The 57,671-nt window shown below is 32.9% G+C and carries 51 protein-coding genes and 2 tRNA genes (2 of these 53 only partly in view); 15 read left to right on the top strand and 38 right to left on the bottom strand.

What is annotated here, in order from left to right; all coding sequences use genetic code 11:
• The 12 genes from NQQ59_RS09120 to NQQ59_RS09065 form a co-directional block, all read right to left on the bottom strand.
• Positions 1-769, bottom strand: partial view of a DUF4153 domain-containing protein gene (locus NQQ59_RS09120; protein WP_144217836.1) — the 5' portion only. It extends 620 nt beyond the left edge of the window; the window shows 769 of its 1,389 coding nt (coding positions 1-769); its start codon is at positions 767-769; its stop codon lies beyond the left edge, outside the window.
• A gap of 58 nt (positions 770-827) precedes the next feature.
• Positions 828-1,118: a winged helix-turn-helix domain-containing protein gene (locus tag NQQ59_RS09115; RefSeq protein WP_144217834.1), complete on the bottom strand. Its 291-nt coding sequence runs from the start codon at positions 1,116-1,118 to the stop codon at positions 828-830.
• Between the two features lie 4 nt (positions 1,119-1,122).
• Positions 1,123-1,737: a hypothetical protein gene (locus NQQ59_RS09110; RefSeq protein ID WP_144219812.1), complete on the bottom strand. Its 615-nt coding sequence runs from the start codon at positions 1,735-1,737 to the stop codon at positions 1,123-1,125.
• A 403-nt stretch (positions 1,738-2,140) separates the two neighbouring features.
• A complete protein-coding gene (locus NQQ59_RS09105) occupies positions 2,141-3,067 on the bottom strand; it encodes a magnesium transporter CorA family protein (RefSeq protein ID WP_144217832.1) in 927 nt (308 codons plus the stop codon).
• Between the two features lie 353 nt (positions 3,068-3,420).
• A complete protein-coding gene (locus tag NQQ59_RS09100; protein WP_144217830.1) occupies positions 3,421-4,308 on the bottom strand; it encodes a bifunctional 5,10-methylenetetrahydrofolate dehydrogenase/5,10-methenyltetrahydrofolate cyclohydrolase in 888 nt (295 codons plus the stop codon).
• 138 nt (positions 4,309-4,446) lie between these two features.
• On the bottom strand, positions 4,447-5,811 hold the full coding sequence (ffh, locus tag NQQ59_RS09095) for a signal recognition particle protein (RefSeq protein WP_144217828.1): 1,365 nt from the start codon (positions 5,809-5,811) through the stop codon (positions 4,447-4,449).
• A 491-nt stretch (positions 5,812-6,302) separates the two neighbouring features.
• Positions 6,303-7,985, bottom strand: coding sequence for an MBOAT family O-acyltransferase (locus NQQ59_RS09090; protein WP_144217826.1), 1,683 nt, complete (start codon positions 7,983-7,985; stop codon positions 6,303-6,305).
• Between the two features lies 1 nt (position 7,986).
• Complete coding sequence (locus NQQ59_RS09085) at positions 7,987-9,408, bottom strand: GDSL-type esterase/lipase family protein (protein ID WP_144217824.1); 1,422 nt, start codon at positions 9,406-9,408, stop codon at positions 7,987-7,989.
• Positions 9,405-10,883 (bottom strand): SGNH/GDSL hydrolase family protein, encoded by a 1,479-nt coding sequence (locus NQQ59_RS09080; RefSeq protein ID WP_144217822.1) that lies wholly within the window; start codon positions 10,881-10,883, stop codon positions 9,405-9,407. Before NQQ59_RS09080 ends, NQQ59_RS09085 begins: the two co-directional genes overlap by 4 nt.
• A 225-nt stretch (positions 10,884-11,108) precedes the next feature.
• Positions 11,109-12,728 carry a T9SS type A sorting domain-containing protein gene (locus NQQ59_RS09075; RefSeq protein WP_144217820.1) on the bottom strand — a complete coding sequence of 540 codons (1,620 nt, stop codon included), beginning with the start codon at positions 12,726-12,728 and terminating at the stop codon, positions 11,109-11,111.
• Positions 12,729-12,796: 68 nt separating this feature from the next.
• Positions 12,797-13,387, bottom strand: coding sequence for an HmuY family protein (locus NQQ59_RS09070; protein ID WP_144217818.1), 591 nt, complete (start codon positions 13,385-13,387; stop codon positions 12,797-12,799).
• Positions 13,388-13,414: 27 nt separating this feature from the next.
• On the bottom strand, positions 13,415-15,481 hold the full coding sequence (locus tag NQQ59_RS09065) for a TonB-dependent receptor plug domain-containing protein (protein ID WP_144217816.1): 2,067 nt from the start codon (positions 15,479-15,481) through the stop codon (positions 13,415-13,417).
• 104 nt (positions 15,482-15,585) lie between these two features.
• On the opposite strand from NQQ59_RS09065, the gene NQQ59_RS09060 reads away from it, so the two are divergent.
• Complete coding sequence (locus tag NQQ59_RS09060) at positions 15,586-16,488, top strand: DUF6607 family protein (protein WP_109190534.1); 903 nt, start codon at positions 15,586-15,588, stop codon at positions 16,486-16,488.
• 61 nt (positions 16,489-16,549) lie between these two features.
• On the opposite strand, the gene NQQ59_RS09055 is transcribed toward NQQ59_RS09060, so the two are convergent.
• The 5 genes from NQQ59_RS09055 to argS form a co-directional block, all read right to left on the bottom strand.
• Entirely contained in the window at positions 16,550-17,059 is a 510-nt protein-coding gene (locus tag NQQ59_RS09055) for a lipid-binding protein (protein ID WP_144217814.1), read from the bottom strand.
• Between the two features lie 47 nt (positions 17,060-17,106).
• On the bottom strand, positions 17,107-18,600 hold the full coding sequence (locus tag NQQ59_RS09050) for a SusD/RagB family nutrient-binding outer membrane lipoprotein (RefSeq protein ID WP_144217812.1): 1,494 nt from the start codon (positions 18,598-18,600) through the stop codon (positions 17,107-17,109).
• Between the two features lie 13 nt (positions 18,601-18,613).
• Positions 18,614-21,835 carry a SusC/RagA family TonB-linked outer membrane protein gene (locus NQQ59_RS09045; RefSeq protein ID WP_144217810.1) on the bottom strand — a complete coding sequence of 1,074 codons (3,222 nt, stop codon included), beginning with the start codon at positions 21,833-21,835 and terminating at the stop codon, positions 18,614-18,616.
• A 655-nt stretch (positions 21,836-22,490) separates the two neighbouring features.
• Entirely contained in the window at positions 22,491-23,201 is a 711-nt protein-coding gene (locus NQQ59_RS09040; RefSeq protein ID WP_144217808.1) for a hypothetical protein, read from the bottom strand.
• A gap of 335 nt (positions 23,202-23,536) precedes the next feature.
• Positions 23,537-25,315, bottom strand: coding sequence for an arginine--tRNA ligase (gene argS / locus NQQ59_RS09035; protein WP_144217806.1), 1,779 nt, complete (start codon positions 25,313-25,315; stop codon positions 23,537-23,539).
• A 334-nt stretch (positions 25,316-25,649) separates the two neighbouring features.
• On the opposite strand from argS, the gene NQQ59_RS09030 reads away from it, so the two are divergent.
• Positions 25,650-28,061, top strand: coding sequence for a TonB-dependent receptor domain-containing protein (locus NQQ59_RS09030; protein WP_144217804.1), 2,412 nt, complete (start codon positions 25,650-25,652; stop codon positions 28,059-28,061).
• An 85-nt stretch (positions 28,062-28,146) separates the two neighbouring features.
• Here the strand turns inward: NQQ59_RS09030 and NQQ59_RS09025 are convergent, their stop codons facing one another.
• The 5 genes from NQQ59_RS09025 to NQQ59_RS09005 form a co-directional block, all read right to left on the bottom strand.
• Positions 28,147-28,818 carry a copper homeostasis protein CutC gene (locus NQQ59_RS09025; protein WP_144217802.1) on the bottom strand — a complete coding sequence of 224 codons (672 nt, stop codon included), beginning with the start codon at positions 28,816-28,818 and terminating at the stop codon, positions 28,147-28,149.
• 96 nt (positions 28,819-28,914) lie between these two features.
• Positions 28,915-29,922, bottom strand: a complete 1,008-nt coding sequence (locus tag NQQ59_RS09020) for a 3-oxoacyl-ACP synthase III family protein (protein ID WP_144217800.1) — start codon at positions 29,920-29,922, stop codon at positions 28,915-28,917.
• Between the two features lie 267 nt (positions 29,923-30,189).
• Positions 30,190-31,140: an ABC transporter ATP-binding protein gene (locus NQQ59_RS09015; RefSeq protein ID WP_144217798.1), complete on the bottom strand. Its 951-nt coding sequence runs from the start codon at positions 31,138-31,140 to the stop codon at positions 30,190-30,192.
• Between the two features lie 105 nt (positions 31,141-31,245).
• On the bottom strand, positions 31,246-31,941 hold the full coding sequence (locus NQQ59_RS09010) for an OmpA family protein (protein WP_144217796.1): 696 nt from the start codon (positions 31,939-31,941) through the stop codon (positions 31,246-31,248).
• Between the two features lie 18 nt (positions 31,942-31,959).
• Positions 31,960-32,457: a lipocalin family protein gene (locus tag NQQ59_RS09005; protein ID WP_144217794.1), complete on the bottom strand. Its 498-nt coding sequence runs from the start codon at positions 32,455-32,457 to the stop codon at positions 31,960-31,962.
• Positions 32,458-32,662: 205 nt separating this feature from the next.
• On the opposite strand from NQQ59_RS09005, the gene htpG reads away from it, so the two are divergent.
• The 3 genes from htpG to NQQ59_RS08990 all read left to right on the top strand — a co-directional run bounded on the left by htpG (position 32,663) and on the right by NQQ59_RS08990 (position 36,464).
• Positions 32,663-34,546, top strand: a complete 1,884-nt coding sequence (htpG, locus tag NQQ59_RS09000; RefSeq protein ID WP_144217793.1) for a molecular chaperone HtpG — start codon at positions 32,663-32,665, stop codon at positions 34,544-34,546.
• 229 nt (positions 34,547-34,775) lie between these two features.
• Positions 34,776-35,600, top strand: coding sequence for a hypothetical protein (locus NQQ59_RS08995; protein WP_144217791.1), 825 nt, complete (start codon positions 34,776-34,778; stop codon positions 35,598-35,600).
• 135 nt (positions 35,601-35,735) lie between these two features.
• Positions 35,736-36,464 (top strand): DUF4369 domain-containing protein, encoded by a 729-nt coding sequence (locus tag NQQ59_RS08990; protein WP_144217789.1) that lies wholly within the window; start codon positions 35,736-35,738, stop codon positions 36,462-36,464.
• A 67-nt stretch (positions 36,465-36,531) separates the two neighbouring features.
• Here NQQ59_RS08990 and NQQ59_RS08985 read toward each other — a convergent pair whose 3' ends face one another.
• The 8 genes from NQQ59_RS08985 to idi all read right to left on the bottom strand — a co-directional run bounded on the left by NQQ59_RS08985 (position 36,532) and on the right by idi (position 40,250).
• Complete coding sequence (locus NQQ59_RS08985; RefSeq protein WP_144217787.1) at positions 36,532-36,990, bottom strand: DUF5362 family protein; 459 nt, start codon at positions 36,988-36,990, stop codon at positions 36,532-36,534.
• 156 nt (positions 36,991-37,146) lie between these two features.
• A tRNA-Thr gene (locus NQQ59_RS08980) sits at positions 37,147-37,223 on the bottom strand.
• A gap of 113 nt (positions 37,224-37,336) precedes the next feature.
• Positions 37,337-37,410 (bottom strand) — tRNA-Thr (locus tag NQQ59_RS08975).
• 76 nt (positions 37,411-37,486) lie between these two features.
• Positions 37,487-37,753, bottom strand: coding sequence for a hypothetical protein (locus NQQ59_RS08970; RefSeq protein WP_144217785.1), 267 nt, complete (start codon positions 37,751-37,753; stop codon positions 37,487-37,489).
• Between the two features lie 57 nt (positions 37,754-37,810).
• The gene (locus NQQ59_RS08965; protein WP_144217783.1) at positions 37,811-38,779 is read right to left on the bottom strand and encodes a type I phosphomannose isomerase catalytic subunit; all 969 of its coding nucleotides are present in this window, start codon (positions 38,777-38,779) and stop codon (positions 37,811-37,813) included.
• Positions 38,780-38,827: 48 nt separating this feature from the next.
• Positions 38,828-39,286 (bottom strand): peroxiredoxin, encoded by a 459-nt coding sequence (locus tag NQQ59_RS08960; protein ID WP_144217781.1) that lies wholly within the window; start codon positions 39,284-39,286, stop codon positions 38,828-38,830.
• Between the two features lie 3 nt (positions 39,287-39,289).
• Complete coding sequence (locus tag NQQ59_RS08955) at positions 39,290-39,700, bottom strand: 6-carboxytetrahydropterin synthase (protein WP_066033610.1); 411 nt, start codon at positions 39,698-39,700, stop codon at positions 39,290-39,292.
• A 22-nt stretch (positions 39,701-39,722) separates the two neighbouring features.
• Entirely contained in the window at positions 39,723-40,250 is a 528-nt protein-coding gene (gene idi, locus NQQ59_RS08950; RefSeq protein WP_144217779.1) for an isopentenyl-diphosphate Delta-isomerase, read from the bottom strand.
• A 321-nt stretch (positions 40,251-40,571) separates the two neighbouring features.
• Here idi and msrB point away from each other — a divergent pair, with 321 nt between their 5' ends.
• Positions 40,572-41,120: a peptide-methionine (R)-S-oxide reductase MsrB gene (gene msrB / locus NQQ59_RS08945; RefSeq protein ID WP_144217777.1), complete on the top strand. Its 549-nt coding sequence runs from the start codon at positions 40,572-40,574 to the stop codon at positions 41,118-41,120.
• Between the two features lie 6 nt (positions 41,121-41,126).
• A complete protein-coding gene (gene msrA / locus NQQ59_RS08940) occupies positions 41,127-41,735 on the top strand; it encodes a peptide-methionine (S)-S-oxide reductase MsrA (protein WP_144217775.1) in 609 nt (202 codons plus the stop codon).
• 98 nt (positions 41,736-41,833) lie between these two features.
• On the opposite strand, the gene NQQ59_RS08935 is transcribed toward msrA, so the two are convergent.
• A complete protein-coding gene (locus tag NQQ59_RS08935) occupies positions 41,834-42,268 on the bottom strand; it encodes an META domain-containing protein (RefSeq protein ID WP_144217773.1) in 435 nt (144 codons plus the stop codon).
• A gap of 307 nt (positions 42,269-42,575) precedes the next feature.
• On the opposite strand from NQQ59_RS08935, the gene NQQ59_RS08930 reads away from it, so the two are divergent.
• Positions 42,576-43,343, top strand: a complete 768-nt coding sequence (locus tag NQQ59_RS08930) for a hypothetical protein (protein WP_144217771.1) — start codon at positions 42,576-42,578, stop codon at positions 43,341-43,343.
• Between the two features lie 69 nt (positions 43,344-43,412).
• Here NQQ59_RS08930 and NQQ59_RS08925 read toward each other — a convergent pair whose 3' ends face one another.
• The 3 genes from NQQ59_RS08925 to NQQ59_RS08915 all read right to left on the bottom strand — a co-directional run bounded on the left by NQQ59_RS08925 (position 43,413) and on the right by NQQ59_RS08915 (position 46,851).
• Positions 43,413-44,498, bottom strand: a complete 1,086-nt coding sequence (locus NQQ59_RS08925; RefSeq protein ID WP_144217769.1) for a DUF6630 family protein — start codon at positions 44,496-44,498, stop codon at positions 43,413-43,415.
• A gap of 15 nt (positions 44,499-44,513) precedes the next feature.
• A complete protein-coding gene (locus NQQ59_RS08920; protein WP_144217767.1) occupies positions 44,514-45,215 on the bottom strand; it encodes an SMI1/KNR4 family protein in 702 nt (233 codons plus the stop codon).
• 76 nt (positions 45,216-45,291) lie between these two features.
• Entirely contained in the window at positions 45,292-46,851 is a 1,560-nt protein-coding gene (locus NQQ59_RS08915; RefSeq protein WP_257698176.1) for an NAD(P)/FAD-dependent oxidoreductase, read from the bottom strand.
• A gap of 426 nt (positions 46,852-47,277) precedes the next feature.
• Here NQQ59_RS08915 and NQQ59_RS08910 point away from each other — a divergent pair, with 426 nt between their 5' ends.
• Positions 47,278-47,517, top strand: a complete 240-nt coding sequence (locus tag NQQ59_RS08910) for a hypothetical protein (protein ID WP_144217763.1) — start codon at positions 47,278-47,280, stop codon at positions 47,515-47,517.
• A 120-nt stretch (positions 47,518-47,637) separates the two neighbouring features.
• Here NQQ59_RS08910 and recQ read toward each other — a convergent pair whose 3' ends face one another.
• Complete coding sequence (gene recQ, locus NQQ59_RS08905; protein ID WP_144217761.1) at positions 47,638-49,833, bottom strand: DNA helicase RecQ; 2,196 nt, start codon at positions 49,831-49,833, stop codon at positions 47,638-47,640.
• An 86-nt stretch (positions 49,834-49,919) separates the two neighbouring features.
• Here recQ and NQQ59_RS08900 point away from each other — a divergent pair, with 86 nt between their 5' ends.
• From NQQ59_RS08900 to lptB, 4 genes are all read left to right on the top strand, one after another.
• Positions 49,920-50,885, top strand: coding sequence for a KpsF/GutQ family sugar-phosphate isomerase (locus NQQ59_RS08900; protein WP_186296621.1), 966 nt, complete (start codon positions 49,920-49,922; stop codon positions 50,883-50,885).
• Positions 50,885-51,700 carry a twin-arginine translocase subunit TatC gene (gene tatC / locus NQQ59_RS08895; RefSeq protein ID WP_144217759.1) on the top strand — a complete coding sequence of 272 codons (816 nt, stop codon included), beginning with the start codon at positions 50,885-50,887 and terminating at the stop codon, positions 51,698-51,700. The genes NQQ59_RS08900 and tatC overlap by 1 nt, the downstream gene beginning before the upstream one ends.
• Positions 51,693-52,043 carry a carboxymuconolactone decarboxylase family protein gene (locus tag NQQ59_RS08890; RefSeq protein WP_144217757.1) on the top strand — a complete coding sequence of 117 codons (351 nt, stop codon included), beginning with the start codon at positions 51,693-51,695 and terminating at the stop codon, positions 52,041-52,043. The genes tatC and NQQ59_RS08890 overlap by 8 nt, the downstream gene beginning before the upstream one ends.
• 235 nt (positions 52,044-52,278) lie before the next feature.
• On the top strand, positions 52,279-53,019 hold the full coding sequence (gene lptB / locus NQQ59_RS08885) for an LPS export ABC transporter ATP-binding protein (protein WP_029272155.1): 741 nt from the start codon (positions 52,279-52,281) through the stop codon (positions 53,017-53,019).
• A gap of 69 nt (positions 53,020-53,088) precedes the next feature.
• Here lptB and NQQ59_RS08880 read toward each other — a convergent pair whose 3' ends face one another.
• Together NQQ59_RS08880 and NQQ59_RS08875 are read right to left on the bottom strand one after the other, a co-directional pair.
• Positions 53,089-53,943 carry a glycoside hydrolase family 25 protein gene (locus NQQ59_RS08880; protein ID WP_144217755.1) on the bottom strand — a complete coding sequence of 285 codons (855 nt, stop codon included), beginning with the start codon at positions 53,941-53,943 and terminating at the stop codon, positions 53,089-53,091.
• A gap of 9 nt (positions 53,944-53,952) precedes the next feature.
• The gene (locus NQQ59_RS08875) at positions 53,953-54,663 is read right to left on the bottom strand and encodes a CDP-alcohol phosphatidyltransferase family protein (protein WP_144217753.1); all 711 of its coding nucleotides are present in this window, start codon (positions 54,661-54,663) and stop codon (positions 53,953-53,955) included.
• A gap of 191 nt (positions 54,664-54,854) precedes the next feature.
• Between NQQ59_RS08875 and NQQ59_RS08870 the strand changes: the two genes are divergently transcribed.
• Positions 54,855-55,922, top strand: coding sequence for a putative type IX sorting system protein PorV2 (locus tag NQQ59_RS08870; protein ID WP_457851929.1), 1,068 nt, complete (start codon positions 54,855-54,857; stop codon positions 55,920-55,922).
• A 30-nt stretch (positions 55,923-55,952) separates the two neighbouring features.
• Positions 55,953-57,089, top strand: a complete 1,137-nt coding sequence (locus NQQ59_RS08865; RefSeq protein WP_144217751.1) for a lipoprotein N-acyltransferase Lnb domain-containing protein — start codon at positions 55,953-55,955, stop codon at positions 57,087-57,089.
• On the opposite strand, the gene NQQ59_RS08860 is transcribed toward NQQ59_RS08865, so the two are convergent.
• Positions 57,090-57,671, bottom strand: the end of a protein-coding gene (locus tag NQQ59_RS08860) for a sugar transferase (protein WP_144217749.1). The gene runs 813 nt beyond the window's last position; the window shows 582 of its 1,395 coding nt (coding positions 814-1,395); the start codon falls outside the window, past its right edge; the stop codon is at positions 57,090-57,092.

Raw genomic sequence — 57,671 nt, 5'->3', positions numbered from 1 at the left:
CAAAAAACTGTTCGTAATTATAAGTTCCGATGAAGACTAAGAGCATAATATTGAGCAGAAACAATGTGATTTCGCCGCTTTTTCTTTCGAAATCCAAATCTAAAAATGAAAAAGTGCTTTGATTCTTTATGTTAGAAACATTTACGAAATTATTATTCAATCTTGAATTGTACTCGTAACAAGTATCTGGAACCCAATAATTCCAAAAACTAAACGAAATGTAAAACCCTAAAATACTGATTCCTATTAATTGCGGCATATTAAGATCCAACTCATAATCGGTAAATAATGAAGAGAAATGATTACTTCCGAAAGAATAAACGATAAAAAACAATCCCAAGAATACTAGTGGAATAACTACGAAAGCAACGAGTTTTTTAGCAAAATCATTGTGGATTTTTCGTTCTGGAAGCCACTGATTAAACATAAATATTCGACCTATAGAAGCAAATCCGTTTAAGATTATCAAAGGAAAAACCTGAATGATTTTGAGTTCACCATCTTGCGTTTTGAATTGTAAAAACAAAATTGACAAAGCCAAAGCAAAGAATGATGCAGCATCTCCGTACCAAGCAAAGGCAAAACAAGACAAAATAGAGGTCATTACAAGAACCAAATGTGATCTGTCGACAAACTTCTCCTGAAAGAAATAACTAATCAGGAGCGTAAGAACTACACCGAAAATAGAAATATTGATTCCAACAGATTCGTTGTAAAAAAGCAGTAAAAAAACTGCTGTACAAGCTAAAATAATTTGATGTTTTTTCATTGTTTTAGATTTAAAAGTACTTTGTAATTCAAAGTTTTTAGATAAAAAAATAGCGTTATTAGGATTTCATTAATTTTTCAAGGTACGATAAGTGTTCTTTAAAAGCTGCACGCCCCAGATCGGTTACTTGATAAGAAGTTTTTGGCTTTTTACCAACAAATTCTTTCTTCACTTCAATGTAAGCGGCCTTTTCAAGCGCAGAGGAATGACTTGCTAAATTACCATCGGTGATATTTAAAAGCGTTTTCATCTCGGTAAAATCTACCCATTCGTTAACCATCAGAATAGACATAATTCCTAATCTGACACGGCTTTCAAAATCTTTATTTAGTTTATCAATAATTCCCATAGGGTTATTTGTATTTTTTGAACATCACTAATCCGTATACGATATGTAGGGCTCCGAATCCTAAAATCCAGAAAATCAAACCATATCCTATATTAAAAAGTGCAATACATCCTAAAATCAGTTCCGAGAAACCTAGATATTTTATATCAGAAAATGTATATTTTTCAGCATTTACAACTGCTAGTCCGTAAAAAATTAATGTCGCAGGTGCCACAAAACCAAAGTTTCCATAATACATTAAAGCCAGACAAAATATTCCGCCAGTAACAAGTGGCACTGCCAAATGAAAAAGCATCTTTTTTGTTGCTGAAGTCCAAATTGGCAAATTGTATTTTCGGCTTTTTCTAACGGTAAAAAAAGCAGCAAATACTAATGCAACCACCATAATTATGATTCCGATCCAGAATAATTCTGAAACCAGATTGGTAGAATATAATCTATGTCCATCGTTTAGATAATCCATCCCATTTGCTTTGAAAAGCTGGTAAACATAGATTCCGCCAATTAAAGCCGAAAGACCTGCGAAAACTCCTGAAAGTCCGCTTAATGATATAAATCGTGAAGAGCGCTCCATCATGGAACGAATATGTGCTAAATCTTCTTGGTGCTTTTGATCCATAATTAAAGTACTTTGCATTACAAAGTTATTATTTATTTTGAATTGGCAAATAAAAAAATGAAAAAATATTTTTAATGTCGCCCCTCTGGGACTTTAATCGGTTTAGATAATCGTTACTATAAATATTTAACTCTTCTGGAGCTTTGAATCGTGGTGAATAATCGTGGCTATATATTTCACCTCTTTGAGATTTTATAAACGTTCTGTAAAAACAAAATGTTCTTATGAAAAAGACTGCGTGAGGGATAGGAGCTAGCTACCGAAGTAGCGCGGATAGCCCGACCATGTTTTGCGAATGGCGCATATATACGTAAAGATTGGTTGCGCCATTTGCAAAACATGGTCACGCCCAAATTATAAAAAACGAAAAAGCCCATTCTTAACGAACAGGCTTTTTAATATTTTAGAACCATCTTCTTCGTTTGAATAAAAATACGCCGAAAGTTGATAATATTATGGAAATTAGAAGTAGAATCCAGATTCCGTATTTACTTTCTTCCAAACCATTAGGGACGTTCATTCCGTACAAACTGGCGATTAATGTTGGAATCATTAAAATGATGGAAATAGAAGTCATCTGTTTCATAATATTGTTCATATTATTGGAGATTACAGAAGCATAGGCGTCCATCATTCCCGTCAAGATGTTGTTGTAAATATTGGCCGTGTCCTGCGCCTGATTTAACTCGATTTCGACATCTTCTAATAATTCCGGATCGTAATTGGCTTTGTGCGCTTTTAAGTTTTTGATTCTTTGGAATAAAACATCATTGGCTTTTAAAGACGTGATGAAGAAGACAAAACATTTTTCGATTTGAAGCAAGGCTTGCAATTCTTCATTTTTGATTGATTTCTCTAAATTGTCTTCGGCCAATTTTATCTTATGATTGATTTGCTTTAGATACTTTAAATACCAAACGCTTGATGACAGAAGCAATCGTAATACTAAATTGAAATTATCTTCGATTTCGATGTTTTTGCGTCGTGAATAGGATACAAAATCGGCAATAATTTCTGTTTTATAAAAACTGATGGTTACGCAGATATCCTCTTTAAAAATGATTCCGAGCGGTACGGTATGAAAAGGGATTTTGACATCGCCACTTTTTATGGGAATGCGCATGATAATTAATGTCCAGCCGTCTTCGATTTCGATACGAGGTCTTTCGTCGATATCCTCGATATCATTGTAAAATGCTTCAGGAATTTGAAGATCTTCTAGTAAATATTGTTTGTCTGATTCTGTTGGAGATTCAATGTGAATCCAGCAATTAGAAGTCCATTTTGGGATTTCAATTAATCCGTTGTTGTTTGTGTAAAAGGCTTTCATTTCAAAATACAGGGTTTTATCGCAGCATTTTGAAATTCAAAAGCTGCTTTAATTAAATACTAACGAATGATAATAATCGTCCATTTGGAGAAGGGTTATTTTTTTAAGTGGTGCAAAAGTATCCTTTATTTTTAAGAACCAAAACTTTAAACTATTAATTATATATTAAAATGGTTTTTAAACACATAGAAACATAGCTTTTGAAACTTTAGAAAAGACGTTTCACTTTCTTTAAACAAACATAGCTAGAGATATTTTGCTATCTGAAATAAATTTGTGTTAGAAATTTTAAGATAATTGCATAAAAAAAGCCTGTCCAATCGAACAGGCTTTGAAAATATATTTTGAAGCAATTATTTGTTTCTTGCACTTCTCATTTTTCTTGCTAAAAGTGTATTTTTAAGCAACATTGCAATTGTCATTGGTCCTACTCCACCTGGAACTGGCGTAATAAAAGCTGCTTTTTTGCTTACTCCGTCAAAATCAACATCACCTTTAATTACATAACCTTTTGGGTTTGATGCATCGTCAACACGTGTAATTCCAACGTCGATAATCGTTACTCCTTCTTTCACCATATCAGCTTTTAAGAATTCTGGAACTCCTAAAGCAGTGATGATAATATCGGCATTTTTAGTGAATTCTTCTAAGTTCTTAGTACGGCTGTGAGTTAAAGTTACAGTTGAATCTCCCGGATTTCCTTTGCGGCTCATTAAAATACTCATCGGACGACCAACGATGTGGCTTCTTCCGATAACTACTGTATGTTTTCCTGCAGTTTCTACTTTGTAACGCTCTAACAACTGCATGATTCCGAATGGAGTTGCTGGAATAAATGTTTCCATTTCTAAAGCCATTCTACCAAAGTTTGTTGGGTGAAATCCGTCAACGTCTTTGTCTGGATCAATTGCCAAAAGAATTTTCTCTTCGTCAATATGTTTTGGCAAAGGCAACTGAACGATATATCCGTCTAGGTTATCATCTTCGTTTAACTCTTTAATTTTAGCTAAAAGTTCCTCTTCTGTAATCGTTTCTGGTAAAGCAACTAAAGTCGAATCGAAACCAATTTCTTGACATGATTTTACTTTACTTCCTACGTAAGTTAAACTTGCTCCATTATTTCCAACTAAAACTGCTGCTAAATGAGGTACTTTTCCTCCAGCATCTTTTATAGCTTGAACTTCTGCTGCGATTTCGTTTTTAATGTCGTTAGATGTTTTTTTACCGTCTAGTATTTGCATTTTGTTGTGTTGTTTCAGGTTTTGATATTGTTTCAAGTTTCAGGTTTAAAGTTGAAAACGAAACTCTTGATATATTAAGTGAAAAAGTTTCAAGTTTTGGTCTCTTAACTTGAAACCTTAAACTTGAAACTCTTTTTATTATTTTGGCATTCCGCCTGGCATACCGCCCGGCATTCCTTTCATACCTCCCATCATCTTCATCAGGTTTTTTCCGCCTGGACCTTGCATCATCTTCATCATTTTGCTCATTTGGTCAAATTGCTTCATTAACTGATTTACTTGCTCAACTTTGGTTCCCGAACCTTTTGCGATTCTGGCTTTTCTTTTTACGTCGATAATGGCTGGTTTACTTCTTTCTCCTGGAGTCATCGAGTGAATGATGGCTTCGATATGTTTGAAAGCATCGTCTTCGATTTCTACATCCTTCATGGCTTTTGAAGCACCTGGTATCATTCCAACCAAGTCTTTCATATTACCCATTTTCTTTACTTGCTGAATCTGCGTTAAGAAGTCATCAAAACCGAATTCGTTTTTAGCGATTTTCTTTTGAAGTTTTCTAGCTTCTTCTTCATCAAATTGTTCTTGAGCTCTTTCAACAAGCGACACAACGTCTCCCATTCCTAAGATACGCTCAGCCATACGATCTGGGTAGAAAATGTCAATTGCTTCCATTTTCTCTCCTGTACCTACAAATTTGATTGGTTTATTAACCACAGATTTGATTGAAAGCGCAGCTCCACCACGAGTATCTCCATCTAATTTCGTTAAAATAACTCCATCAAAATTCAAGATATCGTTGAAAGCTTTTGCTGTATTAACAGCATCTTGTCCTGTCATAGAGTCTACAACGAACAATGTTTCTTGTGGCTGAATTGCTTTGTGTACACGAGCAATTTCGTCCATCATTTCCTGATCTACTGCCAAACGTCCTGCTGTATCGACGATCACAACATTGAATCCGTTTGCTTTGGCGTGTTTGATTGCGTTTTGAGCAATCTCTACAGGGTTTTTATTTTCTGGTTCTGAGTAAACCTCAACACCTATTTGGTCTCCTACAACATGCAACTGATTAATCGCCGCTGGACGGTAGATATCACAAGCTACAAGAAGTGGTTTCTTGTTTTTCTTTGTTTTTAAGAAGTTTGCTAATTTTCCAGAGAAAGTTGTTTTACCAGAACCTTGAAGTCCTGACATCAAAATAACAGTTGGATTTCCTGATAAGTTTACACCAGCAACATCTCCACCCATTAATTCGGTAAGTTCGTCTTTAACCAACTTCACCAATAATTGTCCTGGCTGTAAGGTTGTTAATACATCCTGACCAATTGCTTTGTCTTTTACTCTTGCTGTAAAATCTTTAGCAATTTTAAAGTTAACATCGGCATCAAGTAACGCACGACGAACTTCTTTTAAAGTATCGGCAACGTTTACTTCTGTAATTTTACCGTGTCCTTTTAATATATGGAACGCTTTATCTAACTTATCACTTAAATTATCAAACATATCATTTTCTTTATTTGAAGTGCAAAGATAATCTAATTAGATATTTCAGGCAATTTTTATTTAAATGCATTTTTTGCCACTAAGGCGCAAAGGCACGAAGTTTTTTCTGCCACGAATTGCACTAATTTCTCGAATTACTTAACTTTTGTTTTTTTTTGCCACGAAGGCACAAGGACAAAAAGTTTTTTGCCTCGAATTGCACTCATTTCTTGAATTACTTAACCTTTGTTTTTTTTTGCCACGAAGGCACAAGGACACAAAGTTTTTTGCCACGAATTATACTAATTTCTCGAATTGTTTATGTCGCATTTTTCTCTCGCAGATTTAAGGGATTTCTTTATTACCATAAAAAAATAATCTGTTCAATCTGCCAAATCTGCGAGAGAAAAAAAATTCGCGCCTTAGTGCCTTCGTGGCAATAAAAAAAGGCGCAAAGAAAAAATCTCTGCGCCTTTGTGCCTTTGTGGCTACAAAACTTTGAACCTTTAAAATTAAAACTGGAAATAAATGAAAGGTTGTGAACCTGCAACTGCTGTTGCGTAAACAATCCAATAAACGAATCCTAAGATGATGGCTTTAATTAATAAAGGTGTTTTGTCGAAAACAGATTTCATTCCGTTTGTGAATGTTTCTGGTAAGAAATGCCAAACGTAACCGAATAACATTAATCCGAAAACATTTTTGTAACCTAGTACAATTGTTTTCCAAAGTTCTGGTTCGAATGTTAATTGTCCGATATTATTAATTACTTGTAAAGCTGTTTCAAAATCTCTTGCGCGGAAGAAAATCCAGCAGAAAACTACAAAGTGGAATGTAATTACGATAGAGAAAAATCTCCACAAGAAATTCGGGCTTTTATCTTTTTTCGAAGGAAAGAACTCCATGAATATTTTATGAACCGCTAAAGCTAATCCGTGAAGCGCTCCCCAAACAATAAACTGTGCTCCTGCTCCATGCCACAAACCTCCTAAAAGCATTGTAGTAAACAAGTTGAAATTGGTTACTAAGGTTTGCTTTATTTTGCTTGAAAGTAAAAATGATAGAGCAAAAATCAAAATACTTACTCCGGCAATGATAAGCGGAATTACACTTTCATTGTAACAAGACATTCCCCAAAGCAACAATCCGAAGAAGAACAAACTTGGGAATAAATATCCTGCAAAGGAACCTTGTCTGTTTCCTCCGATAGAAATATATAAAAAGTCTTTCAACCAAGTTGAAAGCGAGATGTGCCATCTTCTCCAGAAATCAGTAATCGAAGTTGATTTATACGGGGTTCTAAAGTTGACTGGTAATTTAAATCCTAACAACAATGCGATACCAATTGCCATATCTGAATAACCTGAGAAATCACAATAAATCTGAATCGCATAACCATATGAAGCCATTAAGTTTTCGAACGAAGTATAACTCATTGGCGTATCAAAAACACGATCGACAAAGTTTACTGAAATGTAATTTGAAATTACTGTTTTCTTAATTAAACCTCCAATAATCAAAAACAAGGCATTGTTTACGTCTTCTTTAGTCAGATTTAATTTTTGATAAATCTGAGGCAAGAAATCTTTCGCACGAACAATTGGTCCAGCAACCAATTGCGGGAAAAACGAAACGAAGAATAAATATTCGATGTAGTTTTTTGTAGGCTTAATTTCTTCTCTGTAAATCTCAATAATATAACTCATGGACTGGAAAGTGTAGAACGAAATTCCCACAGGAAGGAAAACATTATGAAGTGCAAAATTACCATGAAACATATCATTGTAAGTCACAATCAAAAAGTTCATGTATTTGAAATAACCTAAAAGTACTAAATTCAAAATCACACTTATGACCAAATATAATTTCTTAACGCTGTCACGGCTTTCTTTGTAAATAATCTGACTCAAGCCATAATCTACAACAGACGAAAGCAATAGCAGCAGAAAATAAATTCCACTTGATTTATAGTAAAAGAATAGTGAGAAGAGAATAACATAGGTCAATCTCAAATAAAATGTTTTGCGTAAAAAACCATACACAAAATAGAAAATCAGGAATAATCCTAAGAATAAACCTGTATTAAATAAAAGCTTTTCGTCTGGGTTATAAACAAACCAGCTTTCAACTTGTTCTATTGTAATTGCACCAAAATTTTGAATGAACCAATTATTAATGCTATCTATTGTTGTCAACTTAATTCTTTAATTTAAAATTATCGTATGTTTTAAAAAACGCCTGTGTAAACAAGTTTCCTTGCCTTTCGTATCCCTTTTTAGAATAATGAACCCAGTCTGGACCAATTAATCCCTGAACTTTTAATTGTTTGATTCCGCTCATTCCTCCAAATTCATTGTATAAATTCCAAACAGCAAAATCGTCTTTTTGTGCTGTATCAATGATTTGTTTTGCATAATCATCAATATAATGATTTGGTTTCCTTCTTAGCAAAGATGGCGGAGGCGTCATCACTATTATTGGAGCATCTATTTTCTGAGCTCTAATATTATGAATAAACTCATATAATTCTTTGATATAACTGGCAGCATCTAAATGATCGTAACTTTCATTTGTTCCCAAAGAAAAAACAAGTAAATCTGGATGTAATGATTTTAATTGTTCAAAGAATAACGGATATTTATTATAATCTGAATATTTGGCTCCATTTACTCCAATCCCGCTATAGATAATTCCAGAAGCATCTTTTTCCAAAACAATTCCATTTAATTCATAATCCTTAGCCTCTTTATTCGGAATCAGAAAAATTCGGCTTAACGCAGTTTCTGAATTATAATAATGTGAATATGAATCTGATTCTATGTTTAACGGAATAAATTCAGACATCGAAATAGTCTTTGGCCTTGTTTCGTTTGTAGAAATTCGTAATGTTCTACCTGCTCGAATATTGTTTCCTTTTAAACGATTATCTCTTTTAATCTCTGCAATCGAAACATTGTATTTATCCGCAATCGTTCCAAGCACCTCCCCTTTTTTAATTTTATGAGTAATTACTCTTCGTTCTGTCGTCTGGATTGAATTAATCTTAGAAGAAATAGCCAAATCAAACATATCTTGATTTTGAGGCGTTATGATTTTTATGGTATTGAATTTATATGAAGGATCTTTCACATTCATTTCCATTACAAATCCACCAGTGTCTCTCCAAAGTCCGATACCGCTTAAACCAACTGGGTTACTCTTGAATGGGAGAATATTTCTGTAACTTTCCCAAGCACGATTTGATTTGAAACGTTCATTATAAGAACCGTTCGTTTTTGCAAGCTGGTACGGAAAAACCAGACCACGTCCTGCATTTCCAAACTTTTGCTGCAAATTTTTTCTAATCTCGTTGGTCATCAAATCACTTTGAATATGCGAATCTCCAATATGTACAATATTGATTTTTTGATTGCTCTGACCTTCGTTTTGTTCTAATTTCTTAAAAAAATCTTTTAATACTCTCGCATTATAAATTTGACCATCTATTGGAATTTCTGCTGCTGCAGTATCAACTTTCTGAATCATGCTTTTGGGTATTGGATCTACATCTGCTTTTGGAGTCTTTTCATTGCTAGTAAGGAAAAGACAACAAAAGAAAACAATAAGTTTATTTATCATACGCTGTCTTTTGTTATTGAAACGGAATCGGGTCTGGCTCTTCTTACTGGTTTTGGCTTAGTTCCGTTAGCATCTCTTTTTTCTCTTAGCACTTTGTATTCTTCGTATCCTTTGTTTAACTGTCCGTACAACAAATTACCGATTGCTTTTGCTCCACGCTGGTTAAAATGCGTGTAATCTTTATTAGCTTTTGCTGGAGCTTCATCTACCCATTTAATCATCGATCCGTCTCCACCCATTAAAGTATATAAATTTACAAATCCGGATTCAGTTTCCAATGCATAGTGTTTTTGAGCTTTCATCAATGGAACAACTGCAGAATCGGTTTTCATTTCCAATTCGTATTTAGTCGATTTATCCGCTGTTGACACAATTAAAATTGAAACTCCTGGGAAAGATTCTTTGATTTTATTTACGGTTTTAGTCATTCCTTTTTCATACCAAGAATAATTTTTGGTTCCGTAATTCAAAACGTTGGTTCCATAATGCAGAATAATCAAATCGTATTTCAGACTGTTATTAAAAGCGCGCATTACATCTGCATTAAACATTGAAATTGGAAGTCCTGAATTTCCTCTCTGCGAAAAATTATCTACGTGAACTCCTGCTCCGTTATCAAAATTAAATCCGTAAATCGGAATGGAATCTGCTTGTACGAAGTTGGCTTTGAATGCTTTTAAACTTCCAGAAGAAACTTTTAAGGTATTCACTAAATTGTTTGGAGAAAGACTTTTTTTGATAGTATCTTTTCCGATAATGAAATTCACTTTTCCTGTTTTAGATGAACGACCATAAAATAATGTTGCATTATCTAAAGAAGTAGAATATTTATTTAAACCTGCTTCATATTGAACCCAAGTTGGGCGTGATGCATCGTTTGCAAAAAACACATGCCCATTAACTCCAAAAGGACTTGTTGGTTTTTTGACATTTAAATACGATTGTGTTTTCCAGTTTTTAGAATACGTAGATTTTACAGAACCTCTCGAAGCAGCAGACTCTGATGTAATGGAAACAAAACCTACTCCGTTTCCTCCAAAACGTTCTTGATAATTGGTACGAACATCTTGAACAATTAAATCTCCATCGGTCATAGAATCTCCATAATAAGCAATTCTAACTTTGCTCTGCGGATTTTTCTCCAACTGATACAATTTTTCATAGAAAGAAATCAGGTATTGATATCCCTTATAATTTTCGAAGGTTTCTGACGGAAATTCGATTCCTTCCGTCTGATCAAAAACAATTTTCTGACCTTTTAATTTTCTTTCACTTTCAGTAATACTATCATCATCTGTAGCCAATGAATCTTTAGCCACAGACTCTAAAAGCAAACTGTCTATTAATATATTTTTAGAATCTAATTTACTTTCCGAAAATATTTTGTCCGGAAGGATTTGTTTGAATCCAATAAAAGCAACCAGTGCCAAAGCAACGATTGAAAAAGACTGAAAAAAATAAGATTTTGTATTCACTTAATAATTATAAAAGTATAAAGTACTGCATTCAAAAATTAAACCAATTAAATAATTGTTAACTTATTGCAGGGAAATTTTTTGCAAAGATAGAATAACATTTTATTTCTAATTGATTTTAACAAGAAACTAGATCAAAAAAAAGAGGTTAGAAAAATCTAACCCCTTTATCAAAAAAAAAATAAAAAAAACAAAGCTAATGATTAACTAGATTTTTGATGCTGTTTAGTTGAATATAACTTTTCCTGATTTGACTTCGTTATTGTCGGATAAAATTTTATAAAAGTAAAGTCCCTTTTGGTAGTTTGCAGGAATACTCCAGTTTACTGTCTGTTTTGGTCTTACTTTTCCTTTATAAACTGATTTTTCATGTCCTAACTTTTCAGAGTATAGGATAATCTCAATATTTTTATCTGTCGTGAAATTGGTTACGAAGTTTATAGATTCGGATGTTGGGTTTGGGTAAACGGTTAAATCTGAGGAAACAGTTTCTGTTGTTTTTTTACCAAAACCTGAAGCAGTCGGAGGAATTACTATTGTATTACTAATAGACACTTTATCTCCTGAATAAACTTTTCTGTAAATCTTAGTTATTAATGGAGTATCATAAGGGAAATAATAGCTTTGTTCATTACTTAAAATCTGGGGATCTCCAATAACTTCTCCATCAATTTCATTATAAGCTATATATTGATAATAAAATCCTCCTTCTCCTCCTCCACTTGGTAAGCTTCCCACAATATTACGTCCCGAAATTGTAATCGAATTATTACCAATCTCTTGAGCAGAATAAATTCTAACAAAATTGCTTGTACTAGTTCTAGACCCAGATGTCACAATTCTAGCAACAAGAACTGTATTATAAGGAGCAAATCCATAAATATTTGCAGGTATAATAAATGTATCTGTATTTTGCTCTATTATCCAAGGATCTTCTCCATCTACAACATAAGCAATCCACTTATAGTTATAGCTCCCCAAACCACCAGTAGGAAAAGTACCTGTCATATAAGTTCCTATTAGATTTATTGTATTATTTTGTATAGGAGGAGCTGGAATCACTGTCACAGTAACTTGATTACTGCTAATATACCCTGTAAAAACCCCCTTCCAATATGACTTTAATCGTCTCCAATAAGTTTTGGTCTCAGTAACTATCCCAGGGTAATAATCCTTATCAGTGGCTCCAGGAATTACATCAAATACACCATCTTTTTTTACTAACCATATGATTTCATATACCATATTTTCTATTACTGGAGGATCATTACCTATTAAGCCAGCTGCTTCCTCTCCTTCATTTACACTTTGATTACCAGAAATATAATTAAGAGACTGAGTTGGATCAGTTGGATTGGTAGGATTGGTAGGATTTGTTGGGTTTGCTGGGTTTGTTGGATTGGTCGGACTTACAGTTTTAGTAATACTAATATTTGAACTTAAAAATGAAGTATTGGAGCTGCTTCTATATTCCACGTACAAAACACCTCCTGTTGCATCAAACTGACTTGCATTTAATGTGATATTACTAATTGGTTTCGTGATTTTGTTTGATCCTAAAAACAAAACAGTTGTAGAACTTCCTCCACTAGGTATTACTGCTGGAGCACCTGAATTCCTTTTATAATAAACAGTTAAGTCTCCTGCTGGAGAACTATCATTTTGATTTAATGTTGTAGTAATATCTACTGAAAGTGTTACATTTAAAGATGAAACATTTGTTCCAAAATTAATTGATGAAGCTAATCCTCCATTTACTGTCATATTAGGAATAGAAACACTAAACTGTCCATATGTAATAATATTTATAAGAAATAAAAAAAAGCAAGAAGTAATTTTCTTCATGTTAAAATTAATTATTGAGTAAAAAGCAACCTCGAATAAATAAATTATCCGAGGTTTAAAATACTTTATTAGAAAGTCGTAGCGCTGTTTGCTTGGTAAGCAAAATTAAAAGTATAGAATCCAGATACTGAAGTTAATTCTGGATTTGCTGGCGCATCTTTATAGTAACTTAAGATTTCAAATTTTGCATATTTACCATCATGTGTTTTTACAACAAATACTTTTCCTGCAATAGGAGCAATAATATGAGTAGTTGCATTATAGCTATACCATCCGTTTCCGCTTCCTGTAGGAATTGCATAAGCAGCCGTACCATCCTGAGCAAAAGTAGCTGCTGCTGGGAAAGCTGTTACACCTGCAAAAGTACCAGAAACAATACTTACTGCACCAGATCCAGTTCTTGTTGGCTCAGTATCAGCTTTTTTAACTCCACCGTTTACCAGAATAGTTGTTTTATTGAAAGCAATATCCCAGCTGTCATCAGTAACAACTTTGTTTTCAGAAAAACTGAATTTTGTAAATGTTGTACCTGATCCATCAACATTAGAAACTTTTGTTGTTACTACTGGTATCACTTCATTTTTATCGTCATCGCTGCTACAAGATGCCGCAAATACAAATAATGCTAAAAGAGAAAGTTTTAAAAATTTTGTTTTCATTTTGAGAATGTGTTAAATAAATGTTGATTAAAAATTATATTGAATTCGTGCAAATAGCTGCCTTCCTGCAAGGTTGCTAATTTGTGTTGGGTCTGTAAAATCAAGTAAATTATTTGCTCCAGCTTGAAGCATGAATTTATCACCGATATATTTTGAAGCTGATAAATTTGTTATAAAATAATCATTGACAAAAGTGTCGTACTTGTCTAAAATCTGATTGCCATTGGTATCGAACATTCCGTATTTGCTTCTGTAAAAAACACGTAAGTTGATATCCGTTTTAATACTTGGAATAGTGTAAGCGAATTTAACATTAGCCGTATGTTTAGATCTGTTATACAATCCAAAATAATCTGATTTTTTAATTTGAATAGTCTGCAAATCTGAGTTTCGGATATATTGATAATCTTCAAAATTATCCAACACTGATTTGTCTTTTGCTGTTAAATATTGGTATCCAAATGACACTGAAAAGTCTTTCGTAAAATCATATGTTGAATTAAACTCTAAACCATAAGTAAAAATTTGACTGATATTAAAGTAACTAAAAACATTCTGACCATTTGTTTTCTGTGCTACGACACGAGTATCAATTAAATTCTTTATTGAATTATAAAAAGCATTTACATCTACTCGTAGTTTATTCTTTTTATAGAAAGTTCCGAAATTGAAGTTTATCGAACTTTCAGCTTCCAATGGACTATTAAAATTGACTCCTTCCACTCTTGACAAAAGCTGCCCTTGTTGATCCAATTGACTCAAACGTGCTTCTGCAACATTATATCCCAAAACAGTATAACCTACTGACGGATTTGTAAAATCGAAATATAGTTGGCGAAAATCAGGGGCTTTGTAACCATATCCTATTGACGATTTTAAAGAAAAGTTTTCTTTTATCTTATAATTTACAGCCAATTTTGGACTAAACTGTGAAGCGTAGACACTATGATTATCATATCTAAATCCAGCAATAATATTCAATTTCTCTGTCGGATTACTGTCATATTGCAAAAAGAAATATTGAGAATTAAACTCTACATTTTTATCAAAATATGTTCTGTCTAAAGTCTCATAATTCAATCCGAGACCTCCTGTTATTTTATCTCTTTTAAGAGAAAGCGTTGTTCTAATTTCTGGACGCAGCAGCCATTGATTGTAATATGCATCTTCATAGCGAACATTATTTTCGTCATTTAAAAAAGAATCATTCTTATAATTTGTAGCATACAATTCGTATTCTGAATAGAATTTATCATTCCACTTATGCTCCAGTTTAACTTGCGAGTTCCATTCATTTTCTTTTGCATCACCACTATAATTTTGAGAATCTATAATAGCTTTGTTATCCATTTTCATATTATAAAAACGGTTGCTTACTATTAGTTTTAAATTCTCTGAAAAGTCGTAGTATATTTTAGGCTGAACAGTAAAGTTGTAAAACGGTTCCACATTTTTTAGAGGGGTATCTTTATTTAAATCATAACCCTCTGTAGCATAAAAATTTGCAAATACATTAGCCGAAAACTTCTTCTTTTTCCAAAGCAAATTAGTATTAGCATCGCTAGTATTAAATGTAGCATACCTGTATGAAAGACTTCCTGAAAACATATCCTTTTTAGGCTTTTTTGTAATTACATTTATAACACCTCCCATAGCTTCAGAGCCATATAATGCAGAAGAAGCTCCTTTTACAATTTCTATTCTTTCTATGTTTCCAACTGATACCCTGGATAAATCCAAAACTCCAGCACTTCTTCCTACCAACGGAACACCATCAATTAAAATCATAGTATAAGCAGCATCTAGTCCTTGCATTTGAATTCCCTCGAAACCACTCTCATCTGGAATTAAAATAATTCCTGTTTGTTCATTTAAAATTTCATTTAATCTTGTAACACCAGATTTAATAATTGCTTCTGATGTAATAATGGTCATTGGCAATGGCAATGACGAAAGCACTCTTTCTGTTCTAGTCGCAGTAGTAACCTTAACTTCTGATAATTCATTTGTTTCAACGCTATCTTTTTTAACTTCCTGAGAAACTGACATTTGACAAAAAAGCGTAAAAGCAAAAAGAGTAATTTTAATTTTCATTATTTTTATTGAGTCTTAATAATCGATGCAAATATATGATTATTTTTAATTGTTCTAAATTAAATTTATATATTTGCAAAAAATTTAAAACAAAACAATAAGTTATGATTTCGAAAAGTCTTTTAATGTCAGCCGCTGTGGCTTTAACATGTAGTCTTGGTTTTAGTCAGGACAAGAAACAACAAGATATTAAGTCCATAAAATCTATGTGCGGTTGTTATGAAGTGAAGTTCAATTTTACTGAAACATTCTCATACCCAAAAGATTCACTTACTTATAAACCGTCTGAGACAAAACATGAATCGGCTTTAGAATGGGTACAATTATTAGAAGATACTCCAAACAAAATTGTAATGCAGCATTTACTAATTGTAAGCCCTGATATGATTATCAAACACTGGAGACAAGACTGGCTTTACGAAAACACAGACTTATATACTTTTGACAAAGGAAATTCTTGGAAATACAAAAAACTAGATAAAAAAGCCGTTAAAGGGCAATGGACTCAAAAAGTATATCAGGTAGATGATAGTCCAAGATATGAAGGATCTTCTACATGGGTACATGTTGACGGACAAGATTACTGGGCAAATGTTGCTGATGCACCACTTCCTAGAAGAGAACAGACAAAACGTAACGATTATAACGTTTTAAAAAGAAGAAATATTCACGAAATCACTGCAACAGGATGGAATCATGAGCAGGATAATGACAAATTGGTTCGTGACGATGCTGGAAAAGATGTTTTGTTAGCTCAAGAAAAAGGATTTGACGTTTACACTAAAGTAGATGATTCTAAATGTATCGCTGGACAAAAATGGTGGGCAGCAAACAATGCACTTTGGAAAAACGTTCGTGACAAATGGCAAACTCTTTTTGACAGACATAAAGACCTAAACTTAGAAGCTAAAGTAGACAGAAAAGCACTTTATTCTCTATTGTTTGATTTGAAACCAGATACTGCAAAAGCAGAAACAGATAAAATCATTGACAAGTTTGTTAAGTAATTAGAATTAGTTGTTATAAAAAAGCCGGAAGTTTTAAGACTTCCGGCTTTTTTTGATTTAATTAATATTCATCTTCTTTGAATCCAGTTCTTTTTGTTCCAACATAATCATACTTAACTCCTGGCTCGTTACTATATTCAACAGTGAATGAAATCTTGTCAACAGTATGTCCACCTCTTGATGTTCCTCCCATTTTTTCAATTTTACCATTTGTGATAGTAACTGTTTTACTAGTCTGTCTCAAATTTGCTGTATTAACATCAGAAGTAAAACTACCATCCTTCATGTTTATTGAATATTTGGCTTTCAAAATCTGTGAAGTAGGTTTTGTTTGTGACAATCCATTGTCATCAATAAACATAGTGTTATCATTTGCTGATGTATTATAGGTTGAAAATCTGATAAATTTACTAACACCTTCAACTTTAACATTGATAAACCAATCACCTGCAAAATCCTGTGTAGTAGTTCCACCTGGTTCAGGATCTCCACCAGCATCACAGGAAGCGAATGAAAGTGAAATAAGAATACCACAAAGTATTTTTATAATATTATTTTTAAAATTTTTCATTTTTTATTTTTCTTTTTGAAAACGTTATTTATTTTAACTAAATACAATTACTTATTCCACCAAATTTTAACCGTTGAAGCCAACAATTCTGGAGTATTAGCATTATAACTTCTTTCTGACAAAGGATAAGGGATTCTTTTAGGAAAAGTTCCATAAGCAACAACTACATCTGGGCTTGCAGAAAAGGCAAATTCACCTCCTATATAAGTCGAAACATTTTGCGCAACTGGAGAAGTCTTAGGGTAATCTGTTCTGTTTTTTTCAAAAAATGCTTCAAAGCCATTTTCAGGAAAACTAGCCACCCATTTTTGAACAATAATTGCTTCTAATTTTTGTTCAAAAGTACCTGCTGTTGGATAAGTATAAACTCCAGTAATAAAATTATTTGCAATTCCAGCACCTATACCATTTTTTCTAAAGTTTTCAATTACAGCCGCATCATATTTTGCTTTTCCACTAACTCCTGTTCTTTCTAATGCTTCTGCTTGTAAAAACAAACTCTCTTCTAATGATAATAAATAGACTGGTTTTTTAGCTCCTTCGTAAATAACAGCAGGAATAGAAGAAGTTGTTGGTCCTTTTGCATATCCTAAACTTGAATTAGTATCATAGTTTCCTTGATCTTGAAAAACATATGCTTTTGGACTTGCTGAGTTCCAGTAAACAAACGGGTCTTTTCTCGGATCAGCCTTGTCGGTTAAGAATTGACCTAATGTTCTACTCATTCTAATATTTGTTCTGACATTTAATTTATAATTAAACTCAAATAATGGATTTTCATAATTTGGTGATCCTATAAAATTAGATTCGGCCGCATCTGTATCTAAGAAAGAAACATTTGGATCTTTCAATAAAGCTGCAATACCATTATCAGACACAGCTTTATTTTTCTCTGATTGTCTAATATAAATTTTCAATTTTAAGGTATTAGCAAATTTTCTCCAATTTGTCATGTTTCCAAGAAAAATAAAATCGTCTTTACCTGGAACAATTCCTTTCGAAGTTTTCAAATCTTTAGACAAAGCATCATCCAGATCTTTAATCATCAAATCATATACTTCTTGTCCTGTATTAAACTTTGGAGTAAGTATTTTTGGATTACAGGCTTCTACATAAGGAATATCTCCATAAAAATCTGTCATTACCTGAGATGCCTGAACATACAAAGTAGTAGCGATTAAATAATAATTCCAATTTCCTTCAGCCAAAGCCTTTCTTTGTATAGTCTTTATGTCACTAAGCCCATCATACATACTAGTCCAAGCAACATTGTAATCGTTTGTCGTAATGTTATAGGAATCTATGTTTCTAAATTGGTTAGCTGAAGCCGATTGAGTATAATACTGTGCCCAAAAGCCGCCAATTATTGACATTATTCCTCCTTCTGCTCCAACAATTCCAATAATTCCTGCGGGAAGTTGAGTAGATAATGGCGTTTGATCTGGAGTCAATAAATCCGGATCTTGATTAATGTCTAAATCAGTACTGCATCCAATGAATACAGTCGATAAAATAAGTATATTTATAATAATTTTTTTCATTTTGATATTGCTTTTAGAATGTTACTTTAAGACTTGCTCCATAAGATCTTTGAGAAGGGTTTGTTGCAAATTCTCCGGCTTCACTCAATAAACCATCTCCATAAGTTGATAATTCAGGATCTACATAAGGATTGGCAGCAGGTGTCCACATAAAAAGATTCTTTCCATACAGACTAATACTTGCATTTGATATTTTAAATTTTTGAGTTAACCCAGTTGGTATACTGTATGATAGAAATACATCTCTCAAACGAATAAATGTTTTATCAATAACATGTCCAGCTTCAATACCTGGATTTGAAGATGTATTCCAAAAACTAGTTACCTTACTTGTAGTCATTGGTACTGTATTTTCTACATAAGTAATATTTCCAGATGCATCTTTTACTTCAATTACAGAGTTTGGAATAATATATGTATTTCTATCATTGAAAGCTGTCTCTATTCCATTCCCAGCAAATTCATTTATTCTTTTTGTATAAGAATACATTTTCCCTCCTTGCTTCCAGTCAAAACTACCACCTAGAGTGAAGTTTTTGTATCTGAAATTATTCTTTAATCCCATAACAAAATCTCTTTGAGATGTTCCAACATTGCTTTGGTCTGCAGCTGTCGCGTAATATCCTGTAGTAGGCGACACTATAGGCTGACCATCTGGTGTTAATCTAGGAGTAAATGCAGTGAACGCGCCTAAGGGTTGTCCTTTTTCAGCCACAAAATTAACTCCATACATAGATGCTAAAGTCAGTTTATCTAAACCATATGCAATATCAAGGACCTTTGACCAGTTCTTAGAGAATGTAGTAGTAAAATCCCATTGAAAGTTTTTTAGTTTAACAGGAACAACATTCAATACAACTTCAATACCTCTATTTTGAAGATCCAAGATATTATCTGTTTGAGATGTAAACCCTGTTGAAGCAGCCAAAGGTCTTGAAAATAATAAATCAGTTGTTTTTTTATGATAAACAGATAAATCTAAATTTACCTTTTTTCCAAAAAAGTTACTTTCAAAACCTAATTCATATTCTGTTGTTCTTTCTGGCTTAAGATTTGGATTACCTAAATTACCACTTAATTCATAACCATTTACTCCTCCAATTGGAAGTAAAATATTTCCAAATCCTAAAGCAGCATTAGCTGGTATCATTGAACTACTCGTTTGATAATACCCCGTATCATTCCCTATAGAAGCCATACTACCTCTTAATTTTATAAAGTGTCTTGAATTATCTAATACAATTCCACTTACACTTAAAGAAGGATAGAAATAAGAGTTTTTCCCTTGAGGAAGTGTAGACGTCCAGTCATTTCTACCTGTTACTGTTACATAAAGTTTTTCTTTATATGAAACCTCAGCCGATCCAAAAACCCCATAACTTCTTCTTAAGTAGTCATCTTGTACCACAATTGGGGATAATATTGTATTGGAAAGTTCATAAAAATTAGGAACATCTAAATTTGTAACAGATGCTCTTAATGAAGACCCACTTCGCTCATTAGTATTAAATCCTGCCATTGCATTAAAAGCAAAATCATTACCTATAGAAGTTATGTATGTTAAATTAAAGTTTGTATCTTTTTCTATATTTTCAGCAGTTTTTTCTGTAACACCTCCAACTACAGCAGCTTTTCCATTGTCAGCATTTGCAGAACCTGGTAAATAATTCATTATTGCCCCATACGATTTTATTTTCTCATTTCTGTAATCGCCCCCAATTTGGTAAGTTGCAGTTAATTTATCAGTGATTTTGTAACTTAAATTTACATTCCCAAAAAAACGATTCCCCTTAATATTTGTAGAGTTCTCTTCCAAATCAAAATATGGATTATTTACATAAGGAGAATAAAGATCGCTTGGGGTATTGTAAGGATTATTTTTATAATCTTTCAATCCAACAACATTAATGTCTCTAGGAGTCTGAGCTAATGCCTGTGCAACAGTACCACCTTCAGTACCACCTTGACCTGTATTTACTACATTTTGATTCTTATTAATATAATTAATACTAGTTCTAACACTGAATTTATTTGATGAAACACCTGCATTTAATCCAATAGTATTTCTCTTATAAGCATCTGCTGTTGTTGGGAAAATACCATCTGAGTCAACTGTTGAAGCATTTAAAGAGAAATTTGAATTTTCCCCACCACCACTTACACGTACACTATTTGTAAATGTTGTACCTGTAGTATAAAAATCCTTAATATTATTTGGCAATGCCACATATGGTTTTGTTTGTTGCACTCCATCTATCATAGCGCCCCATGGTCTTATTTCTCCATTATATTTAGCACCCCATGAACCATTTTCATTACTTGCGGTATTCTTGGCATTTGCAGCACCAGCCCAATCTGAGTAAGAAAGGCCACTCCATCCTTGCCCAAAATCATTTTGTAAGTGAGGAACTCTGGCTACCTGATTAAAGTCAGTAGACGTTAAAAAATCAACACTAATTTTTGTTTTATTTTTTGCTGATTTTGTGGTAATTAAAACAACTCCATTTGCTGCTCTAGAACCATATAATGCAGATGCAGCTGCGCCTTTAAGAATCGACATACTTTCAATGTTATTAGGATCCAAGTCACTTATACCGTTACCTGCATCAAAACTTCTAGTACTGTTTATTGACTTCCCATCCGCTGTTGTCCCTCCTCCATTACTGCTATTATTGATAGGCGTTCCATCAACTACATATAACGGGCTACTATTTGACAAGGAGTTAAAACCTCTAATAATTACTTTTGATGAAGCTCCTGCTTGTGCTGGTGTGCTAATATCAGCTCCCGCAACTTTTCCTGACAATGACTCAAAAACGTTAACATTAGCGACATCTGTAAGATCTTTATTACTCACACTTGTTGTAGCATAACCTAGAGATCGTTTTTGTTTTTTGATTCCCATTGCTGTAGTCACCACAACACCTTCTAGTTCCTGCGCTCCAGCATCCAACATTTTTACATTGATAGTTGAAGTACTCGCAGCAATTTCCTGAGTTTTCATTCCAATATAACTAAATACTAACATCTGATTAGGAGCGGCAGTAATAGTATACTTTCCATCAAAATCCGTTTGAGCACCTAATTTTGTTCCCTTGACCAAAACACTAACACCTGGCAAAGGCATTCCTGCATTGTCTGAGACCTTTCCTGTAATTTTTTTTTGCTGCGCAAAAGTAAATTGCATCGCAAACACAAAAAAAAGCACGATTAATCCTTTTAATTTTTGTTTCATTATTTTTTGTTTTGAGTTATTAGGGGTCGAACTTAGAAAATTAAAATAATTTTAACAAGAATTTTATATTATTTAACATTATAAATTGAAATCTTAATACTACAAAACATTAAATCAAACAAATTTTATTAAATAAAAAACTTACAAAATGTCTAAAAAAAGATAAAAAGGCATGAATTTTAAGAAATTAATTACAGTAAACTGAATTTTTCATCAGCTATACTATCAAGTCAAAAAGAGCTTCCTAAAGCGAAAAAAAGCCGTCTAAAATCTAGACGGCTTTTTTGATCCTTACCATTTCAGAACTAAATAGGGTACTAATTCAAAATAGTTAAAAATGAATATAAGGAAGGTATTTTACTAGTGTGGCATTAAAAAGAGAGCCACACTTTATAAGAATAACAGCTTTATTAATAAAGGACAAAACCTTGTAATGAGAAGATTATTGTGCAATACTGAAGTGGTATATTGCTTTTGGAATTGAGACAAACGTAAAACATAAAAACGTAATTTCCTACAAAAAAATATCTGAACTAAAAATATGTCTTATCTTAATACTTCTCAATCTTTTAGGGGATATTACAAACATAAAAAGCCGATAGCAATAACTATCGGCTTTCAAATCTTTACTGTAAGATTAACTTAGTGAAGTTTATTATTTAGATTCTGCGCACTCAGAATATGTAATAACGTGTTTTGTTAAATCTGTCCATTTTGGTTCTGGATTCGCAGAGATTAATTTCTCGCAGCTTCCCCATAATGGAGCAAATTCTTTTTTGTAATCTTTTTTCTTTAATAAAAATGCAGGCGAATCTTTCTTAGCAACATAATAAGATTTAGCATCTCCTCCTACAAATTTAACTCCTCCAACTCCTAAAGAAGCTGTTTCTTTTGCATAAGGATCGCAGTAGATTTTAAACTCTTTACTGAATGCAGGGTTTAAAAGTTGCATTAATAATTTTGATTCTCTTTTCTTAATTTTCACATCAGCAGTTTCAAAATAAGCATAACCTTCTTTTATGTATGCCTGGTTTAATTTATCATCATTCCATTTTTGAAAATCTGAAATAAAATCAAGACTTTTTCCTAATTTATCTAATCCACTTGGTGGTAGATACATATATTTAATGTCTTCTGGTTTTAGTTTGTGTTTTTTTCCAGCTGCATCTTGCAATTTAATGTACTCAATTAATCCTTTGTCTCTGTCGATATCACGAATAGTTCCGCTAAGTTCAGTTCCGTCAGCTAAAGTAATGTAAGCTGTTTTATTGTGTGAAAATCCATAAGACGGATTAATTAAATCCTGCGCATTCACTACTGTAAATGCAAAAAGCAACATCATTAATAGTAAAGTTTTTTTAATCATTGGTTTTTGGGTTTAAAATTGTGCCTACTCTCACGATTTTCGGCTTCCTCGATTATTTTTATAGTAAGGAAATTAGTTCAACACCTCTATTTACAAGCCTTAAGCTTTATTTATTACTCCTATTTTTCTTACCGTAAACATAATTATGAAAACGATATATACAAGCCGTATTTATTCTTTTTTACACGAAAATTCATTCACAAATATTCTTAACGATATCCTCACTATAACTTATTTTTCTCTAAACCTATTCTCCAAATTTATCTTTACTTGTAACAAAAAAAAGAGCCGATAATTAAACAATTATCGGCTCTTTTATATCTATTTGCAAAAAATTACATTCGTTCTGGAACTTCGATTCCTAATAACTGGAATGCTGACTTTATTACCTCGGCAACTTTTTGAGAAAGTTGTACTCTGAATATCTTTTTAGTTAAATCAACCTCTCCTAAAATATGGACAGATTGATAAAATGAATTATATTCTTTTACTAAATCATATGTATAATTTGCAATTAACGCTGGACTATGATTTTGAGCAGCATTTTGAATTACTTCAGGAAAAAGTTCGATTTGTTTTACCAATTCTTTTTCTTTTTCATGTACTTCTTCAATTTCAATTTTATTAGAAAAATCAAAATCGGCTTTACGAATTATGGATTGAATTCTCGCGTATGTATATTGAATAAACGGCCCTGTGTTTCCAGCAAAATCAACAGATTCTTCTGGGTTAAACAAAATACGTTTTTTAGGATCTATTTTTAAAATATAATATTTCAAAGCACCTAAACCAATTGTTTTATACAGTTTTGCTTTTTCTTCTTCAGAATAACTGTCTAGTTTTCCTAAATCTTCTGAAATTTGTTTTGCTGTATCTGTCATATCCTGCATCAAATCGTCTGCATCTACAACAGTTCCTTCACGGCTTTTCATTTTTCCAGATGGTAAATCAACCATTCCGTATGATAGGTGATATAAATTTGAAGCCCAATCAAAACCTAATTTCTTCAAGATTAAGAATAACACTTTGAAGTGATGATCTTGCTCATTTCCGACTGTATAAATCATTCCACCAACATCTGGCATATCTTTTACACGTTGAATGGCAGTTCCAATATCTTGCGTCATATAAACTGCTGTTCCGTCAGAACGCAATACGATTTTACGATCCAAACCTTCATCAGTCAAATCAATCCAAACAGAACCGTCTGGATCTCTTTCGAAAACACCTTTATCTAAACCTACCTGAACAACATCTTTTCCTAATAAATAAGTGTTGCTTTCGTAGTAATATTTATCAAAATTAACTCCAAGATTAGAATAAGTTGTTGCAAAACCTTCATAAACCCATTCGTTCATTTTTTTCCAAAGTGACATCACTTTTTCATCGCCAGCTTCCCATTTCTTAAGCATTTCTTGTGCTTCAATGATAATTGGCGCTTGTTTTTTAGCTTCTTCTTCTGTTTTTCCAGCTTCTACTAAACCGTTAATTTCGTTTTTGTAAGCTTTATCAAACTCTACATAATACTTCCCAACTAATTTATCTCCTTTTAAACCAGAAGTTTCAGGAGTTTCTCCATTTCCGAATTTCTCCCAAGCCAACATCGATTTGCAGATGTGAATTCCTCTATCGTTGACAATTTGGGTTTTATATACTTTTTTTCCAGAAGCTTTTAAAATCTCTGCAACAGAATATCCTAACAAATTGTTACGAACGTGTCCTAAGTGCAAAGGTTTATTGGTGTTTGGAGATGAATATTCTACCATAACCGCTTTCTCTGTAGGATCTGGCGCTACAAATCCAAATTGTTTTTGATCTTTTATTCCGTTAAAGAAATTTAAATAATAGCTATCAGAAATTACAATATTTAAAAATCCTGAAACTACGTTAAAACGTGCCACTTCATCAACATTTTCAACTAAATAATTTCCGATTTTGTTTCCCAATTCTACAGGATTGCTTTTTGTCAATTTTAGTAATGGAAAAATTACCATTGTAATATCGCCTTCAAACTCTTTTCTAGTAGTTTGAAATTCGATTTTATCAACAGTAACATCAAATAATGCTTGTATTGCTTTTTGTATAGAAGGTGTTAGAATTTGTGCTAATGACATGTAAACTGATTTTTAAAGTGAGCAAAGATACTGCTTATTCATCAATTAGAGAAAATCAAAAACATATTAAATTCAGGAAAAGAATTAGAATTTGATAAAAAAGGGCTTTTTTCAATTGTTAAAATTATTAAAAAACCAAAAGCTTAAAGTCCTACAAAACAAGGAAAGACGAAATTTTTTATATTTTTTTTATAATTCCCTGTAACATATCAAATACATAAGAGTCTTAATAGAGACTTCAAATTTTGTTTGAGGCATCAAAAAAAAGAAAAACAAAAAAACTAACAAAACAAAAATCATCATCAATCAAATCAAAATAATCAACAAGTAAATCATGAAATTAAAATTTTTTCTGCTCGCGTTATTGGGGGTAATCGCGACGGCACAGGCACAGAATACGGGAACGGTTTCTGGAAAAATTACAGAAAAGTCAAACAGCATGCCTATTTCGTATGCAACAGTTTCACTTAAGGAAAATGGAAAAGTAGTCTCTGGCGTAAATACAGATGACAACGGAGAATATTCTTTTAAAAATATTGCTTTAAAAAGTTATACCATAGAAATTCAATATATCGGATTTAGAAAATATATTGGTTCTGTTCTTTTGAGTGATACTAAAAAAACAGCAACTATCAATATTGCTCTTGAAGAAGAAGCAACGCAATTAAAAGGCGTAAATGTCATTGCAGAACGTTCTACAATTGAACAAAAAATTGATAGAAAAGTTGTGAATGTTGGGAAAGACTTAACCACAGCAGGAGCTTCGGCATCAGACATTATGAACAATATTCCTTCTGTAAACGTAGATCAGGACGGAAAACTTTCGCTTCGCGGAAATGACAATGTTCGTGTTTTAATTGATGGAAGACCTTCTAATATTGACCCAGCACAATTATTGAAACAAATTCCGTCAACTTCTATCAAAAAAATTGAGTTAATCACCAATCCAAGTGCGAAATACAATCCGGAAGGAATGTCAGGAATTATAAATATCGTTTTGCATAAAAATGCTAATACTGGATTTAACGGAACATATAGCGGCGGAATCACTTTTGGAAAAACAGCTAAATACAATCAGTCTTTAGATTTAAATTACAAAACCGGAAAAGTCAATTTCTTTGGTAACGTGGGACAAAACTTCGGAACCTACCAAAATGATGGTTTAGTTAAAAGATATGATCAGGATATTACGCAAAAAATCGATGTTTTGAATGATAATGATTCTTATTTGTACAAAATCGGAATGGATTATTTAATCAACGATCATAATACGTTGTCTATTTATACCAATCAAAACAAGTCTACAGGAAAAGGATTTGTAGACACTAATATTGATTACAATAATAATGATCCTCAATTTTTAAATGTTTTTCAAAAATCGAGATATTGGGGACCTGAAACTACAGGTACATACAACTTAGCTTATAAACATATCTTTAAAAAAGAAGGTCACACTTTAGATTTTGAAGGAAATTATAGTGACACCAAAGAAGATCAAAATGCGAGCTTCGACACTCAGACTACTGCTTCTAACAACATGATAAATAGCGTAATTTATAATGATATTATTAAAGCAGATCGTAAATTAAGTACGTTTAATGTCGATTATGTAAATCCGCTAAACGAAAAAACAACTCTTGAAGCAGGTGCTGAAGCAAGAATTACAAGAACGGATAACGATTATGCGACTGGAAATCCTTTGGCGGCTACTCCATCATCAAATTATACTTATGATACAGATATTTATTCTGCTTATGTAACATTTGGACAGAAATACAAAAAATTCAGCTATCAGGTTGGAGCTCGTTTTGAGAGTTATAAAGTTCAAACCAATTTAAACCATGGTGAGTCTAAATTTGATGACGATTATATTACCTTATATCCGTCAGCTTATTTTACTTATAACTTAAACGAAAAAAACACCATCCAATTTAGCTATAGCCGTAGAGTTGACCGACCTAGTTTAGAACAAACTAAACCTATTCGTGAATTTTCTACGCCATTATTAACTTCATTGGGAAGTCCAGATTTAAGACCTCAGTTTACCAACTCAGTAGAAGTAAATTATACCAAAACTCTAGAAAAAGGAAGTTTTACGGCAGGAGTTTTCTTTAGAAGCATAAATGACCAAATTAGCAGAGTATTATATCCTGATAATACAGACCCAAGTGGTAACAGACAAATTCTAACTTTTACGAATTTTGATCATAATACTTCATATGGTTTTGAAGCTTCATTTAATTATAAAATTACAAAATGGTGGGATATTTCTCCTTCCATAGATTTCTCAAGCATTAATCAGCAAGGAGTTGTTTATGTTTTTAATCCTAAAGAAAACAAAAGTGATCCAGAGAATAGAACCGTTACTGTTGCCGCATTTAATGGACGTATGAATTCTAACTTTAAAGCAAACAAACGTTTAAGCTTTTTATTATTCGGATTTTTCAGAAGCGGTGTAAATGGAGTTCAAAATAATAGTCATGATATGTACAAAATGGATATTGGTTCACGCTATACATTACTAGACAACAAAATGAACATCAGTGTACGTTTTAATGACGTTTTCAACACAATGAAATATGCTTTTGACAGCGTTTATCCTTATCCTGTTACAGGACAATTTAAATGGGAAAGTCAAACTGTTTATGTAGGTCTAACTTACAACTTTGGAGGTGGAAAAATTAAGAATTTACAACGTAAACAAAGAGACGATAATACTAATAAAGACGGAGGAGGAATGTTCTAATCCTGTCTGGAAAGATTTTTTAAATAATTTTTGAATATTTCTTGTAGAAAAAAAGTCTGGAGATGCCACTCCAGACTTTTTTTATTTATAGGAAATTACGAAGCTCTTTTATCTCTTCTGGATTTGCAATCTCAGAATCATTTGTGATGGCTGACGAATGATAGAAAGTCAGATCTAATTTCTCTTGTACTAATTTGATGTTGGAAGATCTTAATCCGCCGCCTGGCATAATTTCGATTTTATCTCCTGCCAATTTTTGAAGTTTCTCTAAAGTCCAAATTCCTTCTGTAACATTTATTCCTTGACCAGATGTTAGAATTGTTTTGAATCCACATTCGATGACATCTTCCAGAGATTTCTCAACATCTTTTACCACATCAAAAGCACGATGAAAAGTACAAGAAAGTGGATGTGCCAGATGAACCAATTCTTTATTTTGTTTTTTATTTACTTTTCCATTTTCTTTTAAAATTCCGAAAACGAAACCATCAACTCCTAGTTTTTTAAATTGTTTGATATCTTGTTTCATTTCTGTAAGTTCTTCATCAGAATAAACAAAATCTCCTCCTCGAGGTCTTATAATCACATGCATTTTTATATCGAGCTTTTCTCGGACTTTCACCACTAAAATAGAATTTGGTGTTGTACCACCCAATTTCATATTTTCACAAAGCTCAATTCTGTCTGCGCCACTTTGCTGTGCAATTATTGCCGATTCGTAATTAAAACACGCTATTTCGAGTTGATTTTTTTTCATTGGAATTAATTCAAAAGTATTTCAAAATACGAATGTATAAAAAAACCTGCTCAGCAAAACTGAACAGGTTTAAAAAATATAAGTAAGATGATTATTTTACCATTTAATAATAGCACTTGCCCAGGTAAATCCGCTACCGAAGGCTGCTAGAACTACAGTATCTCCAGATTTGATTTTTCCTTGTTCCCAAGCTTCTGTCAAAGCGATTGGAATAGATGCTGCTGTTGTGTTTCCGTATTTCTGAATATTATTATGAACCTGATCGTCTGTCAGTTTGAATTTATTTTGAATAAACTGCGAGATCCTCAAATTCGCTTGGTGCGGAATCAACATATCAATATCAGAAACCTGAAGATTATTTGCCTCTAAACCTTCATTGATTACTTCTGCAAAACGAACTACTGCATTTTTAAATACAAATTGTCCGTTCATATACGGATAATAACTTTCGTCATTAGGATCATTGTCCGCAATAATATCGGTTACCCAACGTGCTCCCATTCCTGGTGCCTGCAAAGCTAATTCTTCGGCATGTTCACCTTCAGAATGTAAATGTGTAGAAAGAATACCTTTTGTCAAATCTTCTTCACGGCTTAAAACTGCCGCTCCTGCTCCATCACCAAAAATTACAGAAACTCCGCGTCCGCGGGTAGTCATGTCTAATCCTGTAGAATGAACTTCAGAACCAATTACCAAAATGTTTTTATACATTCCGGTTTTAATATATTGATCTGCAACAGAAATTGCGTAAACAAATCCTGAACATTGGTTTCTAACATCTAAAGCTCCAACAGTTCTTAATCCCAAATCTCTTTGTACCAAAACTCCAGGTCCTGGAAAATAGTAATCTGGACTTAGTGTAGCAAAAACTACAAAATCAATATCTTCTTTGGCAACGCCAGAACGTTCGATTGCAATTTTAGCTGCTTTCACTCCCATTGAAGTTGTGGTATCTTCTCCACGAATAATGTGTCTTCGCTCCTGAATTCCAGTTCTTTCCTGAATCCATTCGTCATTGGTATCCATTATCTTAGACAAGTCATCGTTAGTTACCACATTAGAAGGAACATAATATCCTAAACCAGCTATTTTTGAATGATACATACTCTATTATTATTTATTAAAAAATTGGAATGCAAATTTACGCATACTTTAAAATATACGTACACAAAATACTATTTTTTTCGTAATTAGCAATTTAATATAGTTTAATTATCTATTGCTTTAAGACATTTTATATTTTAAAAATACAACAATTACCATTAAAACCTGAAGAAAATCTAAAACGGCTTTATCATTTGTTTAATGTTTTCCAAATTCAAATGATCTAAAAAGAAACCCGGCAATCTCTGAAACTGTCGGGTTATTTTTTTATAAATAATTTAAAGCCAAAAACACTTCTTGTTCGATTGGTAAATCAATCTCACTTTCAAAAAAGATTAATTGTCTTTTATATACTGTTTCGATCAAATAATGACTTCCTCTAAAATAAGTTCGCCTGATTTTCACCATCAATTTAGACTCCGAAACCATTTTAAACTGATGCGGATAAACTAAAGTTTTATGAGTTTCATCTTCGTATGATAACAATAAATGCGTCGGAATCTCATTAACTTCTCCAAACAAGGAAGCTACATATTTTATTTTTGGATCTTCATAAATTTTTGAAGGATCGTCTTTTACCAGCAATTCACCATTTCGCATTACAATAGCCTGATCGGCAAAAGACAAAGCGTCTGTGCTATCGTGCGTTGCAATAATACAGGTGATTCCTTTTTGTTTCAAATAACGAAACAAATTACGGCGAAGCGCATTTTTTCTAAAAGCATCGATTTGACTGAAAGGTTCATCCAACAAAATTACTTCTGGTTCTAAAGCCAAAACTCTAACCAAAGCGACACGTTGTTGTTGTCCTCCACTCAAAAATTTCGTTTTCACGTGCGCAAATTGATCCATCTCGACCATTTCAAGCAATTCCTGAACACGAAGTTTTTTCATGTTGGCAAAACCATTCGAAAGAAATTTTCCAACATTTTCTGCCACAGTCTCGTACGGAGACAAATCAAAATCCTGAGCCAGATATTTCATATACGGCATTCCTGGGATCAAATTAAATTTTGGTCCTAAAATTGGTTTATCGCCGTAAAAAATCTGTCCCTCATCTAAGTCATACAAACCATAGATAAGCTTAAGAAGCGTACTTTTTCCGCATCCGCTTTCGCCGATAATAGCAATGTTCTGCCCTTTCTCAATAGTAAAAGAGATGTTTTTTATAACGGGGTTATCTGTATAAGTAAAAGATATATTTTGAATGTCAAGCATGTGTTGTAATATGAGAGGTCAAATTTACAATGTTTAATTTCTAAAGTCAAAAAAAAGCTGCTTCATTTAAGAAACAGCTTTTTTTATATTTTATTTCATCTGAAATTATTTTCCAGCTTCTGCTTTTGCATCATTAACCATTTTGTCGTTTGCTGTAATAGAGAATTCAACACGACGGTTTTGAGCTCTTCCTTCTGGAGTATCATTTGTTGCAATTGGATCTGCAATTCCTAAACCTGAAGTTTTGAAACGGCTTGATTTTAATCCTTTACCTACTAAATAAGCTTGCACAGAAGCAGCTCTTTGTCCTGAAAGTGTTAAGTTATATTCTGGTTTTCCTGTACTATCAGTATATCCAAAAATCTGAATATCAGTATCTCCGTACTCATTAAATACTGGAACCAATTTATCTAAATTCGCTTTTGCTTGAGCAGTTAAAGTAGATTTGTTAGTATCAAAACGAACTGAGTTTTCATTCAAAGTTAAATGAATTCCTTCTCCAACTCTTTCTACAGAAGCACCTGGTAAAGCCTGATCGATTTCACGAGCTTGTTTATCCATTTTGTTTCCGATTAAAGCTCCAGTTCCACCACCAACAGCAGCTCCGATTGCAGCTCCTAAAGCAGCGTTTCCACCTTTTCCTAAATTATTTCCTAATACAGCTCCAATAACACCACCAGCAACAACACCGATTCCGGCACCTTTTTGTGTATTATTTGCATTTTTTACTGAATCACAACTAGCAAAAAAACTAGTGAATACCAATAAACTACATAAACCTAAAACAGTTATCTTTTTCATCTTTTATTTCTTTAAATATTAATTAGCTCTTTGAAATTGGTATACCACATCTTTTACCTGACCACCAACATTGATATTATCAATTAATTGGAATGAACTTTCAGTTACACCTGCAACTTTAAGCAAATAACCATCTCTTACTTTCTTTGCTTTTTCACCAGCATCAAGAATTTTTAGAATAAACATACCCTGATTGTTGATACTCCAAACAATTGGAGAAGAAAATCCGGTACAACTTGGCGATGTTAAAGCCATAGTTCCTTTATTGTTATTTGAAATAAAACTCCATGTACTTCCGATAAAACATTTTGAATCTGCCAGATCAAATGAATTTACTTTGATATACTCAGAACCTGGATAAGACACATTAGTAAGCACCCAATTCCCTTTTAACGCTACCTGAGTAGGTCTGTCTAATTTTTTAGAAAGCGTTGTGTCTGTTGAAGCCGTTGACGAAGCTGATTTACACGCGAAAAACATCACGGCAACCAAGCATAATAAAATACTCTTCTTCATTTTATACAATTTTTTATGGATTAATATTTTGCCTTTTTAACAATTATTGTACCACAAATATACGATTCGTCGAGATATTTTTCGTTTTACAATCCATTTATTTTCTTTCAAAATTAACACTTCCGACATTTTGTCACCCTCCAAACAATTGGTATTTTATTTGAAGAAATGAAAATCATCAAGTTAAATCAAAAAATACAAAAATATGACAACAGGTAAAATTAATGTTTCGGTAGAAAACATCTTTCCCTTAATCAAAAAGTTCTTATACAGTGACCACGAAATCTTTCTTAGAGAGTTAATTTCAAACGGAACTGATGCTACTTTAAAGCTAAAACACCTTATTAGTATTGGTGAAGCCAAAGTTGAATACGGAAACCCAATTATCGAAGTAAAAGTTGATAAAGAAGGTAAAAAAATCCATATTATTGACCAAGGTTTAGGTATGACAGCTGATGAGGTTGAAAAATACATCAACCAAGTCGCTTTTTCTGGTGCTGAGGAGTTTTTGGACAAATACAAAGATTCTGCTAAAGATTCTGGAATTATCGGGCATTTTGGTCTTGGTTTCTATTCTGCTTTTATGGTGGCTGAAAAAGTAGAAATCATTACAAAATCATACAAAGACGAACCAGCTGCACACTGGACTTGCGACGGAAGCCCTGAATTTACTTTAGAGCCAGCTGACAAAACTTCACGCGGAACAGAAATCATCTTGCATGTTGCTGAAGATTCTCTTGAATTTTTAGAAGATTCTAAAATCAGCGGATTATTGAATAAGTATAACAAGTTTATGCCTATTCCAATTAAATTCGGAACTAGAACAGAAACACTTCCTGCGCCAGAAAATGCGCCAGAAGATTACGTAAATGAGACTGTAGAAACAGACAACATCATCAACAATCCAAATCCAGCTTGGACCAAACAGCCTTCTGAATTATCTGATGAAGATTACAAAAACTTCTACAGAGAATTGTATCCAATGCAGTTTGAAGAGCCGTTATTCAACATTCATTTAAATGTGGATTATCCGTTTAACTTAACTGGTATTTTGTATTTCCCTAAATTAGGAAATGATATGCAAATCCAGAAAGACAAAATTCAGTTGTACCAAAACCAAGTTTACGTTACTGATAACGTAGAAGGAATTGTTCCTGAATTTTTAACGATGTTAAAAGGTGTAATCGACTCACCAGATATTCCGTTAAACGTTTCTCGTTCTGGTTTACAAGCAGATGGTGCCGTTAAGAAAATTTCAAACTACATCACTCGTAAAGTTGCTGACAAACTGAAAGCTTTATTTAACGAAAACCGTGCTGACTTTGAAGCAAAATGGAACGACATCAAAATCGTTTTAGAATACGGAATGCTTTCTGAAGATAAATTCTACGAAAAAGCAGGTGCATTTGTTTTGTACCCAACTGTTGATGACACTTATTTTACTTTAGAAGAATTAAAAGAAAAACTAAAAGAAAACCAAACTGATAAAGATGGTAAATTGGTTGTTCTTTATGCAGGAAACAAAGATGCACAGCATTCTTATATTGAAGCAGCAAAAGGAAAAGGTTACGAAGTATTGTTATTAGATTCTCCGATTATTTCACACTTAATTCAGAAAATCGAAAACGACAACAAAGATGTAACTTTCGTACGTGTTGACTCTGATCATATTGACAATTTAATCAAAAAAGAAGAAAACACGATTTCCAAATTATCTGAAGAAGAAAAAGCAACTTTAAAAACTTCATTAGAAGCATACATTCCAAAAGCTTACAGCGTACAATTGGAAGCTATGGATTCTCAAGCAGCTCCTTTCCTAATTACGCAGCCTGAATTTATGCGAAGAATGAAAGAAATGAGCCAAACAGGTGGAGGCGGAATGTTCGGAATGGGTAATATGCCAGAAATGTACAACTTGGTTGTAAACACAAATTCTGATTTAGCTTCAAGTATTTTAAATACTGAAGACAAAACGCATCAAGAACACTTGGTAAAACAAGCTTTAGATTTAGCTAAATTATCTCAAAACTTACTAAAAGGAGAAGCGCTTACTGCTTTTGTGAAAAGAAGTTTTGAAATGATCAAATAAGCATACAAATACTTTCATACTAAAAGCTGTCCAATTTGGGCAGCTTTTTTTATTTACCTCAACCAAAGACTAATTTTTATAATAAAAGCAGAAATCCTCAACACATAATTTTTTCTTTATAAAATCGTTATAAAATCCTGTAATAAACACTTACAGGATTTTTTATTCTAATTCACTGTTTTTCATTACATTTGATTGCCTTTTATCTAACACAAAAACAAAAACCATTATGAAAAAGACTGCATTTTTTACCGCAACCATATGCCTTACAGCATTTCTTTATGTGTCCTGCTCAAATGACCACAACGAAAACACAACAACAACTGATTTGACCGATCTTGGAGTTTCAATTGCTGTTGACACTTCTAACGAAATGGATCTTAACACTGGACTTTTGATTTCTACAACATCTACAACAGGAAAAACTACCGAAACTTCTACACCAGTTTGCGCCACAATTACGGCAACAACTACTGATGGAGGATATCCAAGGGTATATACAGCTGATTTCGGAACTGCTGGATGTAAAGATGACAACAACTTAACAAGAAAAGGAAAATTAAAAATAACCCTTACCGGACCGATCACTACAGCAGGAAGCAAAATGACAATTGAAAGAATTGACTATTCTATAAACAACCTTAAACTAGAAGGCACTATAGAATACACCAATACAACAACGGTAGCCACAATTCCACAATGGACTCGCAAAGTAAGCAATGGCAAACTAACCGATCTACAAGGAAAAGCATATACCAATTCTGGCACTTATACCACTAGACAAACTGCCGGAGTTGACACTCCTGTTTTTTCAGATAATATTTATGAAATAACAGAAGGAACCCATACTGTAACAGGAACAAACGGCAATACTCTTACCTTAACCGTTAAGGAGCCTTTAATCAAAAAATACTCTTGTTTATTCATCTCTAAAGGTCAGCTAAAAATTGAAGGAGGTATTTTAAATGGCGTGGTAGATTACGGAAATAACGAATGTGATGCCATTTACACCTACACACACGAAAACGGATCTTCATTTACCTTATCAATGTAAAATCCCTCAGAACATACTTTAAATCCCAATTTAGAAATAGATTGGGATTTATTTTTTTTTTACAAAAATAAAACTACCAGATATTTACATTCAAACTATTTTCTTTATTTTGCACCCAAATCTAATAAACCACCAATGAAAAAAACATTAATTGCTTTTGTTACACTTGCTTTACTAGCATCATGCAGCAAAAAAGAATCTACCGGTAATGTACACATTACAGGAAACATTAAAGGATTAAAAAAAGGAACTTTATATATCCAAAAAATTGTTGACACAAGCCTTATTGCTGTAGACAGTATTAAAATTGACGGAAATTCAGCTTTTGAAAGCAATATCACATTAGATTCACCTCAAGTATTATATTTGTTTTTAGATCGTGGTGTTACCAATTCATTAGACAACAACATCTTATTCTTTGCTGAACCTGGAAATATCAATATCGATACTAATTTAGACAACTATATTGCTGGTGCTAAAGTTACAGGATCAAAAAACCATGAGCTTTACGAACAATATGCAAAAATCAACAGTCGTTTTGTTGACGAGAATCTTTCATTGGTAGAACCTCGTTTTAGAGCAATAAAAAGACAAGATCAAAAAGCAGTAGACAGTATCACAAAACTACAGGAATCTAATATCAAAAGAAAATACTTGTATGCAACAAATTTTGCATTAAACAACAAAGATCATGAAGTTGCACCATATATTGCATTAGCAGAGATATATGATATCAATTTGAGATTCCTTGACACGATTCAAAAATCAATGACACCAAAAGTAGCCAAATCATTCTACGGAAAGAAGCTTACAAAATATGTTGATGATTTAAAGAAAGAACAAAAAACAGAAAAAGCAGAATAGTTTCTATTCAATCCCAAATAAAAAAGCCCTGAAAATTTCAGGGCTTTTTTTATATCGCTATTTGGGTTTATCTCGCCATTAAACCTCCAAGAATTGCAAATAAAAAGAATAGAGCATAGATCGCCAATAAAACAATCATAAGAATACCTATGAACTTATAATGCGATTTAAGATAGCCAAACGAAGTCGTCAAAGCTTCTGAATCATTATCTCTAAAAGCTTTTTTTGCATTTGAACTAAATTTAAACAAATAAAAAACTGGGAAGAAGTAAAAAGCAGCCATTAAAAAATAAATAGCTCCCATTGCCGCGCCAAAAGAACCTCCATAAGCTCCCATTCCTGGCATTGTACTTCCCATTGCAGAAAATATTGCTCCTGCGAAAACGGCAATTAAAAGTAAAAGTCCGATTCCTATAAAACCGAGAATAGATAAAAAATAAGCCCATTTAGCTATTTCCTTAACAAAATCTTTTGCTGTACTATCCAGCTGTAATTCAAATTTCTCAAATGCTGAAGTTTCTTCCATTAGTAAAAACGTTTTTAGGTTATTCAACAAACATAGGAAAAATATTCCAAATAAAAATTAAATAAAAATTACGAAACATCACCCCCAAATTCAAACCTCAAACCTTTGAATTTAAATTTTGCGCAAAAAAAAACCATTCACTTAGTGAATGGTTTTTGGAGCCGATAGAGGGACTCGAACCCACGACCTGCTGATTACAAATCAGCTGCTCTAGCCAGCTGAGCTACATCGGCCTATTTTGCGAGTGCAAAGATAGAAATGTTTTTTAATATTCCAAAAAAAATTTCACACTACCCTCTATAATTAAAAAAACCACCACATTTCTGTGATGGTTTCCGTTTTTTTGAGCCGATAGAGGGACTCGAACCCACGACCTGCTGATTACAAATCAGCTGCTCTAGCCAGCTGAGCTACATCGGCGTCATTACGGGTGCAAATATAAAGCGGTTTTTCGTTTTCCCAAAATAAATTTGCACTTTTTTACACTTTTTTTTTCTTATAATGCGTTGATTTTTTCAACCAATTGATTAGCAGTTTGTTCTAATTCAACATTAATTTGTTTGAAGTGTGCTTTTTTATTTTCAACGTTCTTTGCGTTCACTTTTGTAATCAAAGTATCGAATGCAGCGATAGCCTCATCGATCAAAGCATTCGTTTCCGGAGTTGGATTTCCTGTTGTTGACATCTCAAACAAGTAAACTGCCTCAATAATATCTCCTAATACGAAGTTGATGTCTTTCTTTAAATTTTTAACGTTTGCCATTTTTATTATAATTTTAATTTGCGTCTGCAAAAGTACAGATTATCTTTAGAATATATGTTAAGAAATGTAAATTTCTAAAATTGAAGCTTTTCCGTTCAAACTAAATGCATTTATCGCAGCCGGAACCAAAACAGTATCTCCTTTTTTGTAACTATTTTTAAAACCATCATACTCAATTTCAAAATCACCTTCAATACACATGTATACCGTAAAAGTTTCTCCGTTTTTAGCAACTTCCAATTTGTCTTCTAACGGAAGAAAATTAGTTGTAAAGTAAGGGCAATCTACAACTGTATTTGAAGTATTTACTTTAGAATCATATTTCTTCTGTGTTTCTACTCTATTGTAATTGATTGCATCCAATGCTAAATCAACATGTAGTTCTCTTTTGTTTCCTTGAGCATCTACACGGTCAAAGTCATACAATCTATAAGTAATATCAGATGTTTGCTGAATTTCGGCAACAACTAAACCTGCACCAATTGCGTGAACCGTTCCTGTTTCTAAAAAGAAAACATCTCCAGATTTTGCTTTTACATCGTCTAAGATTGAAACCAAAGTATTATCATGTAAATGCTTTAAATATTCTTCTTTACTAGAATCTTCTTTAAAACCAACAATAATTCTTGCATCAGCATCTGCCTGCATTACGTACCACATTTCTGTTTTTCCAAATGAATTGTGACGTTCTTTCGCCAATTTATCGTTTGGGTGAACTTGAATAGAAAGATCTTCTCTAGCATCAAGATATTTGAAAAGTAACGGAAACTGTTTTCCGAAACGCTCATACACTTTTGTTCCTAAAATAGCATCTGGTGCTTCATTAATCAAATCCATTAAAGATTTTCCTTTTAAAACTCCATTCGCAACCACGCTTACATCTCCTTCTACAGTAGATAATTCCCAGCTTTCTCCAGTAATTTTAGAAACGATTGGTTTGTTTAGAATTGTTTTTAGTTTTTCTCCTCCCCAGATTCTTTCTTTCAAAATCGGTTCAAATTGCAAAGGGTATAAATTTTGGCTCATGTTTTAGGCTAATATATTTGTTTAATTAATTTTATTCTGATACTATATTTATAATACTAATTCCTTAACGATTTCTAAGGCTTTAGGTATGTGTTTCGCAGCGTTTACACTGTCAAATATCGAAATCACCAAACCATTTTTATCGATAATATAAGTTACGCGTCCTGGTAATAATCCGAACAAATTGTTTCGGACACCAAAAAGCTTTCGTAATCTTTTATCCTGATCTGACAGCAAAATAAAAGGCAATTGATATTTAGCAGCAAATTTGTGATGTGATTTGACACTATCACTACTAATTCCGATTACCTCAGCTCCCAAATCTTTAAAATCTTCGTATTGATCCCGAAAACTGCAAGCTTCAGTTGTACAGCCAGGTGTATTATCTTTTGGATAAAAATAAATAACCAGTGGCTTTCTTCCTAAAACACTTTGGCTTTCAAAAAGTTCTCCATTGTTGTCTTTCGCAGTAAAATTCGGAACAATATCTCCTATTTTTAATGACATTTTTTATTCTCCTTTATAAGTTACAAAATTGCGTTCCGTTTCGTTCAGCACCACTTCCAAATCAAAGTCGGCATGAATTCGTTGTCTAATTTTATTCCATATCACAACAGCAATATTTTCTGCAGTCGGATTCAAATCTGCAAATTCTGGAACATCCAGATTTAGATTTTTGTGATCAAACGGAATTTCTACTTCTTCTCGTATAATATCCGCTAATACTTTCACATCTAAAACAAAACCAGTTTCGGGGTCAATTTTTCCTGTAACACTTACTGTTAAACCATAATTATGACCGTGAAAGTTAGGATTATTGCATTTTCCAAAAACAGCATCGTTTTTTTCAAATGACCAATCCTTTCGATGTAGTCGATGTGCAGCATTAAAATGTGCTTTTCTTGATATGGTTACTCTCATTTAGGCTTTTGGTTCGTTTGGATTAAAGTTTATGATCTTCTAAATAATGATAAAATTCATCAAAAATTATTTTAAACCAAACCGTATATATTTCGGGCTGTTTCTCGATATCTGCTTTTACATCTTCAATTTTCATCCATTTCCAATCTTCCACTTCTTCGGTATTGATTTCTGGAGCATCATTATAATATCCAATCATTACATGATCCAATTCATGTTCTGTCAATCCATTGTCAAAAGGTGCTTTGTAGATAAAGTGAAACAGCTCTTTTAAGTCTGTTTTAAAACCCATTTCTTCAAATAATCTTCTGCTTCCCGCTTCTATATTGGTTTCACCTTCTCGTTGGTGACTGCAACAAGTATTTGTCCACAACAAAGGAGAATGATATTTCTGATGCGCTCGCTGTTGCAGCATGATTTCATTTTGCTCGTTCAAAACAAAAACTGAAAATGCTCTATGCAAAAGCGCTTTTTCATGTGCTTCCAATTTTGGCATTAAGCCAATCTGCTCATCGTTTTGATTAACTAATATTACGTTTTCTTCTGTCATAAGTCTTCTTAAGCAAACAAAAATACGAAAAAAGAAATGGCTTAAAAATCCTAATTATAATTGTAAAAAATCCAAATCTTAACTCATTTTCTATTTTTCTGATTTACAACAATATAAATCACGTTAAAAATTAAAAGCTGTTAAAATTAAGACATAAAAACTGGATTGTCCTTATTTACGTAACTAATAAAAAGTTAAAACACACTTAAAAAAATCTCAATTATTTCAAACCCAGTATTTCTAGATAAATCTCAGCGTATCTTTGATTGATAAATTCAAAAATCCTAAGTACTGATTTACTACAAAATCCACTATTTGTTTATGAAATCTAAAACCCAATTTCTCAGTCTTTGTTTTTTAATTCCGCTTTTTATTTTACAGGCGTGTGGACAAAACAATAAAAATTACACAAAACCTACTGCAAAAAATAGCATCAGCAAACCGAACAATCCATATTATTCTAATACAGATACTACCAAATTAAACGTAAGTAATGCTGAATGGAAAAAAGTTTTACCTGAAGATGTTTACGCAGTTATGCGCGAAGCCGACACCGAAAGACCTTTTACTGGAAAGTATTGGAATACCGATGAAAAAGGAACTTATTATTGTGCTTCTTGCGGAAACAAGCTTTTTCGATCTACATCAAAATTCTCAAGCAGCTGTGGTTGGCCAAGTTTCTTTGAACAGGAGAATAAAAAAAGCATTGTTTTTAAGGAAGATAATTCACTTGGTATGGAACGAACGGAAGCTCTTTGTGGACGTTGTGGCGGGCACTTAGGCCACATTTTTGATGATGGCCCAGAACCAACCGGAAAACGCTATTGTATGAACTCGATTGCTCTTGATTTTATTCCAGATTCTAAATAATCTATTATGAAAAATATACTTTTAATATGTTTTCTGGCGCTTTCGCTAAAGGGAATTTCACAGAATAAAAAAGCTTCTAATCTAGAAACGATTACGCTTGGCGGTGGTTGTTATTGGTGCGTTGAAGCCGTTTATGAAGATTTAAACGGAGTAAAATCGGTAGTTTCTGGATTTTCTGGGGGAACTGTTCCGAATCCAACTTATGAGGAAGTTTGCACAGGAGAAACAGGTCATGCCGAAGTCGTTCAGATTACTTATGATAAAACCGTGACCGATATCAATGAAATCTTCAAAGTGTTTTTCACCGTACATGACCCAACAACTCTAAACAGACAAGGCGCTGACGTTGGAACACAATATCGTTCTGTTATCTTTTATAAAAATGCAGAACAGAAAAAAGCTGCAGAAAGCATTATTGCAGAATTGAACAAAGCGAAAGTTTACAAAAATCCGATTGTGACGAAAGTAGAACCTTTTAAAGTTTTCTATAAAGCGGAAGATTATCATCAGAATTATTATGCTAACAATAAGAATCAGCCTTACTGCAAAATGGTAATTCAGCCGAAATTAGAGAAATTTGAAAAGGTTTTTAAAGACAAACTTAAAAAACATTAAGTATAAAAAAAGGGGAAATGACAAAATTCATTTCCCCTTTTTTATAAGCTTCAAATTTGTCAAAGTTTAAAACTTTAACAAAGTTCAACAACCATAAATTACTGTTTAGCTACTTTTTTGAATCGCATCATTGCTACGTCACCTTCATTCAAAATCAGCTTTCCATCTTTATCGATAGTATAACTTGTAATTTTTTTCATCTGCTGTAAAAATTGTTGTTCTCCTCCGCCTTCACAGAACATCATGGTAGTTGGACCAGGTTCTCCAAAAGTCAATGATTTCCCGCTCAAGGTATAAGGAGCGCTGTAACCGTTGCAACCATTATTTCCATATACTTTAGTTTCTTTTTGATCAAAAGTGATCTGCGGTTTTTTATTCGGATACAATCCTTCAAAAGCTATTCTTGGTCCCGAAATATATTCTAATTCCCAAGTTGTATCAAATAAATTCCCTGAACTTTTGTCTTTTGTTGCCATACATGAAGTCAATAATAATGTTAAAACCGAAACGACTGCGAGTGTGTATTTTTTCATAAAATGTATTTTTAAGATTATATAATTTGTTTTTTGAAGACTAAAATTCCTTTGTCAATATTCGTGCCCAGTTGTGTTTTTACTTCGATTAATATTTCTTGATAAGCTGACATTTTCTATCTCTAAGTTACATTATTTTATTCATTTTACTATTAATCAAATACTTAAATCCGAATTAAACGATTGTATTTTTTTTGTAATTTGCAGGAATCAAAAAACAAGAGTTACTTTTAATAATATGAAATTTCCTAATATTCGATTTGGGAAACTCTAATTTATCAGCCCATAATAAAAATCAAACCTGTTTATGAATACTATTTTTAGGACAACAATATTCTCTACATTCCTCATCTTATTTTTTGTAAAAATACAAGCTCAACAAAGCGACAATAATTTTTATAATGAGATTAAAAATTTTGACATTTCAAGAATTATAGTCTCCGATAGCATAATTATCGAAGACAACAAAGAAAAAATCATTAAAGCAGAACCTATTGGCTTTATTGGCAGCGACTATCAGCGATTTTTCATCCATTTTATTTCTGTAATTCAGAACCCGAAAAACCCTTATGAATATTTTGTGCACGGAAAAACAAAAGTCAAAGAAACAATCAGACCATTTCAAGGCACCTTAACCATCAAAAAAGCTTTCATTGGAAAAAGTTCAAAATTTACTAGCTATAAACAAGGTTTTGCGACCTGCGAAATTAATTTCAATGAAGATAAAAAACTTACCTCAACTGGTTTTATAAAAGGAACTATGAAGATCGGCTATGTACTAGATCCGAAAAAAAAATTGCATTATGATGCCTTATCGTTTTACTCAGATAACTTTAGCAACAATACATTTAAAGGAACATGGACAAGTTACAAAACCAATATTTCAAAAAAGTGCAATTGGGGAGACTATAGAATTCCTGAAAGTGGCGATTTGGATATTGGCGCCGGAGAGTTTTCACCAGATTCAAAATATTTTGATAAAGGCTGGAAATATTACATCCTGACATTATCTGGAGAAACAGAAGTTGATGTACAGATTGGAAAAGATAAAGAAAAAATAAAATGGTGGAAATGACATTATTACAAAAAAACCTGTAAAGCAATATTCACAGGTTTGTTTTTGATATTATTTATAACCTAAAAACTACAATTGATCAATTTCAATTTTAGTTAATTCTGATAATTCTAAAATCCTACCAACATCTTCTTTATTCGCTACAAAAAACAAATAGTTATCTCCGTTTGTATTGTAACTCATCAATTCTAAATTTAGTTTTTCTAAAGCCGATTGAATATAAGGAAACAAATCATGACTGTACGTCTCTTCTGGATAATCGAAAGTAAAATCTTCTCCAATTAAATCAGAAATAAAATACTCTGCATCTTCAGGATCAAATTTCCAGTCGCTATTCCAAGCATCAATACTTTCGAAAAGTAGAAAATGCTCTTCAACAACATCATAATAATCTTCTTCTGGTCTATTAAAATTTTTGAATAGCTTTTTGGATTGTTTTTTCAGCTCTTTTTGTTCTACACTTCCTCTGGAAATTAATTTTATAAATTCCTGAAAAGTATTTTCTGTTACTTCTTCAAATGCTACTAAATTTTCAACTGAAGGAAACCCGACTGTTTTAGGAATTTCAATATTTAAGTACTGGCTGATTCCCTGTAAAACCAATTTAAAATCTCTAATTCCTATTTCTTCACTTTCATTTTTTGGATTATTTGGGTCTATCAATTCACTTTCCAGCAATCCTTTTGTGTAATCGAAAAAATGCCTTCCCGAATACAACATTTTAAAATCGTTGATTTCTAAACTATTCGTACAACAAAAAAAAAGGACAAAATTTTTAATAGAACGTTTAAAGAACTTTTTCTCTTCTGCGGTTGGTTCAGAATAAAATTGAATATGTATAAAATCATATTCCAAACCTTCCTTTATATTTTCATCAGAAAGAGTAGCAATATTCATCTTTTTATAAAGTTCATTTAAAACTTCATAAGAGTTATTAAAACCTGCTTTTTTAATTTCAGCATTGCCTTCTTCATGATCCAAAGAACCTGGAAAATAAAACAAATTCACAATTACATTTTCCTGAATTCCTTTTACTTTAAATTCAATATTGGACTGTTGATTGTACAGATAAGAATATATTGGCTCAATAACATCAAAAGAAATTATTGATTTCGGATCATTATTACGTCCGAACAAATTAGAGAAAAAGTTCATATTTAGTAATCAAATCTAATCATTAGAATATTTAAAACTTTGATTCATTTTATCAAAAGGAATCACCTCATTTACAATCGATTCTAGTTCATAGTCCGTCAATAATCCTCTCGCCGATTCTACAATTTTAGGCGAAACATGTATTTCATAATCAATAATGTCACGCTTTAGAATTTCTTCTATAATCGCATTTTGGCGATCGGTTAAATACTTTTTATGTGATTTAAAAACAGCTTCGATGTCTTCTCTAAATTCTTCATCAGTCAATTCATTATAGATATCTTGCTTAGACATATCAATCAATAAAACTTTGAAAATAAAATCTTGAAGATTTTTTGCTAAATAATTGACCTCATTCATGTCGTGCCAAACGTAAACAATTGGCACATCGCCATTATTTTCTTCATTTAAGAAAAAGCAATAATGATCTCCGCCTCCGCTTTTAGCAAATGGAATAAATTTAAATTCCGGAAATATATTACGATAATCTTCTGGATCTCGAAGTTCTTCGATTTCTTCTGCTACAGATTTCAAATTCAGCGATTCAAAATCATAAGAATGCAACAGCAAAGGTGGATTGTCTTTTAAAGTAGGATAAACATCGGTATACCAATTTGGACCATATTCTCCAACATCCAACATGCCATCAGCATCTAATTGCTTGTATAAGAGTGGAAAATCAAATCCGTATTTTTTTTCGATTTCTTGTATTGTCATCTTTGGGGGAATATTCTATTAAAATCAGAATACTAAGATAACAATCTTTTTACTACATGAAAAATCTTGAGGCCAATTATTTCAAGGACTCCGCAATCATTAGGGCACATTTTTCACCATCAATTGCTGCAGAAATGATACCACCAGCATAACCCGCGCCCTCTCCGCAAGGGTATAATCCTTTGATTTGCAAATGCTCTAAAGTCATAGGATCTCTCGGAATTCTAACTGGAGATGAGGTCCTACTTTCTGGTGCATGTAAAATGGCTTCATTGGTTAAATAACCTTTCATTGATTTTCCAAAATCCTGAAAACCTTGACGCATAATCTGAGTCAAAAATCCTGGAAAAACCTGTCCTAATTCAACAGAAGTTGTTCCTGGAACATAAGAAGTTTTCGGAATATCTGTTGAAACTTTACTCTTTGTAAAATCAATCATTCGTTGTGCTGGAACTTTTTGAGTTTCACCTGCTAAATGCCAAGCTTTTTGTTCGATGCTTTTTTGAAATTCCATTCCAGCCAAAGCTCCGAATTTTGCAAAAGGTTTGAAATCTTCTAATTTCAATTCGACCACAATTCCTGAATTTGCCGTAGATTGATCACGTTTAGATGGCGACCATCCGTTTGTAACCACTTCACCCGGACTTGTAGCGCAAGGTGCAATTACACCTCCTGGACACATACAAAACGAATACATCCCGCGTCCGTTAACTTGTTTCACAATTGAATATGGCGCTGGAGGCAAATGCTCTCCACGATAATCACAGCTATATTGAATGCTATCAATTAATTCTTGCGAATGCTCAGCACGAACCCCTAAAGCAAAAGGTTTTGCTTCTATTAAAATTTTCTTTTTGTCTAATAACTCAAAAATATCACGCGCTGAATGTCCTGTTGCCAAGATCAGTTTATTGGCATGAATTTTATCTCCATTCTGCGTTACAATTCCTTCAACTTCATTATTTTTTACCAGAATATCACTTACTCGTGTTTCAAATAAAACCTGACCACCAAATTCTCTGATTTTATCTCGAATATCTTCAATGATTTTTGGCAACTTATTAGTTCCGATATGAGGATGTGCTTCAACCAAAATATCTTCAGAAGCTCCAAAAGCAACCAGAAGTTCTAGAATCCTTGTGACATCGCCACGTTTTTTAGAACGCGTATATAGTTTTCCGTCAGAATACGTTCCTGCTCCTCCTTCACCAAAACAATAATTCGAATCTTCGTTAACAATATGTTCACGATTGATTGCTTTCAAGTCACGACGACGCCCGCGAACGTCTTTTCCACGTTCAAGCACAATTGGCTTTAAGCCTAATTCAACCAATTGCAAAGCAGCAAAAAGACCTGCTGGACCTGCTCCAACCACAATAACTTCTTGTGCATTTGAAACATCTTTATAATCAGGAAGCTCAATTTTGGCTTCTTGAAAAGGTTCGCCTTTTAAATAAATAACCACTTTCAAATTAATTTTAATCGCTTTCTGACGTGCATCAATAGAGCGTTTTAAAATTGAAACGTGCTGAATTTCTTGAGCAGAAACTTTAATCTGCTTAGACAAATGGTCTTTTAGCAATGATTCGTTTGCAGCAATTTCTGGTGTAACTTGAAGTAAAAGTTCTTTAGGCATTTTTGTGTATTTATTCTATTAGCTTTTCTTTCTATGAAAAGAACATGCAAAAGTAGTATTTTGAAATGAGATTTTATATTTACTGTAAAATTTGCACGCAGATTAAAACAGATCAAAGCAGATTTTGAAGATTTTTCAACACAAAGCATATCGTAGAGACGAACTGCAGTGCGTCTCTACAATATATAAACGAAAACCAAACCTAAATTTTTATTGCTAAATATTATATTAATTTTTCCTCTCGCAGATATCGCAGATTTTGGGGATTATTTTTAGTTTAAAGAATATACTCAATACTTTAGCCACTACCGTACGCCTCTACAGAAAAAACCTTAGAACCTTAGCATCTCAGAATCTTAGAACCTTAGAACCTTTAAAAAAGACTTTGTACCTTTGTCACTCTGAACCTTTGCACCTTTAAAAAAAATGTCTAGAAAAATAAAATTAATTTGGGATTTCCGTGGACCGGCTTCTGCTAAAACAGCAGAACATCACGAAATTCATTTGAAAGAATATATTATACTTGAAAAACTACCTTTAAATATTACCGGCTTTAAAATCATAGACGAAATGTACGCTACAGCTTTTATGGTGGTAACCGATGAAAATATGATCCAAGTAAGAGATGCTTTGAAACCGCATCGCGGGGAGCTTTACGAAGGTTAAATCAGTCACAGTATTCAGTATCAGTTTACAGTTTTTTACTGAGACCTTTTAAAGTCGCGGTTTTCAGTCACAGTTTACAGCCTCATACTAACTGAGACTGTAAACCGAGACTGTAAACTTTTAATTCGCCACTTCGCTAATAAACTTAATACGCATTAAACGTAATTCGTCAATATCATAGTCGCCGTCAAATTCTTTAAGGGCATCTTCGATTTTATCAGACTCTGATTCCATGAAGTAATCGTGAATTTCTTCTTGTTGATCATCATCTAAAATATCATCTAACCAATATTTGATGTTTAGTTTTGTTCCAGAATACACGATTTGCTCCATTTCTTTAATTAGAGCATCCATAGTAAGACCTTTTGCAGAAGCAATGTCGTTCAATGACAATTTTCTGTCGATATTCTGAATGATATATAATTTATTTGCTGAATTTACTCCTGTTGATTTCACAACCAAATCGTCTGGACGAATAATATCGTTATCTTCAACATAGCGAGCAATTAAAGCCACAAATTCACTTCCGTATTTTTTAGCTTTTCCTTCCCCTACACCGTGAATATTATACAATTCCTGTATCGTAATCGGATATTTCAAGGCCATATCTTCAAGTGAAGGATCTTGGAAAACCACAAATGGTGGAACTCCAAGTTTTTTAGCGACTTTTTTACGAAGTTCACGAAGCATGCCCGTTAAAACTTCATCTGCAGTTCCTGACGATTTTCCGCCAGTTACAATTGTTTCGTCATCAGCTTCAGTGTATTCATGATCTTCAGACATCATAAACGAAACTGGATTCTGGATAAAATCTAAACCTTCCTGAGTAATTTTAATGACTCCGTAAGTTTCAATATCTTTTGACAAATAACCCGTAACTAAAACTTGTCGCAATAAAGCCATCCAATATTTTTCGTCATGACCGGAACCAGAACCAAAATAAGGCTGCGTATCGGTTTTATGCGCTTTAATGACCGCATTAATACGACCAATTAAAGTAAAGACAATTTCTTTTGACTTATAAATATGTTTCGTATCACGAACAATTTCAAGTAATTTAACAACTTGTTCTTTCGCTTCAACTTTATGCTTTGGATTACGAACGTTATCATCCATATCAGCACCTTCACCTGTTTCGCTGTCAAATTCTTCTCCGAAATAATGAAGAAGGAACTTTCGACGCGACATCGAAGTTTCGGCGTAAGCCACAACTTCTTGCAAAAGTGCAAAACCAATCTCTTGTTCGGCAACTGGTTTTCCAGACATAAATTTTTCCAGCTTTTCTACATCTTTATAAGAGTAATAAGCCAAACAATGTCCTTCTCCCCCGTCACGTCCTGCACGACCGGTTTCCTGATAATAACTTTCTAATGATTTTGGAATATCGTGATGAATTACAAAACGAACGTCTGGTTTATCAATTCCCATTCCGAATGCGATAGTTGCTACAACTACATCTACATCTTCCATCAAAAACATGTCCTGATGTTTGGCACGAGTTTTAGCATCTAAACCAGCGTGATAAGGAACAGCACTGATTCCGTTTACTTGTAAAACTTCGGCAATCGATTCTACTTTTTTACGGCTTAAGCAGTAAATAATACCCGATTTGCCTTTATGTTGTTTGATAAATCGAATAATATCCGATTCAATATTTTTGGTTTTGGTACGAACTTCATAATACAAGTTCGGTCTGTTGAATGATGCTTTAAAAGTATTTGCATCAGACATATCAAGATTTTTCAGGATATCTTCCTGAACTTTTGGCGTTGCAGTTGCGGTAAGCCCTATAATTGGTACTTTCCCCAGTTGTTTTATAATATGTCTTAGGTTTCTGTATTCTGGTCTAAAGTCGTGACCCCATTCAGAAATACAATGCGCTTCATCAATAGCAACAAAAGAAAGTGGAACGCTCTGCAGAAAAGCGACATATTCTTCTTTTGTAAGAGATTCAGGCGCAACATATAAAAGCTTGGTCAATCCTGATGTAATATCTTTTTTAACCTGAGCAATTTCTGTTTTGGTAAGAGAAGAGTTTAATACATGTGCAATTCCATTTTCAGAAGAAAGACTTCGAATGGCATCAACCTGATTTTTCATCAAAGCAATCAAAGGAGAAACAACAATTGCTGTTCCATCCTGAATTAAAGCAGGTAATTGGTAACAAAGAGACTTTCCACCACCTGTCGGCATAATTACAAAAGTATTCTTTCCGCTTAAAATACTCGTAATGACCTGCTCCTGCAAGCCTTTAAATTGGCTAAAGCCGAAATACTTCTTTAATTCTTTATGTATTTCAATTTCGTTTGAATTCATTCTCTATATTAATGGTATTTTGTATAAATTTGCAACACATAAAGATACAACTTTCTTTTTTACATACAAATTTTAAATATTCTGATTTGATCTCAAAAGAAAATATATTGGCAATTGCCAAAAAAACAATTCTCTCTGAAAGTGAAGCAATTACAAAACTAATTGATTTTTTGGATGAAAATTTCTACGAAGCAGTTCAGCATATCTACGAATCTAAAGGCCGTTTAATCGTTACGGGAATTGGAAAAAGCGCCATTATTGCACAAAAAATGGTCGCTACTTTTAACTCAACAGGAACTCCTTCTATGTTTTTACATGCCGCAGAAGCAATTCATGGTGATTTAGGAATGATTCAAAACGACGATGTTATTATATGCATTTCTAAAAGTGGTAACAGCCCAGAAATTAAAGTTCTGGTTCCGCTATTAAAACGTTTCGGGAACACTTTGATTGGAATGACCGGAAACATCACTTCCTTTTTAGCAAAAGGTTCTGACTATGTTTTAAATACCACTGTTGACATGGAAGCTTGTCCTATTAATTTAGCTCCAACTAACAGTACTACTGCACAATTGGTTATGGGAGATGCAATGGCAGTTTGTTTAATGGAAATGCGTGATTTTAAACCAGAAGATTTTGCTGTTTATCACCCGGGAGGTGCTTTAGGCAAAAAACTTTTGCTTCGTGTAAAAGACATGATCGAACACTCATTAAAACCAGCTGTTACTCCAGAAACCTCAATCAAAAAAGCAATTTTCGAAATTTCTGAAAAAAGATTAGGTGTAACTGCAGTAATTGAAGACAATAAAATTATCGGAATTATCACGGATGGAGACATCCGAAGAATGCTAAACGACGTAGATACTATTGCGGACTTAACTGCAAGGGATATTATGTCTAAAAATCCTAAAATGGTTTCTTCAGAAACTATGGCGGTTGATGCATTGAATATTTTGGAAGATTTCTCTATTACGCAACTTATTGTTGCCGACGAAGGAGAATACAAAGGAGTTTTACACTTACATGACATTTTAAAAGAAGGAATCGTATAATGGCAAAGAAAAACCTTGGCGAGATGTCATTTTTGGATCATCTTGAAGAACTAAGATGGTTATTAGTTAGAAGTACAATTGCAACATGCATAATGGCATTTGTTACTTATTTTATCAGTGATTATTTATTTGATCAAATTATTTTGGGTCCAATTCGACCAACATTCTTTACGTATGTTTGGTTTTGCGACTTATCACATTCATTAGGGTTTGCAGACAGCATTTGTATTACCGAACTGAATTTCATTATTCAAAATACAGAAATGGAAGGTCAGGTAAATATTTTCGTCTGGATGTGTCTTTTAGCAGGATTTATTTTGAGTTTCCCTTATATTTTATGGGAAATCTGGAAATTTATCAGTCCAGCACTTTATGAAAAAGAAAGAAAAAATGCGAAACTATTCATCTTCGTTTCTTCCTTACTTTTCTTTTTAGGCGTATTATTTGGATATTTTGTAGTAATCCCAATGTCGGTAAACTTCGTTGCAACGTTCTCTGTGAGTGATGTTGTAAAAAACCAGTTTACGTTGGAGTCTTATATGGGAATGGTAAAAACAAGTATTTTGGGTAGTGCCATATTTTTCGAATTACCAATTGCTATTTATTTCTTAACCAAACTAGGATTAGTAACTCCTGAATTTTTAAGAAAGTATTGGAAATATGCTGTAGTATTAATTTTGGTTATTGCAGCTATTGTAACACCGCCAGACGTAGTAAGCCAAACCATTGTAGCAATTCCGATGTTGATTATTTACGAAGTAAGTATTTTAATTTCGAAAATTGTTTACAGAAATAAATTAAAAGAAAATGTCTGATATCATTCAAGAATTTAACGACTATCGTTCTAAAATGAACGAAAAATTATTAGCTGACAATAACAAAATTGTAAAGCGAATTTTTAATCTCGACACTAACGCTTACGCGGAAGGTGCACTTGATGTAAAAACAAAAGAACTTTTAGGTTTAGTTGCTTCTACAGTTTTAAGATGCGACGACTGTGTAAAATACCATTTAGAAACAAGTTATAAAGAAGGTGTTTCTAAAGAAGAAATGATGGAAGCCATGGGAATCGCAACTCTTGTTGGAGGAACAATTGTAATTCCTCATTTAAGAAGAGCCTACGAATTCTGGGAAGCTCTTGAAGAAGCTGGGAAATAATTAGAAAATGTGTCAATTTGATAATTAGATAATTTCTCGAAACCCTCTAATTATTCAATTATAAAGCATAAATTCTAAATTTTGAAAATAAAATAATTTGTTAATTGATTTATCGAATTGATTATTTTGAATTTATTTTGTCTTTCAAATCTAAAGTATAAAGTTGAATCTGGGTTAGTTTTTCCAATTATCTCATTTTCTAATTATCTAATTATCTAATTATCTAATTGAAAAAATGAAGCTAAGAGCCGATAATTTAATCAAAACCTATAAAGGACGTAGTGTTGTAAAAGGGATTTCTGTTGAGGTAAATCAAGGAGAAATCGTGGGGCTTTTGGGTCCAAATGGTGCTGGAAAAACAACCTCTTTTTATATGATTGTGGGATTGGTAAAACCAAATCAGGGAAACATTTATCTTGATGATTTGAATATAACCGATTACCCGATGTACAAACGTGCACAGCAAGGGATTGGTTATTTGGCACAAGAGGCTTCTGTTTTTAGAAAATTAAGCATAGAAGATAATATTCTAAGCGTTTTACAACTGACTAAACTTTCTAAAGAAGAGCAAATTGCTAAAATGGAAAGCTTAATCGAAGAATTCAGTTTAGAACATATTCGTACCAACCGAGGCGATTTACTTTCTGGAGGTGAGCGTCGTCGTACTGAAATTGCACGTGCACTGGCAACCGATCCAAAGTTTATTTTATTGGATGAACCTTTTGCAGGAGTTGACCCTGTTGCTGTTGAAGACATTCAGAGAATTGTAGCGCAATTAAAAAACAAAAACATCGGAATCTTAATTACCGATCACAACGTTCAAGAAACATTAGCCATTACCGATAAAACATACTTAATGTTCGAAGGAGGAATCCTTAAAGCAGGAGTTCCAGAAGAATTAGTAGAAGACGAAATGGTTCGTCGTGTTTATCTTGGACAGAACTTCGAACTTCGTAAAAAGAAATTGGAATTTTAAAGTATTCAGTCTCGGTTTTCGGTCTCAGTGAATACTGAAAACCGAGACTGAAAACTGCGACTGAAAACTCTATTCCACTGTAATAAAATGCAATTGCTCTAAATCGCCGTTGTAAATATTCACATCTACACGATGTTTGATTCCTGGCAGAGAAGCTTTTTCTGTAAACTGCCAGAACAGCCAATCGTCTTCAATTTTTTCTCTATAGAAATTATAATTGGCAATCCAGAAAAGATATTCACTGAATTCTTCTTTCAAAAAATCAGAATAATATCTTTCTCCCGAATAAATTATCGGACGCACTTGATAATGTTTCTCTACTTTAGTCAACCAACGTTTTAAACCTTTTTTCAAACTGTCTAAAGGTTGATTTTTAGGTAATTTTTCAATATCTAAAACTGGCGGAAGATCTCCTTTTTGCAATTTTACCGTTTTAATAAAAAGATCAGCTTGCTCAATAGAATTTTCGTTTGGACGATAATAATGATAAGCACCACGCATTATTTTATTTTCTTTCGCCCCTGTCCAATTTCTTTTAAATTGTCTGTCAACATAATTATTCCCTGCAGTTGCTCTTATAAAAACAAATTGCACAGGATATTTTTCATCTAAGATTTCAACTTCTTCCCAGTCTACTTTTCCCTGAAATTCAGACACATCAAACCCAACAACTTTTCCTTTGTGATTTTCAAGAACACGAATATTCCTCACATCCGAAAGATGTCTGTCTACCTCATCTTCATCTAAAACTTTTTCTGATTTAAATCCTAAATAATAAGCCAATCCTTTACGGTAATGATACACAATACCAATAAATAAAAGCGCAAAGAAAATTAGTAAAAGAGATCGGAAAAGCCTGCTTAGAAAAGATCTTCCTTGCGGTTTTCTAGAATATGTTTTACGATAAGTTGCTTTTCTTGCCATTAAACAGAATTACTTTTTGAGAAACAGATTATTAATAATCGACAACAATACATAAAAAGCAATAATCAACGGAATCGCTATGTAATGAAGCAAAACAACTAATAATACAGAAACAATCAAAAACGAGATTTGAAGTGCATTTTCTTTGAAACTGAATTTTTTAACTTTTAAAGAAAACAACGGAATCTCAGCATTTAAGATATAAGCACTGCACAATGTTATGACCAATAAAACCCATTGATTGGTTAAGATTTCCAGAATCATCAAAGAATCTGAAAATGAAATTACCAAAGGAAGACTTAAAATAAACAATGCATTTGCCGGTGTTGGCAAACCGATAAAAGAATCTGTCTGACGCGTATCAATATTAAAATTCGCTAGACGATAACAAGATCCTAAAGTGATAATAAATCCTAAAAACGGAATGGCAGGATTTGTACCAAATTCATGTCCACTGTTTGTAAACATGCTGTACATGACATAACCTGGCGTTACACCACTAGTCACCATATCTGCCAAAGAATCCAACTGTAAACCAAGCGGACTCGAAACTTTGAATAATCTGGCAAAAAAACCATCAAAGAAATCAAAAAAGATTCCCAAACAAACCATATAAAAAGCCATTAAATAATCACCTTTAGAAACAAAAACAATTGCTATGCAACCGCAGAAAAGATTGATTAATGTAATTAGATTTGGAATGTGCTTTTTGATATTCATAGTTTGAAATTTTGATAATGGCAGAGAACAAATTTAGCATAATAACTCGATGCAAAACGAGTTTTTCTAATAGTTTTTTATTTCTCCACCCGACTTTCAGAATATTTAAAGAAACGAACTTAATAGATGATTAAAATATTCTATTTTTGATAAAAATTTAAAACCTCTACAGGTCGGTAAAAAAAGAACTTTTGAAAAAATATTTAGCATTTCTTTTCTTTGGGAGTTTTACTTCGCAATACGCACAAACCATTCGGAAATATTCGAATGAGTTTATGAATATTGGTGTCGATGCCGCAGCTTTGGGAATGTCGAGTGCTGTAACTGCCTCTACCAATGATGTGAATGCGGTTTATTGGAACCCAGCAGGCTTAACTCATCTTGAAGATCATCAGGTTGCCTTAATGCATGCCAGTTATTTTGCCAATATTGCACAGTACGACTACATTGGTTATGCAAGCCCGATTGATGACAGAAGCGCCTGGGGAATTTCGATGATTCGTTTTGGAGTAGATGACATCATGGACACCACACAATTAATCGACAATCAAGGAAATATAGATTATAACCGAATCCGTTTATTTTCTACTGCCGATTATGGTTTTACATTTTCTTATGCGAGAAAACTGCCTGTTGACGGATTTCAATATGGTGTAAATGCTAAAGTAATTCGAAGAGTTATTGGAAAATTTGCCAATTCTTGGGGATTTGGTTTTGACATTGGACTTCAGTTTGAAAGAAATGACTGGAAGTTTGGATTAATGCTTCGCGACATTACCACAACTTATAACGTTTGGAATATCGATGAAGAAGAATATGCTAAAATAGCCAATGCTATTCCTGGAGAAAATAATGAATTACCCGAAAGTACTGAAATTACTTTACCAAAAGCGCAATTAGGAGTTTCAAAAAGATTTGACTTTCATAATGAATGTAGTTTGGTAACTTCTGCAAATTTAAATATGAGGTTTGAGCAAACAAATGATATCATCTCATCAAAAGCAGTAAGTATAGACCCAGCTCTAGGGTTTGAGTTTGGTTATACCGATTTAGTTTTTGTAAGAGCCGGTGCAGGAAATTTTCAAAATGTGACACAACTCGACAACAAAGAAAAGGTAAACTTTCAGCCTAATATTGGCCTTGGTTTTCGATACAAAGGCATTCAGATCGACTATGCTTTAACTGATTTAGGAAATCAAAGTACAGCTCTATATTCTAATATTTTTTCGTTAAAAGTTGATTTAGGCATCTTCAGATAATTATAAAACCATAAAATCTTTAAAAAAATCATGAAAACTGTTCTGTCCAAAAAAACACTTTTTATTTTATTATTCTTATCCAGTTTTATTGGTTTTAGCCAAAGCATACCTTTGACAAAAGATGCTAAAATAAGTGTTCTAACCTGCGGACTTGGAAACGAAACTTATTCTTATTTTGGACATACCGGAATTAGAGTTTCAGATCCTGGAAACAACTTTGATGTCGTTTATAATTATGGAACTTTTGATTTTAGAACTCCAAATTTTGTAATGAAATTTGCCAAAGGAGATTTACAATATTTCGCTACCGTACATTCTTATACTGATTTTTACAATGAATATACTTATGAAAAAAGAAGTATTTTCGAGCAGGAATTGTTAATTCCTTTAGAAGACAAACAGAAGCTTTTTAACAAACTAAATGCCGTTTTAGATTCTGATGAAAGGTATTACACTTATAAGTTTATTGATAAAAATTGCACTTCGATGGTTGTTGATGTAATCAACAGCACCTTAAATACCAATGTAATTGTCAAAAAAGAAGATACCGACAAAACTTATCGTTCTATTCTTTTCCCTTATTTTGACGGACATTTTTATGATCAATTAGGAACCAGCATTATTTTTGGAACAAAAGTAGATCAAATGGGAGACAGAATTTTTCTTCCATTTGAATTGAAAAACAGTTTAGAAAAGACTACATTCCATAATCAGCCATTTGTTGGAAAAACTAAAACCTTATTAGATTTCACTAAAGAAACTCCAAAATCATGGTGGAATAACATTTACACTTATCTGTTTATTTTGCTTTTTGTAATACTTGCTAGAAATAAAACGGTTGATAAAATCTACTTTTTGATCTTATCTTTAATTGGGATATTCTTTGTCATTATGGGATTTTATTCTTTTCACCAAGAACTGGCGATGAACTACAATGTATTACTTTTTAGTCCGCTTTTATTGGTTATGATTTTGTTTTCAGTATTCAAAAACAAATTATGGACTTATCGTTTTGCTTTGATCAATTTTGTGCTTTTAGTGGTGTACTTTTTATTTCTAATAAACAAAGCGCACTTCTTTATCACTTTACCTTTGATTATTACAAGCGGTGTAACTTTAGTCAGAACAGGAATTCGTAACAAAAAACCAATTCCGATTATCATTTAGTTATTGTCCGCGGTAGAATAATACGGTTGTAATGGTTTTAAAAGTAATACTCAGATCCAGAAAAACACTTCTGTGTTTGATGTAATACAAATCATATTGAAGTTTAATCAAACTTTCATCTATTGATTCTCCATACGAATAATTTACCTGAGCCCACCCTGTAAGTCCTGGTTTAACAACATGACGTGTCTCATAAAAAGGCATAACAGCAGCAATTTCTTCAACAAAAAATGGTCTTTCTGGTCTTGGACCAATTACGGCCATATCTCCTTTTAAAACATTTATAAACTGAGGAAGTTCATCTATTCTGGACTTCCGCATAAATTTGCCAAAAGGAGTGACTCTTTTATCATCATGAGTAGCAAAAACAGCTCCGCCAGTTTCGGAGTTCGCGGTCATAGTTCTGAACTTGTAAATCTTAAAAACCACTCCATTTTTGCCTACTCTTTCCTGTGTATAAAAAAGGCTTCCTTTGTTTGCAAAGAAATTACAAAATGAAATAATTGGAACAAAAAGCCCACAAAATAGAAGTCCAACAAAAGAAAAGAAAAGTTCCATTGCACGAATCAAAAGCAAGTACAA

Origin of the sequence: Flavobacterium panacis, from assembly GCF_024649945.1 — a bacterium.
Lineage (GTDB): Bacteria > Bacteroidota > Bacteroidia > Flavobacteriales > Flavobacteriaceae > Flavobacterium > Flavobacterium panacis.
The sequence above is the reverse complement of the archived record's forward strand: the minus strand, read 5'-3'. Positions and strand labels throughout refer to the sequence as shown.

Excerpts from the sequence above, each read along its gene's own strand:
- NQQ59_RS08890 (WP_144217757.1), top strand. The coding sequence starts at position 51,693 with ATGTCTGATATCATTCAAGAATTTAACGACTATCGTTCTAAAATGAAC.
- NQQ59_RS09040 (WP_144217808.1), bottom strand. The coding sequence starts at position 23,201 with ATGATTAAAAAAACTTTACTATTAATGATGTTGCTTTTTGCATTTACA.
- htpG (WP_144217793.1), top strand. The coding sequence starts at position 32,663 with ATGACAACAGGTAAAATTAATGTTTCGGTAGAAAACATCTTTCCCTTA.
- NQQ59_RS09070 (WP_144217818.1), bottom strand. The coding sequence starts at position 13,387 with ATGAAAACAAAATTTTTAAAACTTTCTCTTTTAGCATTATTTGTATTT.
- NQQ59_RS09055 (WP_144217814.1), bottom strand. The coding sequence starts at position 17,059 with ATGAAAAATTTTAAAAATAATATTATAAAAATACTTTGTGGTATTCTT.
- NQQ59_RS08910 (WP_144217763.1), top strand. The coding sequence starts at position 47,278 with ATGTCTAGAAAAATAAAATTAATTTGGGATTTCCGTGGACCGGCTTCT.
- NQQ59_RS09085 (WP_144217824.1), bottom strand. The coding sequence starts at position 9,408 with ATGATAAATAAACTTATTGTTTTCTTTTGTTGTCTTTTCCTTACTAGC.
- NQQ59_RS09030 (WP_144217804.1), top strand. The coding sequence starts at position 25,650 with ATGAAATTAAAATTTTTTCTGCTCGCGTTATTGGGGGTAATCGCGACG.
- NQQ59_RS09075 (WP_144217820.1), bottom strand. The coding sequence starts at position 12,728 with ATGAAGAAAATTACTTCTTGCTTTTTTTTATTTCTTATAAATATTATT.
- NQQ59_RS08995 (WP_144217791.1), top strand. The coding sequence starts at position 34,776 with ATGAAAAAGACTGCATTTTTTACCGCAACCATATGCCTTACAGCATTT.
- NQQ59_RS09020 (WP_144217800.1), bottom strand. The coding sequence starts at position 29,922 with ATGTATCATTCAAAAATAGCTGGTTTAGGATATTATGTTCCTTCTAAT.
- ffh (WP_144217828.1), bottom strand. The coding sequence starts at position 5,811 with ATGTTTGATAATTTAAGTGATAAGTTAGATAAAGCGTTCCATATATTA.
- NQQ59_RS09015 (WP_144217798.1), bottom strand. The coding sequence starts at position 31,140 with ATGCTTGACATTCAAAATATATCTTTTACTTATACAGATAACCCCGTT.
- msrB (WP_144217777.1), top strand. The coding sequence starts at position 40,572 with ATGAAATCTAAAACCCAATTTCTCAGTCTTTGTTTTTTAATTCCGCTT.
- NQQ59_RS08965 (WP_144217783.1), bottom strand. The coding sequence starts at position 38,779 with ATGAGCCAAAATTTATACCCTTTGCAATTTGAACCGATTTTGAAAGAA.
- NQQ59_RS08930 (WP_144217771.1), top strand. The coding sequence starts at position 42,576 with ATGAATACTATTTTTAGGACAACAATATTCTCTACATTCCTCATCTTA.
- NQQ59_RS08915 (WP_257698176.1), bottom strand. The coding sequence starts at position 46,851 with ATGCCTAAAGAACTTTTACTTCAAGTTACACCAGAAATTGCTGCAAAC.
- NQQ59_RS08925 (WP_144217769.1), bottom strand. The coding sequence starts at position 44,498 with ATGAACTTTTTCTCTAATTTGTTCGGACGTAATAATGATCCGAAATCA.
- NQQ59_RS08865 (WP_144217751.1), top strand. The coding sequence starts at position 55,953 with ATGAAAACTGTTCTGTCCAAAAAAACACTTTTTATTTTATTATTCTTA.
- NQQ59_RS08955 (WP_066033610.1), bottom strand. The coding sequence starts at position 39,700 with ATGAGAGTAACCATATCAAGAAAAGCACATTTTAATGCTGCACATCGA.
- NQQ59_RS08990 (WP_144217789.1), top strand. The coding sequence starts at position 35,736 with ATGAAAAAAACATTAATTGCTTTTGTTACACTTGCTTTACTAGCATCA.
- NQQ59_RS09025 (WP_144217802.1), bottom strand. The coding sequence starts at position 28,818 with ATGAAAAAAAATCAACTCGAAATAGCGTGTTTTAATTACGAATCGGCA.
- NQQ59_RS08985 (WP_144217787.1), bottom strand. The coding sequence starts at position 36,990 with ATGGAAGAAACTTCAGCATTTGAGAAATTTGAATTACAGCTGGATAGT.
- NQQ59_RS09115 (WP_144217834.1), bottom strand. The coding sequence starts at position 1,118 with ATGGGAATTATTGATAAACTAAATAAAGATTTTGAAAGCCGTGTCAGA.
- NQQ59_RS09010 (WP_144217796.1), bottom strand. The coding sequence starts at position 31,941 with ATGAAAAAGATAACTGTTTTAGGTTTATGTAGTTTATTGGTATTCACT.
- NQQ59_RS08880 (WP_144217755.1), bottom strand. The coding sequence starts at position 53,943 with ATGGCAAGAAAAGCAACTTATCGTAAAACATATTCTAGAAAACCGCAA.
- recQ (WP_144217761.1), bottom strand. The coding sequence starts at position 49,833 with ATGAATTCAAACGAAATTGAAATACATAAAGAATTAAAGAAGTATTTC.
- NQQ59_RS08970 (WP_144217785.1), bottom strand. The coding sequence starts at position 37,753 with ATGGCAAACGTTAAAAATTTAAAGAAAGACATCAACTTCGTATTAGGA.
- NQQ59_RS09060 (WP_109190534.1), top strand. The coding sequence starts at position 15,586 with ATGATTTCGAAAAGTCTTTTAATGTCAGCCGCTGTGGCTTTAACATGT.
- idi (WP_144217779.1), bottom strand. The coding sequence starts at position 40,250 with ATGACAGAAGAAAACGTAATATTAGTTAATCAAAACGATGAGCAGATT.
- NQQ59_RS09105 (WP_144217832.1), bottom strand. The coding sequence starts at position 3,067 with ATGAAAGCCTTTTACACAAACAACAACGGATTAATTGAAATCCCAAAA.
- lptB (WP_029272155.1), top strand. The coding sequence starts at position 52,279 with ATGAAGCTAAGAGCCGATAATTTAATCAAAACCTATAAAGGACGTAGT.
- NQQ59_RS08935 (WP_144217773.1), bottom strand. The coding sequence starts at position 42,268 with ATGAAAAAATACACACTCGCAGTCGTTTCGGTTTTAACATTATTATTG.
- NQQ59_RS08875 (WP_144217753.1), bottom strand. The coding sequence starts at position 54,663 with ATGAATATCAAAAAGCACATTCCAAATCTAATTACATTAATCAATCTT.
- NQQ59_RS08920 (WP_144217767.1), bottom strand. The coding sequence starts at position 45,215 with ATGACAATACAAGAAATCGAAAAAAAATACGGATTTGATTTTCCACTC.
- argS (WP_144217806.1), bottom strand. The coding sequence starts at position 25,315 with ATGTCATTAGCACAAATTCTAACACCTTCTATACAAAAAGCAATACAA.
- NQQ59_RS09050 (WP_144217812.1), bottom strand. The coding sequence starts at position 18,600 with ATGAAAAAAATTATTATAAATATACTTATTTTATCGACTGTATTCATT.
- NQQ59_RS09065 (WP_144217816.1), bottom strand. The coding sequence starts at position 15,481 with ATGAAAATTAAAATTACTCTTTTTGCTTTTACGCTTTTTTGTCAAATG.
- msrA (WP_144217775.1), top strand. The coding sequence starts at position 41,127 with ATGAAAAATATACTTTTAATATGTTTTCTGGCGCTTTCGCTAAAGGGA.
- NQQ59_RS09110 (WP_144219812.1), bottom strand. The coding sequence starts at position 1,737 with ATGGATCAAAAGCACCAAGAAGATTTAGCACATATTCGTTCCATGATG.
- NQQ59_RS08960 (WP_144217781.1), bottom strand. The coding sequence starts at position 39,286 with ATGTCATTAAAAATAGGAGATATTGTTCCGAATTTTACTGCGAAAGAC.
- tatC (WP_144217759.1), top strand. The coding sequence starts at position 50,885 with ATGGCAAAGAAAAACCTTGGCGAGATGTCATTTTTGGATCATCTTGAA.
- NQQ59_RS09005 (WP_144217794.1), bottom strand. The coding sequence starts at position 32,457 with ATGAAGAAGAGTATTTTATTATGCTTGGTTGCCGTGATGTTTTTCGCG.
- NQQ59_RS09100 (WP_144217830.1), bottom strand. The coding sequence starts at position 4,308 with ATGCAAATACTAGACGGTAAAAAAACATCTAACGACATTAAAAACGAA.
- NQQ59_RS09045 (WP_144217810.1), bottom strand. The coding sequence starts at position 21,835 with ATGAAACAAAAATTAAAAGGATTAATCGTGCTTTTTTTTGTGTTTGCG.